The following is a 57671-nucleotide window of genomic DNA, read 5'->3' as shown; positions in this document are numbered from 1 at the left end:
GACGACGGCCGCGCGGGCCAGCTCGCCGGTCCAGCGCTCCCCCGGGTCGACGATGCCGTGCTCGATGACCGTCGTCGGGGCCCGGCCGTTGTCGTAGAAGAGCCGGTTGAAGTGGGTGACGTGGGCGACGGGGATGTCCGTCCGGTCGGCCAGCGGGTGGCGGGTGTGGGGCACGGGTCCGTCGTCCGGCTCCAGGCCCGGCGCGTTGTGCTCGAGGAAGACCGCGGGCAGGTCACGCCCCGGCTCGCGGCCCAGCCACTCCCGCACCAGCTCCAGGTCACGGGTCCGCTGCAGGACGACGACGTCGACGTCCTCCTCGCGCAGCGCCTCCGGCGTCACCTCGCGCGCCGACGCCGGCCAGTCCCAGGTGCGGGCGCGGCCGAGCCCGTCGGGGCCGCGGTCCGGCGTGACCGGCAGCAGGTACTCGTGCCGGCCCTGGACGAACGCCGTCGTCCACGACCCGTGCACGTGCCAGAGCAGCACCCTCACGCTGTGCCCACCCTCTCCACCGTCGGGACCACCTTCTCGACGGCCGCGACGACGTCGGCCGCGGTCACGGACGTGAGGCACGGGTGCCCCGGCACCGGGCACTCGCGGGCCCGGCTGTCCCGGCAGGGGGCGTCCTGGTCCCCCAGGAGCACGGTCGGCACGCCGTAGGGCGCCCAGCGGACGGCCGGCACCACCGGGGAGAACAGCGAGACGACCGGCGTCCCGACCGCCGAGGCCAGGTGCGCGGGGCCGGTGTTGCCGACGACGACGGCGGCGGCCCCGTCGAGCAGCGCCGCCATCTGGGCGAGCGAGGTGTCCCCGCCGAGGTCGACGCCGCGGGCGCCCGCCACGGCCGCGGTCAGCTCCCGCTCCCCCGGCCCGCCGGTGACCAGCACCCGGTGCCCCGCGTCGGCCAGCGCCTCGACCGCCTCGGCGCAGCGGTGCGCCGGCCAGGCGCGGGCCGGCACCGATGCGCCGGGGTGCAGGACGATGTAGCCGGGCTGGAGACCGCCGGGGGCGACGTGGCCGGGTTCGTGCGCGACCGGGGGCAGGGGCCGGCGCACGGCGAGCCGACCGTCGTCCCCGGCCGGCAGCTCGAAGCCCGCGGCGCGGGCGAGGGACAGGGCGCGCTCGGGCTCGGGCAGGTCGTCGTCCACCCGGTGGCGGACGTCGAGCAGCGCACCGGGGTAGTCGACGCTCGTCGCGGAGATCCGCGGCACGCCGGCCGCCCGGAGCACCAGCGCCAGGGGCAGGGGCGACTGGTGGAAGGACGTCGAGACGACGGCCTCGTCGGGTGCCAGAGCGCGGATCCGCTCGGTGAGGGCGGCGAGGTCGTCCGCATCCACCGGCGGCGGGTCGGCGACGATCCACGGGCAGCGCCAGGTCCAGACCTCGTCGACCCCGGGCAGCAGCGCCGCGGCCTCGGCACCGGCGGGTCCGGCGAGGAACACCACCCGGTCGGCGCCCGCGGCGACCGCCCGGACCATCGGCCCCTGCACGAGCACGTCGCCGGCGGAGTCCAGCCGGGCGACCAGCACCGTGCGGCTCACCACGCCCCCGCCAGGACCGCGTCGACCGCCCCGCGCAGCGTGACCGCCCGGCGCGGAGCCGCGGCGACCTCGGCCTTCCGGGTGACCGGGGTCGGCACGAGGATCCCCGTCGCGCCCGCGGCGGCCGCGGCCTCGCCGTCGGCTCCGATGTCGCCGATGACCACGCACCGGGCGGGATCGACGTCGAGCTCGGCGCAGGCGGCCTTGACCATGCCCGGGGCGGGCTTGCGGCAGGCGCAGCCGTCGTCGGGACCGTGCGGGCAGACCTGGACGGTGTCGAACGGCCCGAGCAGCTCGTCGAGCCGGGCCATGCAGGCGTCGACCTGCGCGCGGGTGATGAGGCCGCGGGCCACGCCGGACTGGTTGCTCACCACGCCGACCAGCACCCCGCGGGCGCGCAGCGCGTCGACCGCCTCCGCGGCGCCCGGGACGGGGGTCACCAGCGCGGGGTCGCCGTTGTACGGGTAGTCGCGCACGAGCGTGCCGTCCCGGTCGAAGAGCACCAGGTCGGGCAGCCCGCGCCACGGCCGCACCCGCCGGTGCGTGACCACTCCGCGCAGCCAGTGCCAGGTGGCCAGCGGCGGGATGGCGGCGCTCGTGGTCAGCATGCTGGCGACCTCGGCCCGGTCGCGGGGGCCGGGGGCGATCCGCGCCCGGGCGAACTCGGCGGTGCCGACGGCCCAGCCCAGCGCGGCGGCCAGCGCCGCCCGCGGCCGGCGTGCGGCGGTCAGGCCGACCGCGGCCACCGCGGCGGCGGTGACGGCGAGGTGCTGCGGACGGCGCCCCAGCGGGGCGTCGGCGCGCTCCCGCCAGCCGCGGCCGTGCAGCCGCCGCATGAGGACGTCGTCGGCGTTGCCCGCCTGCACGCGCGCGCTGACCCACCGGTCGACCGGGCGCACCGGGTGGGTGATCCACCGCTGCCCGCGGACCAGCCGCGAGCCGGTGTCCATGACCCGCAGCGCGAGGTCGGAGTCCTCCCGGAAGGCGCGGGGGAACCGCTCGTCGAAGCCACCGACCGCAGCGAGCACGGACCGGCGGTAGGCGAGGTCGGCGGTGATCCAGGAGCTGGTGGCCAGGCCGGCGGTGCCGCGCTCCCAGTCGGTGGGGCGGCGGCCCTCCGGCAGCGGCACCCGCACCCTGCCCTGGCTGCCCGCGACGTCGGCCGGCAGGTCGGCGAGGTCGTCGGCGAGCTGCCGGTACCAGTCGGGGTCGGGGACGACGTCGTCGTCGAGGAAGGCGATCCACTCCGCGCGCGCGGTGCGCCAGCCGAGGTTGCGGGCGCGGGCCGGACCACCGCCGCCGGAGCGGACGACCCGCACCGGCGGGAGGCCCGGGCGGTCGGGCCGCAGCGGCGGCCCGGCCCGCCGGTCGTCGACCAGCACGAGCTCGGCCGGGCGGGGACCGGGGGCCTGGGCGAGGGCGTCGAGCAGGACGTCGAGCGAGGGCCGGCCGACCGTCGGGACGACGACGGCGCACGACTGGATCCCCACCTGCATGTTCGCGTCCTGCCCGGTCCGCGCGGACCGGAAACACTACGGGCTTGAAGTGTTGTCCGCACGAAGAGGAGGACCCCGTCCTCCCCACCCCTCGCACGCCCGGGGCGCTGCCCTGGACGAGGCCACGAGGGGCCGTTCGTCAGCGGCGGGTCCGGGCCGCGGCCGAGACACGAGCGAGGGCGTTCGTGACGGTGGCGGCGTCGTCCCCCAGGAGGCTGAGCAGGTGGGCGACCAGGTCGTCGTGCGTGGGCGTGGCCTCGGCCACCTTCGCCCGGCCGGCCGGCGTCAGCCGGGCGTGCAGGAGCCGCCGGTCCCCCGCCGTCCGCTCCCGCGTGACCAGGCCCTGGGCGACCAGCCGGGTGACCGTGCTGGTCACGCCCGCCCGGGACAGTCCGAGCGCCTCGGCGACCTCGCCCATCGTGGCGCGCTCACCGGGGGCGTCGGCGATCTGCCGCAGGGCCTCGAACCCGGTGAGGGACAGGTCGTGCTTGCGGTGCAGCGCCGAGTCGACGCGCCGGGTGATCCGGTCGTGCACCTGGACGATCCGCAGCCAGGTCTCGGCCGGGCCAGGGGCGACCCCGGGGAGGGCGGCGGCGTCCCGCGGGACGTCGGCGGGCGAGACGTCCGGCGCGAGGGCGTCCTCCGGGAGGTGCACCCCTCCATCGTTCCCGACGTCGCGCTCAGGCGCTCCCGGGAGGAACGGGGCCCGGCGGCTGCGCCCGCCGCCGGCCGGCCGCGCGGGCCAGCCCGATGGAGGTGGCGAGCAGCGCCGATCCGGTGACCAGCAGCGGCCACGAGGTGCCGCCGTCCGGAACCGGCAGGTCGGTGGCCGCGGCAGCCGGGACCACCGGCGACTCGACCCCGGCCCCGGCGCGGCCCGGGACCGGCTCGACCTCGTCCACGGGCGCCGCCAGCACCGGCGGGGTCCCGATCGGGGGCACCTGCGCGGCGCCGGTCGGCGGGGTGATCGCCGCGCAGTCCTCGGCGGCCGGGCGGGTGAAGCTGTAGCCCTGCAGCTCGTCGGCGTAGGCGTCGGTGCCGTCGATCGACGTGTACCGGAGGTCGGGGTCGATCGTCTCGCCCCAGTCGACGTCGCCGGTGCGCAGCACCACGACCTCGCCCGGCTGCACCACCGCGGCGTCCTCACCCGCGGACGCGCGACTGGTGGCCAGCGTGACCTCGTAGGCGACGACGCCGCCGGTGATCTCGACGACGACGCCACCGGGCCGGCAGCTGGGGCCGTGCGTGACGCGGGCACCGGGGCGGTCGGGGTCGTCGACGGCGAGCGCCGGGGCGGCGCCGATGAGGCCGGCACCCGCGAGGCCCACGCACAGGCCCGCGACGGTGGCGGCGCCCCGGACGGCTCTGCTTGCGACCGGCACGTGCACTGTCCCCCTGGATCCCCGCCCGGCGCAGCTGCGCTGTGCCGGTACGCCACCCATGATGACGTCCGTGACGCCTCCCTGACGCCGGGTTACCGGTCAGTCGCGCGTGTCTGCACGGCGTGTCGGGAGAATTGTCGACCGAGGTCCGCGGCGGGGTGTGACGGAGGGCTCACTACGGTCAGCCGATGGACTCTGCCGCTGGGACCGGGCGCCGCCGGCAGGACGAGGTGTACCGGGCCGGGGTCTACGGCCGCCGGCCGCGGGTGCCGACGGCGGCCCGGGCCCTGCAGCGCCGCGCGAAGGCGCACCTGACCAACCGCGCCTACGCGTACGTGGCCGGCGGGGCCGGGGGCGAAGCGACGCAGCGGGCCAACCGGGCCGCGTTCGACCGCTGGGCCGTCGTCCCCCGCGTGCTGCGGGACGCGAGCGTCCGGGACACGTCGGTGGAGCTGTTCGGGCGACGCCTGCCCGCGCCGCTGCTGCTCGCCCCGGTCGGGGCGCTCGAGCTGGTGCACCCGGAGGCCGACCTCGCCGTGGCGCGGGCCGCCGCCGGGCTCGGCGTGCCGATGGTGTTCTCCAACCAGGCCTCGGTGTCGATGGAGCGGTGCGCCGCCGAGATGGGGGACGCGCCGCGGTGGTTCCAGCTCTACTGGTCGACGTCGGACGAGCTGGTGGCGAGCCTGGTCGCCCGCGCGGAGGCCTGCGGCTGCGACGCGCTGGTCGTGACCCTCGACACCACGATGCTCGGCTGGCGCCCGCGCGACCTCGACCTCGGCCACCTGCCGTTCGCGCTCGGCAAGGGCATCGCCCAGTACACCTCCGACCCGGTCTTCCGGCGGCTGGTCGAGCAGCGGGCGAGCGCCCCGGCGGCCCGCGACCGGCAGCCGCGACCGACGGCGGCAGCGGTGCGCGCGCTGGTCAGGATGGCCCGAGCCTGGCCCGGACCGCTCCTGGACAACCTGCGCTCACCCCTCCCGCGCGCGGCCGTCGAGACCTTCCTGGCCATCTACTCGCGGCCGTCGATCACCTGGGCCGACCTCGCCTGGCTGCGGGAGCGCACCCGGCTGCCGATCCTGCTCAAGGGCGTGCTGCACCCCGACGACGCCCGCCGCGCGCTCGACGAGGGGGTGGACGGCGTCGTCGTCAGCACGCACGGCGGGCGCCAGGTGGACCGGTCGATCGCCGCGCTCGACGCGCTGCCCGACGTGGTGGCGGCGGTCGGGGACCGCGCGCCGGTGCTGCTGGACAGCGGGGTGCGCAGCGGCGCGGACGTCCTCACCGCGGTGGCGCTGGGTGCGCGGGCGGTGCTGCTGGGCCGGCCGTTCGCCTGGGGTCTCGGGCTCGCCGGGGAGGCCGGCGTGCGGCAGGTGGTTGCCGACGTGCTCGCCGAGTTCGACCTCTCGCTGGGTCTCACCGGGCACGCGTCGGTCGGTCAGCTGGGCCCGGAGGCGCTGCGCCGCGTGCCCTGAGACGACACGCCGGGTCGCCCTTGACCCCGTCGTGTGGCCGGGGTCACAGTGTGCGTGGGCGGGGGTAGCCGGCAACGAGTGGCCACCCACTGCTGGGTGGACCGACCAACGCGGCCAGACCGTCAGGACCGGCCCCCCGCCCCTCAACCACCCCGGCCGGTTCCGAGACCGCGCGTCCTCGTTCGGTGACCGGCGGTCACGCCTCGTCGGCTGGGCTGGCGGCACGGCGGCTGACCAGCACAATCCTCCGCATGCGCACGTTGCGGGGCGCCGTCGGGTGGCTCGTCGGCGTGTTCGTGGTCCTCGTGGTGGCGAGCGCGACCGCGACCGGGCTGGCACGTGCCGCGGTCGCCTCCGCGCAGAGCGAGCTCGGCGAGCGCGTGCTGCCGGCCCGGCAGGCCGCGACCGACCTCGCCACCGCCTACGTCGACCAGGAGACCGGCCTGCGCGGCTACCTGCTGACCGGCGACGCGCAGTTCCTCGAGCCCCAGGAGCGCGGCCGCACGGACGCCGAGCGGCTGGAGGGCCGGCTGGCGGACCTGCTGGCCGACGACCTCGACGGCACGGAGCTCCTGGGCGCGGTCCGCGCGGCGGGAGCGGAGTGGCACATCGGGACGTCCGAGCCCGGGATCGACGCCCGGCGGCAGGGCCCGCTGTCCGCCGGCCGGCTCGAGGCACTGACCATGGACGGCAAGACCGCGTTCGACACGCTGCGGGCGGCGCTCGCCGCACTGCAGGCGCACGCCGTCCAGCGGACCGCGGACCAGCTGAGCGCCATCGGCACCGCCCAGACGGTGGCGAACGTCGTGGCCATCGGCGCGGCGGTCCTGGGCCTCGCCGTCGCCGTCGCCGTCGTCCCGCTGGGGCGGCGACTGATCACCGGCCCGCTGGACCGGTTGCTCGACGACGTGCAGGCGGTCGCCGCCGGCGACCACGGACGGCCCATCGCCGCCAGCGGCCCCCGCGAGTTCGCCACCATCGCCGACTCCGTCGACCGGATGCGCGCCAGCGTCGTGGCGCACTCCACCCAGCGGGCGGCCGCCCAGCGCGAGCTCACCCTCCGGCAGGAGCACGAGCGGATGGCGGCCGACCTGCACGACCTGACGATCCAGCGGGTGTTCGGGCTCGGCCTCGGGCTGTCGTCCCTCTCCCGGCGGCACGCCCAGCTGGCGCCCGCCGTCCTGCCGCTGATCGAGGAGACCGACCGCATCATCCGCGAGCTCCGCACGGTGATCTTCGACCTCGGTCGGTCCGAGGTCGCCGACACCCTCCGCGGCCGGGTCATCGACGTCGCGGAGGAGAGCGCCCGGGTCCTGGGGTTCACGCCCTCGCTGGAGTTCTCCGGCGCCGTCGACACCCTCGCCTCGGACGCGGCCGGCGCGGAGGTCCTCGCCGCGCTGCGCGAGGCCCTGAGCAACACCGCCCGGCACGCCGGCGCGACCCAGGCCGAGGTCTGCCTCGCGGCACAGGACGGCAGGCTGTGGCTGACCGTGACCGACAACGGGGTCGGCCTCCGCCCGGAGTCCACACGGGGGAACGGCCTGGCCAACCTGCAGGCCCGCGCGCAGCGGCTCGGTGGCACCGCGGACGTCCGTCCCGGTCCGCAGGGGACCGGGACGGTCGTCGAGTGGGAGGTCCCGCTCCAGAGCGCCTGACCGCCGGCCGGACGGCGCCGGTTCCGCTGGCCACCCAGACCTGCGAACTCGTGGCCATCAGCCGCTGATCACCACGAGATCGCAGGACTCGGCGCGGGGTCGGTCGGTCAGCTGCCGGAGACGTTGCGGCGCATCCTCTCCAGGACGGCGGCCACGCGGGCGAGGTCCTCGGGGTCCAGGCCGGCGCGCAGCTGCTCGTCGTGCTCACGGGCGGCGTCCCGCAGCCGGTCGAACAGCTGCCGGCCCGCTGGCGTCAGCTCCACCCGGCGCACCCGCCGGTTGCCGGGGTCGGCGGCGCGGGCCACCAGGCCGGCCGCCTCCATGGCGTCGAGCTGCTGGGTCAGCGTGGCCGCGCGCACGCCCAGCGCGTCGGCGAGCTCCCGCTGGGTCGCCACCGGACCGGAGCGCAGGGCGAGCAGCACCAGCCAGGTGGTCCGCGACCCGCCCGCAGCGGCGAGGCGGGCGTCGAAGGCGCGGCTCACCTCCCGGGCGACGCGGTGCAGGAGCAGCCCGATCGGCGGACCGCCGGGAGGGCGCGGCACGGGGGCAGACTACCGCATCCGTTCGGTACCTTACCTTTCGGTACCTTACGATCTGTCGTACCGTCGACGGCGTCCCGCCCCCTCCCCGAGGACACCGCGATGACCTCGACCCGAGCCCCCGCGATCCGCCTGCGCCTGGGCCCCTCGACCCGGCGCGGGGTGCTGCTGGTGCACCTCGCCTGCTCGATGGGCTGGCTGGGCGTCGACGTCGTCGTCGCGGTGCTGGCGGTCACCGCCGCCACGGCCGACGACCCGTTCCTCGTGGCGTCCGCCTACACGGCACTGCACACCTTCGCCGTGCCGGTGCTGCTCACCGTGGGCCTGGGCAGTCTCGGCACCGGGCTGCTGCTCGGGCTGGCCAGCCGCTGGGGCGTCGTCCGGACCCGGTGGGTGCTGGGAAAGCTGGTGATCAACGTCGTCCTGGTCGCCCTGGTCCCGGTGCTGCTTCAGCCGCAGGTCGCCGAGGCCGCCCGGCTGGCCCGCCAGGTGGACGCCGACCTGTCCGAGCGGCTCGGCCGCATCCCCGTCGACCTCCTCTTCCCTGGGTTCGTCTCGGGCACCGCGCTGGTGGTCGCCGCCGTGCTGGCCATCTGGAAGCCGTGAGGGCCGACGCGGCGCCGTCCGCCGGCCGGTTCCCGGTCGTAGGGACCGGCGACCCTGGCACCCGCGCGCCGCTGCGCTGGACGCTGGTCGCCTCCCACAGGCCGGGCCGGGCGGGTTCCGGCCCCTTTCCGGAGGGCCGGCAGATGGGCCGAGCGGTGCAGGTGGACGGCAACGACATCTGGGTGGAGCAGAGCGGCGCGGGGCCCGACGTCCTCCTGGTCAACGGCGGCGGCGACCCCCTCGAGGCCTGGCAGGCCCAGCTCGACGGCCTGGCCGGCGACTACCGGTTGACCGCCTTCGACAACCGCGACGTGGGCCGGTCGGTGCGCCCCGAGACCGGCTACACCGTCGGCGACCTGGCCGACGACGCGGCCGGGGTGCTGCGGGCCCTGGGCATCGGCGCCGCCCACGTCGCCGGCTACTCGGGCGGTGCCCTCATCGCGCAGGAGCTGGCACTCCGCCACCCCGAGGCGGTCCGGAGCCTCGTCCTGGTCAGCACCTGGGGGCGCCCCGACGTGTTCTGGCACCACCTGGTCGGCTCGTGGCTGTGGATGGCCGGGCATGCACCCGGCGAGCGCGCGTTCCTCGAGGCATTCTTCCGCTGGGTCTACACCCGCCGGGCGCACGAGGACGGCACCGTGGACAAGCTGGTCGACGAGGCGCTGGCCTTCCCGTACCCGCAGTCGCCCGAGTCCTTCCAGCGGTTCGCCGATGCGTTCTGGGAGCACACGACCGCCGACCGGCTGCCGCAGATCGCCGTCCCGACGCTGGTCCTGGCCGGGAGTGCCGACATCATCGTCCCGCCGCCCTACGGCCGTGCCGTCGCCGACGCGATCCCGGGGGCCCGGTTCGAACTGCTCGACGGCGAGGCGCACCAGCCCTTCCAGGAGGTGCCCGAGGAGTTCAACCGCCGGGTCGACGCCTTCTGGCGCGAGGTCGGCTGACCGCACAGAACATCGCGGCCCCGACCTCCGAGGAGGGCGGGGCCGCGGTGCTGTCTCAACCAGACGTGCACCCGAAGGGATTCGAACCCCTAACCTTCTGATCCGTAGTCAGATGCTCTATCCGTTGAGCTACGGGTGCCGGTGTTCAGTTGTCGTGCGCGGAGGCTCCGGGATTTGAACCCGGGATGGGGATTAACCCAAACCGCATTAGCAGTGCGGCGCCATAGACCGGACTAGGCGAAGCCTCCCGGGGTCCGAGTCCCCTCGGAACCACCGAGGAGAGAGACTACCAGCGCCGCGGGAGGCCCCGGCAGCGGGGGGCGTCAGACCGCGGCCAGTTCCCCCGCCGGACGGCGCACCCCGCGACGGCCGGGCACGAGCGTCACCGTGACCGCCAGCGCGGCCCCGGCGACGGCCAGCAGCAGGCTGCCGCTGACCCCGGACGGGCCCTCGATGAGCGCGCCGCCGAGGGCCGCCCCGACCGCCGAGGCGCCGGTGGCCATCGTCGACAGCCAGGTGAACGCCTCGGTGGTGGCGTGCGCCGGCGCCAGCGCACCGACCAGCGAGTTCTGCACGGTCAGCGTCGGGGCGATCGCCGTCCCGCCGAGGAAGAGCAGCGCGCCGAGCACCCACGGGCTGGACGCCGCGGTGAGCGGCGCGAGCCCGATCGTCACGCCCAGCAGCAGCCAGCGGTACTGCCGCGGCAGGGAGGCGCTCACCACGCGGGCGCCGAACCACAGCCCGCCGGCCACCGACCCGAGCGACCACAGGGCCAGCAGGACGCCGGACATCCCGGGCGAGCCCGCGGCGTCGGCGAACGCGGGGACCGCCACCTCGAGCGCGCCGAACCCGAGCATCAGCGCCGAGCCGCTGACCAGCACCCGCGGCATGCCGGGGGCGAGCACCGTGGTGAACGGGCTGGTCCGCTCCGCGGCCGGTGTCGGCACCCAGTCGCGGATCGCCCGCGACGTCGCGATGCCCAGGGAGCCGGCGACCGCCAGCACCCCGGCGATCCCCACGGCCCACGCGGGGCCGGCGAGCACGGTCAGCGCCGCGACCGCGGTGGGGCCGGCCACGAAGACCAGCTCGGTCGCGGTGGCGTCGAGGGCGAAGGCGGTCGGGCGCACCGCGGGGTCGACCCGCGACCACAGTGCCCGCACCGCACCGGAGACCAGCGGCGTCGCGGCGCCGGCCGCCGCGGAGGCGCCGACGACGACGGGGGTGGGCGCACCCCCGAGCACGGCCGCGACGAGCGCGGTCAGCAGCAGCGGGTACACGCCGGCCTGGGCCAGCAGCACCGGCCGCGGGGTCCGGCGGTCGGCCAGCCGGCCCAGCACCGGGGCCATGCAGGCCATCGCGATGCCGTAGGTCGCCGCCGCGAGCCCGGCCACGGCATAGGAACCGGTCTGCTGCTGCACCATGAGCAGCAGCGCCAGCGGCACCATCGCCGAGGGGAGGCGACCGGCGAAGCCGGCCACGAGCAGCACCGGGGCGGACGGCAGCCGCCAGACGCTCAGATAGGCACGCACGACGAACTCGCTTCAGGGGACGCACGGGAAGGGTAGGGGGTCAAGACTCGTTGACCACCTACAGGCTAGGGACGCAGAGGTAGGGAGTCAAATGAGTGACGACGCCTACAGTGCCGACGCGTCCGCGAGACGGTAGGGAGTGCCATGGACTACGACACCTACGGGTCCTCCGCCGTCGAGCTGGCGATAGACCTCGCCAACGCGGAGCGGGACGCCGGGCCGGAGTGGGCCGGGGCCTTCCTGCGCGCCCACGACGAGTGGTTCGAGCCCGGCACGGCGCTCGACCTCGACCCGGCCGCGGCGGCGCACGCCGCCGCGACCGCCGACCTGGTGCGCGCGGTCGCGGTCGCCGCGTCGCAGGCCGAGGTGATCGAGCGGCTCAACGACCTGCTCGAGCTGGCGCACCCGAAGCCCTACGCCACCGACCACGACGGCGAGCTGCACCTGCACTACGCCCGCGCCGACGCCCCCGTCCTCGAACAGCTGACGACGACGGTCGCCATGGGCCTGTCGCACGTCGTCGTCCAGCACGGGTGGCAGCGCATCGGCATCTGCTCGGCCGAGGGCTGCGACGACGTCTACGTCGACACCTCGCGCAACGCCAGCCGCCGGTACTGCTCCAACACCTGCGCCAGCCGCTCGACGGTCGCCGCCTATCGCGCCCGCCGCAAGGCCTGAGCGGAGTCGCTCGAGCGCGGAAACCGTCACCGAACGACTCCGCACCGGCTAGCGTTCCCTGCCATGCGGAGCGCCCGGCACTGGGACGCCCGCCTGCACTCCCTCGTGGGCGGCCTGCCCACCTCCCGCGCCGCCGACACCTGGCTGCGCCGGCTCACCACGACCGCCGACCACGGGAAGCTGTGGTTCGTCGTCGCCGCGCTCCTCCTCACCCGCCGCGGGTCCCTGCGGCGCGGCGCGATCCGCGGGCTCGGGTCGCTGGCGATGTCGAGCAGCCTGGTCAACGCCGTCCTCAAGCGGGTGTTCGGCCGCCGGCGCCCCGACCTCGGCTCGCACCCGGTCCAGCGGCTGCTGCACCGGTCGCTGACCACCCACTCCTTCCCCAGCGGCCACTCCGCGTCGGCCGCCGCCTTCGTCACCGGCGTCGCGCTCGAGGCCCCGGTCGCGGGCGCGGCGCTGGCACCGGTCGGGCTGGCCGTGGGGTACTCCCGGGTGCACGTGGGCGTGCACTACCCCGGCGACGTCGTCGCCGGCCTGGCCGTCGGCGCGGCGGTCGCGATGGGGACCCGGATCTGGTGGCGGGTTCGGCCGACGACGCCGGCCCGGGTGCGGACGGCGGGCAGCGCGCCGGCGCTGCCGGACGGCGAGGGGCTGGTGATCGCGGTCAACCCGCGGTCGGGGCCCGACGACTACGACCCCGCCGAGGACGTCGGCCGACTGCTCCCCCGCGCCGAGGTCCTCGAACTGCGGGAGGACACCACGGTCGGCGAGCTGCTCGCCGAGGCCGCCGCGTCGGGGCGGGCGCGGGCGCTGGGGGTGGCCGGCGGGGACGGCAGCGTGGCCGCGGCCGCCGCCGTCGCGCTCGAGCACGGGCTGCCGCTGGCGGTCCTCCCGGCCGGCACGCTCAACCACTTCGCCCGCGACGTGGGCGTGCACACCGTCGAGCACGCCGCCGAGGCGGTCGCCGCGGGTGCGGCGGTGGAGGTGGACGTCGCCGAGGTCAACGGGACGCCGTTCCTCAACACAGCCAGCATCGGCAGCTACCCGGAGATGGTGCGCCGGCGCGACGCACTGGCCGGCCGCATGGGCAAGTGGGCGGCGATGGCGGTCGCCGCCGCCCGGACCCTCCACCACGGGACGCCGGTGTCGCTGCTCCTCGACGACCGCCCGGTGCTCGTCTGGATCCTCTTCGTCGGCAACGGCCGCTACACCCCGCGCGGGCTGGCGCCGGCCTGGCGCCCGCGGCTGGAGGACGGGCTGCTCGACGTCCAGTACCTGCGGGCCGACGTGCGGTTCAGCCGGACCCGCGCCGTGCTGGGCTCGCTGCTGGGCGTCAGCGACCACAGCTCCGGCTACGCGGAGTGCCAGGCGCAGCGGGTGCGGGTGGTCTCCCGGTCGGGGCCGCTGCAGGTGGCCTACGACGGCGAGGCCGGGGAGCGGGCGACCGAGTTCGACTTCCGCAAGCGGTCGACGCTCACCGTCTACTGCTCGCGGACGGACTGACGGCCGCCGTCGACCGGCGGAGTGGCGGCCACCTCACTACGGTCCCGAGCAGGGGTTGTCCCGGCGCGACCCGGGGCACCGCAGGCCTGACACGCACCGCGACGGAAAGAGGTCCCCACCATGTTGGTCCGCCGGATCGCCCGGCCGATGCTCGCCGCCACGTTCGTCTTCGGCGGCGTCGACACCCTCCGCCACCCGCAGTCGCGGGTCGCGGGCGCCAAGCCGGTCGTCGACACGATCACCGAGCAGGCCGACAAGCAGCTGCCGGTGCAGGTGCCGCGCGACGTCGAGCAGTGGGTCAAGATCGACGCGGCGGTCAAGGTCGGCGCCGGGGTGCTGTTCGCGCTCGGCAAGCTGCCGCGGCTGTCGGCGTTGGCCCTGGCCGTCAGCACCGTCCCGACGACGCTGGCCGGGCACCGCTTCTGGGAGTACGACGACCCGCAGCAGAAGGCCGGGCAGACCATCCACTTCCTGAAGAACCTCGGCCTGCTCGGCGGGCTGCTGATCGCCGCCGTCGACACCGAGGGCAAGCCGTCGGTCGGCTACCGGGCCCGCCGCGCGGCACGCAAGGCCGCCGACACCACCGAGAAGAACTACGAGAAGGCCCAGAAGCGCGCGGCCAAGGCGCACAAGAAGGCCGAGCGCAAGGCGAAGCGGGCCTCCCGCTGAGCGACCCGCTCCGCCCCGCGGACGCGCTCCGGAGGATCGCCTTCCTCCTGGAGCGCGCCCGCGAGCCCACGCACCGCGTGGCGGCGTTCCGCACCGCCGCCGCTGTCGTCGACACCCTCGGCCCCGACGAGCTGGACCGGCGGATCCGGACGAAGACGCTCACCGACCTGCGGGGCATCGGTCCCAAGACGGGTGCGGCGATCGTGCAGGCGCACGCCGGCGAGGTCCCCGAGTACCTGGCCCGGCTCGAGGAGACCTACGGCGAGCTGGTGCCGCTGGCCGACGACGTCGCCGAGTTCCGCGCCGCGCTGCGCGGTGACCTGCACGTGCACTCGGACTGGTCCGACGGCGGCAGCCCGATCCGCGAGATGGCCGAGGCGGCGATCGGGCTGGGCCACGAGTACATGGCCCTCACCGACCACTCCCCCCGGCTGACCGTCGCCAACGGGCTCTCGCCGGAGCGGCTGGAGCGGCAGTTGGACGTCGTCGCCGCGCTGAACGAGGAGCTCGCGCCGTTCCGCATCCTCACCGGCATCGAGTGCGACATCAACGTCGACGGCAGCCTCGACCAGACCGACGAGCTGCTCGGCCGGCTCGACGTCGTCGTCGCCAGCGTCCACTCCGACCTGCGGGCCGAGAGCGCCGCGATGACCGCCCGGATGCTCGCCGCCGTGGCCGACCCGCACACCGACGTCCTCGGGCACTGCACCGGCCGGCTGCTCATCCCCCGGGAGCAGCGCGAGGGACGGCGCCAGCGCCCGCGGCCGGAGAGCACCTTCGACGCCGAGGCGGTCTTCACCGCGTGCGTCGAGCACGGCACCGCCGTGGAGATCAACTCCCGTCCCGAGCGGCTCGACCCGCCGATGCGGCTGCTGAACCTCGCGGTCGACCTCGGCTGCGAGTTCGCCGTCGACACCGACGCGCACGCGCCCGGTCAGCTGGACTGGCAGGGCAACGGCTGCGAGCGGGCCGTGGAGTGCGGCGTGCCGGTGGAGGCCGTGGTCAACACCTGGCCGGCCGACCGACTGCTCGAGTGGACGGCGGGCTGACCCCGCGACGCTACGTGACGGCGGCCGCCGCACCGCCGGACCCGCCCGCACGGCCGTCCCCGGGCCCGCCGGTCCACCCGCGGCGGTGACGGTGGGTGCGGGCGCGGCCGGGGAGGGGCTGGTCGTCCACCCACCCGGGTGATAACGCGCACGTTCGGGTGACCGCCTCGAGGAGCCGCCCGACGCCGCCGCGACGCCCCCCGAAGAGCTACCGAGGGGACCACGGACCATTGCGCAGGCCACAGTCATGGGGTATCAGGCGCAGCGACACGCTCGCTGAGCGGGCACGTGTGTGACCGATGTCACGCCGGGTGGGCCCGTCCGCGGGGCGACCAACCCGCCCGGCCGCGCCGAGGTCGCTTGCACGTTCGGAAGCCCACCCGGTAGTAATGGACCAGACCTCGGGGGCCACGGAGAGTCACCGTTCACCGGTGTGGATGGGTGAGCGCGATCGCTGGTTCCCGGGCGGTCGCGGCACCACCGCCGTGGCCAGTACACGACATCGGTCAGCACCACCAACGGGTAGTGATGATCCGCCGGGCGCACCTGGTCGCCATAGCCCGGCGGGGAGCAGAGGCGAAACCGGGCCCGTCCTAGAGAGGACACCCGCCTCATGCGTTCGCGACAGGTCATCGAGCTGCGCCCGCACTCGCTGCCCCACCACCCCACCGTGACGAGGATCGGCTCGCCGCGCGTGAGCGTCGTGGTCCCCACCTTCAACGAGGCCAAGAACCTCCCGCACGTCTTCGCGCTCATCCCCGACGACGTGCACGAGGTGATCGTGGTCGACGGCCGCAGCGTCGACGACACGATCGAGGTGGCGCGCTCGCTGCGTCCCGACGTCCGGATCGTGCTGCAGAACCGCCGCGGGAAGGGCAACGCCATGGCCTGCGGGTTCGCCGCGGTCACCGGGGACATCGTCGTGATGCTGGACGCCGACGGGTCGGCCGACCCCCGGGAGATCCCGGCGTTCGTCGGCGTCCTCACCGCCGGCGCCGACTTCGCCAAGGGCACCCGGTTCGCCAACGGCGGCGGCAGTTCCGACATCACCCGGACCCGCGCCTGGGGCAACCGGTGGCTCAACCGGATCGCCAACGTCCTGTTCGGCACCCGGTACACCGACCTCTGCTACGGCTACAACGCCTTCTGGTCCGACTGCCTGCCGGCGCTCGAGCTCGACGCCGGCGACCGCGGCAGCGACGCCAAGCTCTGGGGCGACGGGTTCGAGATCGAGACGATCATCAACACCCGCATGGCCAAGGCCGGGATGCACATCGTCGAGGTGCCGAGCTACGAGTTCGAGCGCATCCACGGCGAGAGCAACCTCAACACCTGGCGCGACGGGCTGCGCGTGCTCCGGGCCCTCGTCGTCGAGCGGGCGAACCGCAAGGGCCGCGCGCCGCGGGCCGACGTCGTCCCGGTCCGCTCGCTGGCCGACGACCGCGACGGCGCGGAGACCTCCGCCCGGACCGCGTGACCCCGGCGGACGGCCCGGTCCCCGGCGACCCCCGCGTGCCGCGCCCCTCGGGGCGCGCCCGCCGGTCGTGGGGCCGGGCCGTCCTGCCGTGGGCGGCCCTGGCCGTGCTCGCCGCGCTCGACCTGGTCGCGGAGTCGCGGTGGTGGCCCGTGCCGGTGGCGGGCCTGCTGGACGAGCCCGCCCACCTGATCACCGCCGGGCTGGTGCTGGCTGCCGTGGCACCGGCCGCGGCCCGGCCGTTCCTGCTCGCCGCGCTGGTCGGGTCGGTGGCCATCGACGTCGACCACGTGCCGCTCTACCTGGTCGGCGACGCGGTGGCCGGGGACGGCGGCCGGCCGGTCACCCACTCGCTGGCGTTCGTGCTGCTCCTCCTGGCCGCGGCGGCCGCGGTCCGGCGGTACCGCCTGCCGCTGGCCGGGCTGGCCTGCGGGGTCGCCCTGCACCTGCTGCGCGACCTGGCCACCGGCCCCGGCGTCCCGCTCCTGTGGCCGTGGCCCGGGGCGGCGCAGCTCCCCTACGCGCTCTACGCCGGCGTGCTCGTCGCGGCGACGCTGGCGGCGACCGCCCGGGCTCTGCGCACCGGAGGTCACCCCTCCGGAGGGCACTCCGTCGTCGGGCGGCCGGTGTGGCGTCTGCCCAGGTAGACTGGCCAGTCGTGTTCCGGGAGAGCCACAGGCGCAGGCGCGGGCCGCTGCTGGCGGCAGCCGCGGGTACTGTCGCGCTCGCCGCCACAGGCTTCGTCGTCCTGCGCGACGACGAGGTGGTGACCGCCCGGCACCCGTCGACCGCGCCGGCCTACGACCTCCCGGGCTGGGACCTCGTGCTGGCCGAGGACTTCGACGCCGACGCCGCGCTCGGGGAGTTCGTCGACGTCTACCCCGGCTGGGCGGAGTACGACGGCGCCCGCGACACCTCCCGCGACCTCGGCCGCCGCGAGTCGCACCAGGGCGTCTACAACAGCTATGTGACGACCACCGTCCAGGACGGCGTGGTCGACGTCCGGGTACACACCGACGACGGCACCCCGCAGGTCATGGCGCTCACGCCGCCGCCGAACGAGCAGTGGGCCAACGACCAGCTGCACGGTCGCTACTCGGTCCGGTTCCGCGCCGACGAGGTCCCCGGCTACAAGATCGCCTGGCTGCTGTGGCCCTCCAGCGACGACTGGTCCGAGGGCGAACTGGACTTCCCCGAGGGTTCGCTCGGCCAGGAGATCGTCGGCAACGCGCACGACGTCACCGGCAACCCGTCCGTCAACAGGTTCTCCATCGGCACCGACGTCACGATGGAGGACTGGCACACCGCGACCATCGAGTGGGCGCCCGGCCGGGTCACCTTCCTCCTCGACGACCGGTCGTGGACGACGACGGACCCGGAGGCCATCCCCGTCGACCCGATGCGCTGGGTGCTCCAGATCGAGACCGAGCTGTCCGCGGAGGCGCCGCCGGCCGACGCCGAGGGCCACGTGGAGATCGACTGGGTCGCCGCCTGGCGCGCGGAGTGAGCTGCGCCACATCCGGCGGCTGAACGGCCCCACGATGGGGGGTGCCCGCGCTGAATTAGGCCCCAGCACCCGCGGCGTCTCCCTACCCTCGGGGCCGTGATCAGCAGTGCAGCCCCCGCGCCGCTGCTGCCCGTCTCCGGGAACGTGCTCGTCCGGCTGGTCGACCTCGCCGCCGACGCCGCCTCGACGGCCGCCGCCCGCACCTGCCTCACCGCCGCCGAGCGCGCGCACGCCGACCGCGGCACCCCGGACGTCGCCGTCCGCCGGCTGCTGCTGCGTGGCGCGCTCCGGCAGACCCTCGCGGATCTCCTCGGCCTGGACCCGTCCGACGTCCCGCTCACCGCGCCTCCGGGCCGCCCCCGGCTCACCGGTGTCGCGGCCGCCTCCGGACTGGACGTGAGCTGCTCCGCGAGCGCCGGCCTCGGCGTCCTCGCCGTCGCCTCCGGCGCCCGGGTGGGCGTCGACGTCGAGCGGGTCCGTGCCGTGCGCCTCGAGGACGCCGCCGCGGAGGGCTGGCTGGGCGCCGCCGAGCGCGCCGCGATCGCCGGCTTCCCCGCCGGGGAGCGCGCCGTCGTCCTCACCCGCTGCTGGACCCAGAAGGAGGCGGTGCTCAAGGGCCTCGGCGTCGGCCTGCGCACCGCCCCCCACACCGTCGTCACCCCCTCCGCCGGGCGGGCTCCCGGTCGCATCGGCGACTGGGAGGTCCGTTCCGTCGAGGTCCCCGAGGGCTGGGTGGGCAGCCTCGCCCTCCGCCCGATCGACCCCGCCGCCCACGCGGCCGACCCCACGGGAACCCCATGACCAGCAGTCGCGAGGCCGCCGCCTCCAGCGCCCTGACCCGCCGCCCGCAGCTGGCCGACTTCCGCGACCGCGCGGAGGCCGCCGCCGGCCGTGACCTCGGCGACGCAGTCGCGATGCACGAGTGGTCGGTGCAGGAGTTCCGCGAGTTCTGGCGGCTGTTCCTGGACTGGGCGGAGCCGGTCACGGAGGGCTCGGCCGATCCGGTCTGCACCGGCGACGACGTCGAGACGGCGGTCTTCTTCCCGGAGGTGCGGCTCAACTACGCCGAGAACCTGCTCCGCCCCCTGCCGGACGTCGACGACGACGCGGTCTGCCTGACCGCGGTGCACGGCGACGGCAGCCGGGACCGCTGGACCCGCCGGGACCTGCGCGAGGAGGTCGACCGGACGGCGACCGCCCTGGCCGGCCAGGGGGTCGGCGCCGGGGACCGCGTGGTGGTGGTCGCGCCCAACAACGGCCGGGCCGTCGTCGCCGCGCTGGCCACCGCCGCGCTCGGTGCCACGCTGTCCTCGGGCATGCCCGACATGGGCCCGGCAGCGCTGCTCGGCCGCTTCACCCAGGTCGAGCCGGCGCTCCTGGCGCTGGACCGCACCGGGGCACCCGGCTGGGACGGCGCCGACGGCGACCTCCTGGACCAGGTGGTGACCGGCCTGCCCACCGTCGGCACCGTCGTCGTCCTCGACGCGCTCCCGCTGCCGGCACTGCCCGGCGTGCGGGTGGTGCGGCTGGCCGACCTGCTCGCCGACGTCGGCCCGGGGACCCCGCGCGCGCCGTGGCCGCGGATGCCGTTCAACGACCCGCTGTTCGTGATGTTCTCCTCGGGCACCACCGGCCCGCCCAAGGCGATGGTGCACGGCATCGGCGGAACGCTGCTGGAGCACCTCAAGGAGCACCGGCTGCACGGCGACCTCGACGCCCGGGACACGCTGTACTTCCAGACCACCACCGCCTGGATGATGTGGAACTGGCAGCTGTCCGCGCTGGCGGTGGGTGCCTCCGTCGTCCTCTACGACGGCCCCGTCCTCGGCCCGGAGACGCTGTGGCGGCTGGCCGCCGAGGAGCGGGTGACGGTGTTCGGCACCAGCCCGGCCCACCTCCAGCTCTCGCAGGACACCGGGCTGCGCCCGGCCGAGGCGTTCGACCTCGGTGCGCTGCGGGCCGTCATGTCCACCGGCTCGGTGCTGCACGACTGGCAGTTCGACTGGTTCGCCGGCGCGGTCGGCGCCCAGCCGCTGCAGTCGATCAGCGGCGGCACCGACATCATCGGCTGCTTCATGCTCGGCCACCCCGAGCTGCCGGTGGTCCGCGGCCGCAGCCAGGCGCTGAGCCTCGGGCTCGACGTCGCCGCGCTCGACGCAGCGGGCTCCCCCGTCCTGGACCGGCAGGGCGAGCTGGTCTGCCGCCGTCCGTTCCCCTCCCGGCCGGTCCGCTTCCTGCGAGACCCCGACGGCGCGCGGCTGCACCAGGCCTACTACTCGGACCACCCGGGCGTCTGGACGCACGGCGACGTCGTGGACATCGCGCCGGACGGCACGGCGCGGGTGCACGGGCGCTCCGACGGCGTGCTGAACATCGACGGCATCCGCATCGGGCCCGCCGAGATCTACCGCATCCTCAAGGGACTGCCGGAGATCGCCCAGGCCGTGGCGGTCGAGCAGCGGCACCCCACCACGCCCGGGGCGACCCGGCTGGTGCTGCTCGTGCAGCTGCACGGGGGCGCCGTCCTCGACGGTGAGCTCGAGCGCCGGATCCGGACGACCCTGCGCCGCGAGGCCACCGCCGCGCACGTGCCGGCCCTCGTTCTGGCCGTCCCCGAGGTGCCCCTGACGCACAGCGGCAAGGTCTCGGAGAAGGCCACCCGCGACACCGTCAACGGCGACCGCGTGGTCAACGTCGACGCGCTGCGCAACCCTGGTTCCCTGGCGACCATCACCGCCGCCCTGCGCGCGGCGACCGGGCAGGCGGTGCCGGCGCCGTCCGCCGAGCCGGTGCCCACCGTGCCCGTGCCCCGCGTCGCGCCGGACGCGGGGGACGCGGCGCCCGTCACGTCGGCGATCGCCGGCATCTGGCGCGAGCTGGGGGTGACGCCGCACGCCGGGATCGAGGACTTCTTCGACCTCGGCGGCACCTCCCGGCAGTCGATGACGCTGCTGCGTCGGGTCAAGCTGGAGCTCGGCGCCGACGTCTCCATGGAGCAGTTCCTCGCCGACCCGACCGTCGCCGGCCTGACCGCGGCGGTGCTGACCACCTCGGGAGCCTCGGCCGTTCCGCTGCTGGCCGCCGGCGACCCGGCCGGGACGCCGCTGTTCCTGCTGAACGACGCCTGGGGCGAGGTCGAGGTCTACCGGACGCTGGCCGAGCTGCTGGTCGGCGCGGGGCCGGTGTACGGCGTCCGGGCGGAGCTGGTGGGCGTCGACGGCCGGCGCAAGTCGATCGACGACCTGGCCGACGAGCACGCCACGACGCTGGCCACCGCCCGGCCGGAGGGCCCGCTGCGGCTGGCCGGCTTCTCCTTCGGCGGGCTCGTCGCCTTCGAGACCGCGCGCCGGCTGCGCGACGCCGGGCGGGAGGTCGAGTTCCTCGGCCTGCTCGACCCGCTGCCGCCGGAGGACAGCCTGTCGCCGGTGCGCCGGCAGCTGCACCGGCTGACCGGCCAGGTCGGCGCGCTGATCCCCGGGCTCGGGTCCCGGCGGCTCGGCGACGTCCTGCGGCACCGGTTCCGGCCGGAGAGCCGGCCGGTCGACCAGCAGGCGCTGGACGAATCGGGTGGGGTCTACGCCCGGCACCGGCTGCGGCGCTACGACGGTCCGGCGACCTACTTCCGGGCGCGGCGGCGGATCCCGGTCACCGGGCACTTCCTGTCGGCCTGGCGGGCGGCCGCGCCGCGGCTGGACGTCGTGTCGGTCCCGGGCCCGCACCACGACCTGCTGGCCGGCCGGCACGTGGTCGCGCTGGCCGTGCAGATGTCGTTGGCGATCCGGACGGCGGCCCGGTCGCGCCGGTCCTGACTCCCGCCCGCGGCGGCGCCGTCCCGGAGGACGGCGCCGCTCAGCGAGCGAAGAGGCGCAGCAGCGGGCGGCGGTAGCGGCCGCAGGCGCACAGGGCGCAGTCGGTGCCCCGGCGGTAGTGCTCGTGTGCCTGCTTGCCGTGCCCGCAGGTACACGACCGGCCCTCGATGGAGACGGCGGCGGCGGCGACGCGCAGCGCCGCCGTCCGGTTCACCCGGGGAGCGGGGAGCGGGTCGGAGCCCAGTGGGTGCACAGCCGCGTCCTTCACGTTCACGTGGAGCCGCGGCCCGTACCGGCGCGCAGCAGTAACGGAGCAGACACTAACTGTCACTGCCCGGGGTCTGCGCGTCACGACACCACCTTCTCCTGCCGGCGTCTTCCGTCACACCCCTCGTCCCGCAGCTTGAGATGAACCCGGTCGGGGGAATCGGTGCACGACCACGCCCCGTTACCCTCGGTCCGTGCACCATTCGCTCTCGGTCGTCATCTGCGCGTACACCCTCGACCGGTGGGGCGACATCGAGGCCGCGGTCGCGAGCCTCCAGCGGCAGGAGCGCCGCCCGGACCAGGTCGTGCTCGTCGCCGACCACAACCCCGAGCTGCTCGAGCGCGCCCGGACCGCCTTCCCCGACGTCACCGTGCTGCCCAACGCCGGCCCCCGCGGGCTGTCCGGCGCCCGCAACACCGGCGTGGAGGCGGCCACCGGCGACGTGGTGGCCTTCCTGGACGACGACGCCGCGGCCGATCCGCTCTGGACGGCGCAGCTGCTCGAGGCCTTCGCCGCCGGGGACGACGTGATCGGCGTCGGCGGCTGGGTGGAGCCGGACTGGCGAGCACCGCGCCCGGCCTGGTTCCCCGATGAGTTCCTCTGGGTGGTGGGCTGCAGCTACACCGGCCTGCCCACGACGCGGGCGGAGATCCGCAACCCGATCGGCGCCAACATGGCGTTCCGGCGCGACGCGTTCACCAAGGCCGGCGGCTTCGACTCCGACATGGGCCGGATGGGCGCCGACGCGGCCGGCTGCGAGGAGACCGAGTTCGCCATCCGTGCCCGGCGCGCCCTTCCCGAGACCCGGGTGGTGCTCGAGCCGTCGGCGCGCTGCCGGCACGGCGTCTCGCCGGACCGGGTGACCCGCACGTACTTCCGGCGTCGCTGCCGGGCGGAGGGGCGCTCCAAGGCCCTGGTCAGCCGGCTCGCCGGCGCGGAGTCGGCCCTGGAGACCGAGCGCACCTACGTGCGGCGCACGCTGCCCCGCGGCGTGCTCCGCGGCCTGGGCCGGCTGGTCCGTGGCGACCGCGCCGGCGGCGCGCAGGCGTGGGCCATCGTCGAGGGGACGGCGCTCACCGCCGGCAGCTACGCACTCGCACGGGTGAAGCAGGCCCGCGGCGGCGCCGCGCCCGTTACCTGAGGGTTTGCAGAACGGATATGTTCCGAGTCATGGACGAGCGGAGCGCGCCCCGCACCCGCACGCCGGTGCCGATCCTGCTCTACCACGCCATCACCGAGACCCCCGGCGAGCACATCGCCCCGTTCGCGGTCTCGCCCCGGGCATTCGCCCAGCAGCTCGACGTCCTGGTGGACGCCGGCTACCGCTGCATCACCTTCGGTGAGCTGGTCGCGGCCGAGGTCGCCGGCCGGCCCCCGGGCTCCGACGGCGGGAGGGTCGCCGTCATCACCTTCGACGACGGGTTCGCCGACTTCGCCACGGCGGCCCTGCCCGCGCTGCGCGACCGGTCGCTGGTCTCGACCCTGTACGTGACCACGGGCTGGCTCGAGGGCGGCCCGGAGCGGCGGCCGGGGCCGAGCGACCGGATGCTGTCCTTCGCCGAGCTCCCCGGCCTGCTGGCCGAGGGCGTCGAGCTGGGGGCGCACAGCCACAGCCACCCGCAGATGGACACGCTCCGCGCCGCGCAGCTGCGCGAGGAGCTCGTCCGGCCCCGGGAGCTGCTCGAGGACGTCCTGGGCCGGCCGGTGACCACCTTCGCCTACCCGCACGGCTACAACGGCCCGCGTGTGCGCCGGGCCACCCGGGCCGCCGGCTACGACAACGCCTGCGGGGTGCGCAACGCGCTGCACTGCGCCGGGGAGGACGTCTTCGCCATCTCCCGGCTCATGCTGCGCCGCACCACGACCCTGGACCAGCTCTCCCGCTGGCTGCAGGACGTCGAGTGCACGCCGGTCGACCGCGAGGCCTGGCCGACCCGCGGCTGGCGGGCCTACCGGCGCGCCCGCGCGGTGGTCCGCCGCCGGCCGGGCTCGGTCTACGCCTGACCGACCCCAGGGCCAGGCCGGGGCGTCGCGGTCAGGGGAGGTCGGCGAACCACTCCGCGAGGTCCTCGCCCTGGAAGCAGGACGGCGCGACGTGCTCGCCCTCGCACTCGACCACGCTGATGTCGGCGGCGTCCTCGACGCGCGCGACGAACGGCTCGGCGTTGTCCGCGTTGATGACCACCTCGTCCTCGGTGGCGAGGTAGAACCGCATGCTCGTGCCCGCCCAGTCCTCGGCGGGCCGAGCCGCGGGGTTCTGCTCCCCCGTGGGGAACGTCCCGTCGTAGGCCTGCAGCACCTGCGGCTCCTGCTGGGTGCCCAGGACGACGTCCAGGTCGACCAGCGGCGAGATGAGGGCCATGCCGCGCACGTCCGGGATGCGCTCGTCGGCCAGCAGCTGCAGCCCGGCGACGGCACCCATCGACTCGGCGATCAGGTAGGTGTCGGTGGTGCCGTACCGCTCGGCGAGCTCGGCGGCGAGGGCGACGTAGCCGGCCTGGGACGCCTCGTTGCCGAAGGCGTTGAGGTGGCCGTCGCTGCCCGCCACCACGTAGCCCGCGGCCACCAGCCGGTCGACCATGTCGATCCGCTTCTGCTCCTCGGACAGCGCTCCGGCGTCGTCGTCGAGGCCGTGCAGGAAGACCACCAGTCCCCGGGGGTCGCCCTCCCCCGGCGCGATGGCCACCGCGTCCTGGGCGTCGACGGTGAGCTCGGTGACCTCCGGCTCGACCTCGGGGACCTCCGGCGACTCGGCGGCACCGCCGCCGCAGCCGGCCAGCAGCGCGGTCGTGGCGAGGGCGGCCACCCGCCGCCGGGCGCCCCTCGACGGGCGGTCTCCCATGCCGACGGGGAACAGCTGTCCGGGCATGGGGGAACGCCTCCAGGGATCGGGGTTGTGCTGGTCATCTTCGTCCACCGGTCCCCTCGACGTGCCACCACCCGGCCGACGTTCCCCCGACCGGGCTGCTGCGAGCGGCATCACACTCGGTGACCGGTCATCCGGACGGGTGGCAAGATGGCTCGTCGTGGCCCGGGGAGCCCCTTCTCGACGTACCGTCGAACGGTTCGCGTCGAGGTCCCTCCCGCCTGGGCCCCTGCTCGCACCGGGCGGTCGCACCACGGCGATGTGGGCGACGCGCACACCTCCTGCCCCCTGTCTCCCGGAGAGTCGATGATCTGCGGTCCGTCCCGCGGCTGCGCCGCCCGGCGCACCGCCCCCGGCGTCCTCGTGCCGTCCGCCTCGCGGAGGAGCGCGTGACCGCGGGCCCGCGGACGGCTGCCCGGGCGCTCCGGATCCAGGCCCACAACGCCCAGTGGCTGGAGCTCTCGAGCGTCACGCTGCTGGCCGGCCTGGACCCGGCCGTCGACCCGGCGGCCCTGCGCGCCACGCTGCGCCGGCTCTACGACGTCGACCCGACCGCGCCGATCCTGTGCCGGGTCGCCGGCCGGCCGCTGCGCTGGGTCCCGGTGCCGCCGGAGGAGATCGACGCGCGGCTCGAGGAGCTCGTCGTCGACGTCCGCGGCAGCGGCAAGGAGGACGCCGAGGAGGCCGTGGAGCGGCTGCTGCGCGAGGCCGACCCGATGGTCCCCTTCCGCCTGTACGTCCACGACGACCACCACGCCTGGCAGCTGAGCCACGTGCTGGGTGACGGCATCTACGCCAACCGGCACGTCGTCGCCGAGCTGGTCCGCTGCGCCGCGACCGGCGAGGTGCCCACCGGGCTGGTCCGCGGGCCCGATCGCCCGCGGCTGCTGGCCAGGGCCGTGTGGCGGACCCTCCTGCGGCGCCCGCAGGCGGCCACCTGGCGCGAGGCCCTCGACCGGCTGCGGTCGGCCCCCTCGGCGTCGGTACCGGCCGGCGACCCGGCCGACCGGCAGGTCTCGCTGTCGGTCGTGAGCCGGATGAGCGCGCCCGGCGTCCGCGAGTCGGTGCGGCACTGGCGGGACGCGCACGCCGCCGACACGTCGGTCGCCGTCGCGACCATGTCCGCGGTCCGCTCCGCGCTGGAGGCTGAGGGCGCGTTCGCGCCGGAGACCGACACGGTGGTGCTCTTCGACGGCCGTCGGTACCTGCCGCCCGGCACGCACGTCGCCGGCAACTTCAGCGGCGCCCTCCGGCTGGCACCGGAGAACGCCGCCGACCCGCGGCTGATGGCCCGCCAGATGCGCCGGGACGCCGCCCTGGGGCTGCCCCTGGTGTCGATGCTGGTCGCGATGGTCCAGCACACGCTGTCCCGCGTACGGCCCTCCCACGGCACCGGGAGCGGGTCGGTCGTGCTGACCCACCTCGGCGCGCTGGGTGAGGTCCGCGACCTGCCGTGGCGGGCGCCGGACGCCGAGCAGAAGGTCATCCAGGCGCCGGCCCCCAGCCCCGCGGTGAGCATGACCGCGTGCATCAGCGAGTGGCGCGACCGGCTGCTGCTCAGCGTCTCGTTCGACAGCCGCCGGGTGCCCCGCGCCGCGGTGACGCGGGCGCTGGACCGGGTCCTCACCGACCCGGCCGCGTTCCTGCCGAGCGCCCGGGGGCACGGGTGAACGCGGCCGCCCGAGGCGGTCGGCACCTGGAGCGCAACGCCCTCTACCTCATGGCCGGCACGGTGCTCACGGCCGGCGTCGGCATGGTGTTCTGGGTCGCCGCGGCGCGGTTCTACGAGACCGCCGAGGTCGGCCGCGCGGCGGCGGTGATCTCCACCGCCGCGTTCCTGGGCAGCCTGTCCCACCTCAACCTGGGCCAGGTCTACGCCCGGTTCCTCCCCGCCGCCGGGCAGCAGACCCGCTACCTGGTCCACCGCGGCCTCGTGCTGATCGGCGCCGTGGGCGTGCTGGTGGGCACGGGCTTCGTGCTGCTGTGGCCCAGCGAGGTGCTGTTCGCCTCGACGGCCGAGGCGGCGTTCTTCCCGCTCGCGGTCGCCGTCCTCGCCGTCTTCACCGTGCAGGACTTCGTCCTGCTCGGGCTGCGCGGCGCGTCGTGGATCCCGATGAAGAACCTGGCCTTCTCCGTCGTCAAGCTCGTGCTGCTCGTCGCGCTGGCCGCGGTCCTGCCGCAGGGCGGGCTGGTCGTCGCCTGGGTCGTCCCGGCGGTCGTGGCGGTGGCGGTGATCCAGGTCCTGGTCCACCGCCGGCTGCTGCCGCGGCGGATGGCGGAGGCCGACGAGGGCCACCGGCTCCCCCCGGTGCGCGGGCTGGTCGGCTACGCGTCGGCGGAGTTCGCCATCGGGGTGATGTCGCAGGTCATCCCGATGGTCCTGCCGCTGATCATCCTGCACGAGCTGGGTGCCGAGCAGAACGCGTACTTCGCCATCCCGTGGACGATCAACGCCGCCCTCAACATGCTGGCGTGGAACATCGCCACCAACTTCGTGGTGGAGGCCTCCGCCGACGAGGAGCAGACGCAGGCCCTCACCCGGCGGTCGCTGCGCCTGGGCCTGCTGGTCGGCGGCAGTGGCGCGCTGACCCTGCTGCTCTTCGCCCCGCTGGTCCTGTGGCTCTTCGGCGGGCAGTACGCGGCCGAGGGCGTCGACCTGCTGCGGCTCATGGCACTGGCCGAGCCGTTCGTCATCATCACCACCGTGTACTCCGGGGTCCTGCGGATCCGGAGGCAGGCCGGCCGGGTGGTCATCGTGCAGGGCACCATCGCGGTCGCGATCGTGTCCCTGACCGTGCTGCTGATCCCGTCGATGGGCGTGACCGGGGCCGGCCTGGCCTACCTGATCGCCGAGGGCGGCGTCGGGCTGGTGCTGCTCGTCCCGCTGATCCGCAGCCTGCGGCACCGGAGGCCGGCCGCGGCGCCGCGACCGGACGCGGTGCCGGCCGTGCCCGGTGCGGACCGGTGACCGGGCCCCGGCACCACGGTCGGATGGCCTCCAGCCCCCGTCCGGGTGAGCGGGGGCCGCGAGCTGCCCTGACACCCGGCTCGACCGGCCATCATCACCCGAGCAGCGCGCTGCCCGCACGGCCGCGCACGTCGTCTGGAGGAGTCCACTGATGTCCGCGACCGGCACGGCCGCCGGAGACGGCGCCTCGAGGATCGCGGAGGCGGTCCCGCCCCCGGGCCAGGAGCCCTCGACCCGCGACGTCGCCCCGCGCCGGCACCCCGCCCGCGAGCGCGCCGTCCTGCTGGCCGCCGCGCTGGTGGCCGTGGCCACCCCGGTCGTCGCCGCGCTGGACGTCGACGTCCCCGGCCGCCCGGTGCTCGCCGTCCTGTTCGTGCTGACCGTGCCCGGGGTGCCGCTGGCCGCGCTGCTGCGGCTGCCCGGGAAGCTGCTGCCCGCCGCGCTGGCCGTCGCGCTCAGCATCGCCACCGCGCTGCTGCTGGCCACCGCCGGCCTCGGCACCGGCTGGTGGAGCCCGCTGGGCTGGGCGGCGGGCAGCTCCGCCGTCGGCCTCGTGGCCACGGCATGGGCACTCACGCGGCTGCCCCTCCCGGAACCCGGGGACGACGCGCCGCGCGGAACGTCCGCACCGGCGGCCCGCGGGCTGCGCGGCCGCCCCGTGGCGCTGGCCGTGCTGGCCGCCGCCGTCGCGCTGTGGTGGCTGGCCACCCGGTGGACCGACCTCGACGATGCGGGCGCCACCGGCGTCGTCGGCGTCGTCGCCTGGCCGTACGTGGCCGCCGTCGTCCTCGTGGCCGCGGTCGCCGCCCTCCACCTGTCCAGCCGCCGGCCGGACCCGGTGGTCCTCGGAGCCGCCGCCGTCGTCCTGGCGCTGATCGTGTACGCGTTCGTCAACGTCACCGACGGCGTGGCCGGCGTGCCCACCGGGTGGCTGCACGTCGGGTTCGCCGACTACATCGCCGAGAACCAGCAGTCCTTCGACGGCCTGGACGCGCGCGCCAGCTGGCCGGCGTTCTTCACCGTCGCCGCGCAGCTGGTGCAGCTCGGCGGGGTGGCCGACGCGAGCGCGTTCCTCGCCTTCGCGCCGTTCGTCTACAACGTGCTGGCGATCCCGGCGATCCTGGTCGTGGCCCGCTGCGTGACCCGGTCGGGCCGGCTGGCCTGGCTGGCGGTGTTCCTCTACCTGGGCGCCAACTGGGTGCAGCAGGACTACTTCGCCCCGCAGGCCACCGCCTTCGTGCTGTACCTGGCGGTGCTCGCCACCCTGCTCTGGGAGGCCACCGCGGCGCCGGTGGCGCCGCTGACCGGTGGGCTGTGGTCGAAGGCGCTGCAGGTCTGGAAGCGCCGTCCGGGCCTGCCCGCCGGGACGACGCCGGGCCAGTCGCTGGCGCGGCTGGCCGCCCTGGTGTTCATCGCCGCGGCGCTGGTCGTCGGGCACCAGCTGACGCCGATCAGCCTGGTGATCACCGCGTTCCTCTTCGCGCTGACCGGCTACACGCGGCACCGCCGGCTGTGGCTGGTCGCCGCGCTGCTGTTCCTCGGCTGGTTCAGCTACGCGGCCAGCGACTACTGGGTGGGCCACCTCGACAACGTCCTCGGCGACGTCGGCCAGCTGTTCGGCAACCTGGACAGCGCGGTCTCCTCGCGCGTCGTGGCCGGCGACGAGACCTACCAGCTCATGCAGAACCTGCGGATCGGCTGGTCACTGCTCTACGGCCTCCTGGCCCTGGTCGGGCTCTGGACGATCCGCCGCCGTCCCGACGCCCTGCTGACCGGGCTCCTGCTGGTGGGCGCCGGCGCCCTGGTCGCCATGCAGAGCTACGGCGGCGAGGTCATGCTGCGGACCTTCCTCTTCGCCGCCCCGATCCTCGCGCCGCTGAGCGCGCTCGCGCTGAAGAGGCTGGCGACGCGGCGGGCGCTGGTCCCGGCCGTGGTGCTCGCGGTGGTCCTCACCGCATGGGTGATGGTGGGTACCGCCGTCCGCGGCGTGAACGTGTCCTTCGAGCGGGTCACCGCCGACGACGTCGCCGCCGCGCAGGTGCTGTGGGACGAACTGGACCCCGGGGACACCGTCGGCTTCCTCGCCACCGCCGGCGCCTACGGGGCCGACCGGGTGGGCGAGTACGAGCCGCTGGTCATGGACGAGGAGTTCTGCGGCACCGGCGCGCTGGAGTGCGCGCTCGACCGCCAGCCGGACTTCATCGTGGCCAGCCGAGCGCAGGACGCGCAGCGGGAGCTGGCGGCCGGTGACCCGCCGGGCGCGAGCACGGCGCTGGCCGACGAGCTCGTCGCCCGCGGCCTGTACGAACGGATCTACAGCGGGCCGGACGCGCAGGTCCTCCGGCTCGTGGCGCAGGGAGGCTGACCGTGGTCGACGCTCTGACCGGCTGGCTGGGGATGACCCTCATCGGCCTGACCGTGGTGGTCGCGCTCGCGCTCGAGGTGCGCGACGAGCGCACCTCCGCCGACGGCACCGTCGCGCGCACGGACGGCGACAGCCGCGTCGTCGCCCGGCGCTCCCGTGGGGCCGGTCGGGTGCTGCAGCTGCTGCTCGCCGTGCTGGTCGCCGGCTGCCTGGCCGCGACCGTCGTCCGCCTGGCGACCCTGGCGTTCTGAGGCCCGCCCCGCATCCACCGGAGCCGCCCGCAGGCGGCCCGCTGACTCCGGGACCGCCCGGTCCCGCCGTCCCGACAGCAGGAGAAGATGAACCCCGAACGCGTCGCCGAGCAGCCGGCCGCCTCGCCGGCCCCCGCGCCCCTGCGGGTGGCCCCGCCGCAGGCGGACGAGCCCACCGGAGCGCGGGCGTTCCGGCCCCGGCGCGTCCTCGCCGTCGACCTGGAGTCCGGCGCGATCGAGTACCCGGACCCCGAGCGCCGCCCCGACCACCCCGACGCCCGGGTGCTCGTCCGGTGGCTCGGCGAGCAGATCGACGTCGTCCAGGTGACGGCGCCCGACGACGAGGTCGTGCGCGCCGCCGCCGACGCCGCCTGGGCGACCGCCCGCGCGGAGCTGACCGCGGCCGCCGAGCGGCTCGGCGTCCCGGCCCCGACGTCGGCCGAGGACCTGCTGGTCCCGCGCCCCGGCGTGCCGGCCGCGCCCGGGCTGCCCGCCGACCGGCCGCTGGTCACGGTGACCATCGCCAGCCTGCGCAACGTCGAGCCGACCATCGCCTGCGTCCGCCGGGTCCTGACCAGCTCGTGGGAGCCGCTGGAGGTCGTCGTCGTGGACAACGACGACGACGGCGAGCCGCTGCGCACCGCCATGGACGCCGCGTTCGCCGGCGACGACCGGGTGCGCTGGGTGCACGAGCCGCGCCGGGGCCTGTCCTTCGCCCGCAACAAGGGGCTCGAGGCCGCGCGCGGCGAGATCGTCGTCTTCACCGACGACGACGTCCTGGTCGACCACCGCTGGGTGGAGCGGCTGGTCGCCGGCTTCGGCGCCGCCGAGGGCGTCGCCTGCGTGACCGGCGCGATCCTGCCGGCCGAGCAGGAGACGGTGGCCCAGGTCTTCCTCGAGGAGTACGGCGGCTTCCACAAGGGCTTCGCGCGGCAGGTCTTCAACCTGACCGACCACCGCCGCGAATCCCCGCTCTACCCGTACGACTCCGGGCAGTTCGGGTCCGGCGCCAACATGGCGTTCCGCACCCAGGTGCTGCGCGACCTGGGCGGGTTCGCGATCGACCTCGGCGCCGGCACGGTGGCCTGGGGCGGGGAGGACCTCGACGTCCTGCGCCGGACGATCAGCGCCGGGCACACCGTCGTCTACGAGCCCGCCGCCCTCATGTGGCACTACCACCGCCGGTCGATGGAGGCGCTGCGCAAGCAGATGTACCGCTACGGCGTCGGGCTCTCGGCCACGGTCACCAAGTGGGTGTTCGAGGACCGGAAGACCGCCGTGGACGTGCTGCGGCGGATCCCGCGCGGCGTGGCGCACGTGGCCCGGCCGGGCTCGGCGAAGAACAAGGGCAAGTCCGCGGAGTTCCCGCGGGTGCTCACCGCCCTGGAGCTGCTGGGCGTCCTCGTCGGCCCGGTGGCCTACCTGCGCAGCCGGCGCCGGACGGCGCAGCGCCTGGCCGGCTGACCTCCGGTAGGGCAGAAATGGCCATCTCTGCCCTGTGGTCGAACGCGCCGAGGCCCGGTTCCGGTGTCGGAACCGGGCCTCGGCATCGTCGGGCGGCGATCAGGGACGGCGCTTGCGGCCCCTCAGCAGCCCGCTGACGGCCTTGCCGGCCGCCTCGAGGTGCGGGGCCACCGCCTTGCCTGCCGCCTCGAGCCGCGGGGCGACGGCCTTGCCCGCCGCCTCCAGCCGTGGGGCGACCGCCGACAGCCGTCCGGCCAGCCCGCCGGCGCGCCGGCTGTCCACGAACGCCGCGAACTCGGCCAGCGTCGGGTGGTCGATGAGGTCGTCGGCGGTCAGCCGCGCCTTGTAGCGCTCCTCGACCGCGGCGAGCATCTCCTCGATCGCCAGGGACTCCCCGCCGAGCGCGGTGAAGCTGTCCTCCCGGCCGACGCCGTCGACCTTGAGGATGGGCTCCCAGATGCCGGCGAGGGCGGTCTCGGTCTCGGTCCCGGGCGCGGTGACCTCGCGCCGCTCCGGCACCGGGGGCAGCGCCCCGACGTCGACCTTGCCGCGCTCGTTGCGGGGCAGCTCGGGCAGGAAGACGACGTCCCGGGGCACCATCCAGTCCGGCAGGGCGCGGCCGACGTCGCTGCGCAGCGCGGCCTCGGTGGGCGCGGGCTGGTGCGGGTCGGGGACGACCCAGGCCACCAGCCGGGTCGAGTCGTCGACGCCGACCCCCCGGACGACGGCGTCGAGGACGGTGGGCAGCGCCCGCAGCGCGACCTCCACCTCCCCCGGCTCGACCAGGTAGCCGCGGATCTTCACCGAGTCGTCGGCCCGGCCGAGGATCTCGACGAGGCCGTCGGCGTCCATCCGGGCGCGGTCGCCGGTGCAGTAGCGGGTGCGGCCGTCCGGTTCGGTGCGGAAGCGCTCCGCCGTCGCCGTCGGGGCGTTCCAGTAGCCGGCCGAGAAGTAGGCCGAGGTCGCGTGCAGCACGCCGACCTCCCCGGCGGGCACCGGCTCCTCGTCGGGGCCCAGGATGGCGAGGTCGCGCAGCGGCACGGCCCGCCCGATGGGCACCGCGCCGGCGGGCACCGGGTCCGTCGACCGCATCTCGTAGGCGGTGAGCGCCTCGGTCTCCGACGACCCCATCCAGTTGACGAAGCTCGCCTCGGCGGTCAGGTGGCTCCGGAAGTCGGTGACGTCGCTGCCGTAGAGCTTCTCGCCGGCGGTGGTCACGATGCGGACCGAGTCGAGGACCCTCCCCTCCGGCAGCGCCCCGTGGACGGCGCGCAGCAGGGACGGCGTGCAGGACAGCACCGTGACGCGGGTGGCCTCGAGCCACTCGGTGAGGTCGCGGATGCCGTTGACCCGGGGGTCGCGGATGCACAGCGTGGCCCCGTTCAGGAGGGCCGCGAGGATCATCAGCTGGCCGACGGCGAAGGCCTGGGGCACGACGAGGGCCATGCGGTCCTCGGTCGTGGCGCGCAGCGTGGCCCGGCTGGTGTAGCCACAGGCGAGGACGGTGCGGTGGGTCCACACGACGCCCTTGGGCAGGCCGGTGCTGCCCGAGGTGAAGACCAGCGACGCGGGGTCGTCGAGCGTGACGGCCGCTGCGGGGCCGCCGTCACCGGGGCCGTCGGGCACGAGGCCGTTGGGCACGAGGCCGGCCACGGCCTGCACGCCGGGCAGCCCGGCGGCGACGTCGCGGCGCTCGTCGTCTGCCAGGACGACGGACACCCCGGCCCGCTCGGCGATGGTCGCCATCCGCGCGGGCGGCAGCAGCACGTCGAGCAGCACGCACGGGTGGCCGGCGGCCATCACGCCGAGCATCGCCGCGACGCTCGCCGAGCCCTGCTCCGCGAGGAGCCCGACCGGCCGGCGGGTGCCGTCCTCGGCCACGGTGGGCAGGCCCGCCAGTGCCCGGGCCACCGCGTCCACCCGCTGCTGCAGCTCGGCGTAGGTGAGATCGCCGTCCGCGGCCACCAGGGCTGGCCGGTCGGCGCGGTGCGTGGAGACCTCGCGGAGGCGCTCGGCCACCGACGTGTAGTGCCCCGGCAACTGCAGCAGGGGCAGCTCCCCGCTCGTGGTCGCTGCGCTCATGGTGGTGTGCTCTCCCATCCCCGGACGCCCGTCGGCGCCGGCTCGCGCCTGCCACCTTGGGGCAGCCGCGGCCCGTTCCACAACCACCGCCAGGTCAGCCGGCCCGGCTACCACTCGGGGGTGACACGGGTCGCCACCCGTTCGGGTGGCCGTTCGCCGGGGACCCCGCCGACAGGCCGCAGCCGTGCCGAACCCGGGATCCCGTGGGTAGATTGCCGCGAATGTCACGGGGAACCGCGCTGCCGCGGCTGACGTCCCTCCGCCTCTTCGCCGCGGCGGTCGTCGTCGTCTTCCACCTCGACCAGTGGGGGATCGCGTCGCTGCCCGCGTCGCTGTCGACGCTGGGCTTCATCGGGGTCTCGTTCTTCTTCGTCCTCTCCGGCTTCGTGCTGGCCTGGGGGACCGACCCCGCGCTGCCCGCGCGCCGGTTCTACCGGCACCGCTTCGCCCGGGTGTGGCCCAGCCACGCGGTGATGGTCGGGGTCGCCGCGCTGGTGCCGGTCGTCGCGGTGGCGCGGAGCTGGGAGATCGCCGTCCCCAACCTCTTCCTCGTGCAGAGCTGGTGGACCGATCCCGAGGTGGTCTTCGGGATGAACGGCGTGGCCTGGTCGCTGAGCTGCGAGCTGTTCTTCTACGCGATGTTCCCGCTGACCGTCTACGTGTTGCGGCGGGTGCCGGGCGTCGTCCAGTGGGCGCTGCCCCTGGTCGCCCTGGTCGTGGCCGGGTACGTCGGCCTGCAGGACGCCGGGCTGGGCGAGCACCTGCCGGTGCTGCGGTTCAGCGAGTTCCTGCTCGGCGTCGTCGCCGGGCTGGCGCTGCGCGAGGGGTGGCGGCCCCGGGTGCACCCGCTGGTGGCCGCGGTCGCCGTCGTCGCCGGCCTGGCGATCTGCTACCGGGCGCCGTTCCCGCTGCCCAACGTGATCATGCCGGTGCCGTTCCTGCTGGTGCTGCTCTCCGCGGCGGCCCGGGACCTCGACGGCCGGGGCGGCTGGCTGCGCAGCCGGGCGCTGATCTTCGCCGGCGAGGCGTCCTTCGCGCTGTACCTGGTGCACGAGCTGGTCATCATCAACCTGGCGCCCCGCCTCTGGGAGATCGGGCCGCAGTGGGTGATGGCGCTGATCATCGCGGCCACCGCCTGCGTCTGCGCCGTCGTCCTGCACCTGGTGGTCGAGCGGCCGTTCAACAAGCTGCTGCGCGGCCGGTCGCGGTCGGTGGCCCTGGCCCCGCCCGTGGAGCTCACCCACGACGACGGCGCCGAGCTCACCGGCGCGGGCGACCCGCACGCGCGCGAGGGCGACCGGGTCTGACCCCGGCAGGCAAAGGAAGCTTTGCCTACGTCCTGAGGCGCCGGACGTGGGCATAGCCTCCTATGCCTCGGCGGGGCCGGCTCAGCCCGCCGCGCGCGCCGTCCAGCCGGCCCAGGCCGACGCCACCATCTCCTCGACGCCGTAGCGGGCCTTCCAGCCCAGCGCCTCGCGGATGCGGTCGGCGGAGGCCACCACGCGGGCGGGGTCGCCGGCCCGGCGCGGCTCGACGGCCGGCCGCGACCAGTCCTGGTCGACGGTGCCGGTGACCCGGCGGATCGTCTGGATCATCTCCTGCACGGAGACGCCCTCGCCCCGGCCGATGTTGGCCGTCAGGGCGTCCACCCGCCCGTCGGCGAGCGCCGCGGCCGCAGCGACGTGGGCGGAGGCCACGTCGGCGACGTGGATGAAGTCGCGGATGCAGGTGCCGTCGGGGGTGTCGTAGTCGTCGCCGAAGATGCGCGGAGCCTGCTGCTGGGCGAGGCGCTGGAAGACCATGGGCACGAGGTTGGAGACCCCGCGGTCGGTCAGCGCGGGCGTGCCGGCGCCGGCGACGTTGAAGTAGCGCAGGTTGACGTAGCGCAGCCCGGTGGCGGCGGAGACCTCCTCCACCATGCGCTCACCGACGAGCTTCGTCGTCCCGTACGGGTTGACCGGCAGGCACGGGGTGTCCTCGTCGACCACGTCGACGTCCGGCGAGCCGTAGACGGCGGCGCTCGACGAGAAGATGAACGACCCGACCCCGGCGTCGGTGGCCGCCTCGAGGAGCACCCGCAGACCCTCGACGTTCTCGCGGTAGTAGTACAGCGGCCGGTTGACCGACTCCTCGACCTGCTTCTTGGCCGCGACGTGCACGACGCCCCGGACGTCGTGGTCGCGGAGGACCTGCGCGACCCGTCCGGCGTCGAGGACGCTGCCCTGCACGAGCGTCGTGCCCGGGATCCGCGCCGGGTCGCCGCTGGAGAGGTCGTCGAGGACGACCACCTCCTGGCCACCCTCGCGCATCGCCGAGACGACGTGCGCCCCGATGTACCCGGCTCCCCCGGTCACCAGCCATGTCACGGAACGCAGCGTAACCAGCCCCGGGCGTGGCCAGCCCCCTTCGGCCCGACGTCCCCCTCGTACGGGTGGACGCCGGCCTCAGGACGCCGGCCACACCCGGCTCACCCCCACCGCGCCTCGTCCTCCGGCTCGACGACGAAGTTGGGCGGCATCCGCCGCACGTTGTCCGCCGCCTGGATCTCGTCGTCGACCAGGCGCCGGTGCGAGCGCCGGCCCTTGCGGTTGACCCGCTCGACGACGAGAGCGCGCAGCACGCGGACGCCGTCGCGCCAGGTGTTCAGGTTGCTCTCGCCGTGGATGCGCTCGAACTCGTAGCTCGGCACCTCGGTGATCCGCAGCCCGGCCTTGGCCATGCGGGTGTTGATGATCGTCTCGATCTCGAACCCGTCACCCCACAGCTTGTCCTCCCGGCCCCGGTCGCTGGCGTCGAGCTCCAGCGCCGGCAGGCAGCGCGTCCAGAAGGCGTTGTAGCCGTAGCAGAGGTCGGTGTAGCGGGTGCCGAACAGCGTGTTGGCGATCCGGTTCAGCCACCGGTTGCCCCAGGCGCGGGTGCGCGTGATGTCGGCGCTGCCGCCGCCGTTGGCGAACCGGGTGCCCTTGGCGAAGTCGGCGCCGTCGGTGAGCGCTGCCACGAACCGCGGGATCTCCTGCGGGTCGGCCGACCCGTCGGCATCGAGCATGACCACGACGTCGCCGGTGGCGTGCTCGAAACCGCACGCCATGGCGTTGCCCTTGCCGCGGCGGTTCTGCAGCACGACCCGCACGTCGGGACGCAGCGAGCGCGCCACCTCGATCGTGTCGTCGACGCTGCGGCCGTCGACGACGATCACCTCGTGCACGTCCTCCGGGAGACGGGAGAACACGTGCGGGAGGTTCTTGGCCTCGTTGTAGGTGGGGATGACCACGCTGACCCGCGGCACGGCGGTCCGGAGCGGACCGGTGTACGCGCGGGGGTGGGGGACGACCTCGGCGGGCGGCCGGACGTCGACGACGATCTTCGCTTCTCTCATTCCTCAGCCCTCTGGCTCGTGGCAATGCCATTGATGACGGCGTCCGTGGACGCCGATGACGACCTGTCAGCGCGTCGGCCCCGTGGCCCGGCGCGCGGAGACCCCGGCGGGCGCACGCGGGTGCCGCAGGGCACCGGCGGTCGGCCGGAGTGAGGAGGGGTCAGTCGGGGCGGGAGCCCGGGTCGTCGCCGCCGCCGACGACCTCGCCGGGGACGTCGACCGAGTGGAGGGCGACGGCGGTGGGAGCCGGCGCCGAGATCTCGGTGCCGAGGACTGCCAGGGGCAGGCCGGAGAGGCCGTGCTGCTGGCCGGAGCCGGACGCGTAGCTGCCGGAGGCGGCCGTGGTCGAGCACGGCGCCGGTGGCGTGGCCGGGGGTGCGGGAGGCGGCGACACGGGAGCGGCCGGCAGCGGAGCGCTCGGCGGCGCGTCCTGGCTCGCGGCGACCGCGGCCGGCGGCGGGCCGGTGTCGGCGCTCTGCGCCGGCGCGGCGACCGCCGCGGACGCGGGCACGGCACTGCGCGAGCTGTCCGGCTGGTCCGGGACGGGTGTCCCGTCGGAGCCCACCGGGTCACTCGGGGCGGCCGCGGCCGGGGTCTCGGGCGCGGAGAGGGCCGGGGCGGGCAGCGCGACGCAGGTCTCGACGACGACCGTGGGCACGTCCTCGCGGGTGACCGGAGCCGGCGGATCGGTCGTGGCCGCGGTCGCGGTGGCCGCCTCCGCAGCCACCTTCTGGGCCGCCGCCTTCGCCTTCTCGGACGCCAGTTGCTCGGCCGCCGCCTTCTCCGCGGCGGCCTTCTCCGCGGCCGCCTTGTCCTGCGCAGCCTTCTCCGCGGCGGCCTTGTCCGCGGCCGCCTTCTCCTGCGCAGCCTTCTTCTCCGCGGCTTTCTTCTCCGCGGCGGCCTTCTCGGCCGCCGCCTTCTCTGCCGCCGCCTGATCCGCGGCCGCCTGATCCGCGGCCGCCTGGTCGGTCGCGCCGTCGGCCGGAGGCGTGGCGGTCCCAGGGGTGTCGGTGGCCGGTGTCGCCGGCGGGGTGCCGGCGGGAGCGGTGGGGGCGGGCGGCTCGACGGGCGGGGTGCCGGCGGGAGCGGTGGGGGCGGGCGGCTCGACGGGCGGGGTACCCCCGGTGCCCGGCGTGCCGGGGTCCTCGGAGGGACCCTGGTCCGGCGCACCGGCGTCCTCGGAGCCGCTCACGGGGACGCACACGAACGGGCGGACGCCGTTCTCGTCGTCGACCGGCACCTCGCCGTCCGGGCAGATCTCGGGTCCGGCGTCGAACCCGGGCGCGGAGCCCGCGCCCGCCGGCCCGGGGCCCGAGACCGAGCCCTGGTCGCCGACGGGCGACTCGGGCCCGGAGGCGTGGGCGGCACCGGCCACGACGACGAGCAGGGCCCACAGCCCGGCCGTGAGGAGCAGGCCGAGCAGGAGGGAGCGGGTGCGGCGCCGAGCGGGCACGGCAGAGGAGGCCGGCGCGTCGGCGACGCCGACCGCTCCCCCCGCACTGCCGCTGATCCGCACGTCCTGGCCCCCCGCTCCACACCCGCACGGACGGCGATGTGGCTGGTGAGCGGGCATCTGGCCCCACGTCACCCCGTGCGACCCTCCGTGCACCGAACGAGTGAGGCAACCGATTCGGGAGTGACTCGGTCGACGCCCCGGCGTGTCTGACTCTGGGTAGTCGGACGCGCCAGCTGAGCAGCGGTTTCTGGACGCCGGATGCGTTCCGGGCGGAGGAGCCGCAGGTCAGGTCGGCGAGGCGCGCGGCCGGATGGCGGGCACGCCGAGTGACCGCCACCGGCGAGGGCCGGTGGCGGTGTCGCCCGGGAGGGTCAGGGAGCCGAGGGAACTCCGTGGGGCCGGCGACGGAGGTCGGCCAGCGAGAGCAGGTACAGCATTGGGCCGACGGCGACGCCGAGCAGCTCGCGCCGCAGCGCCCCGTCCGGCCGGGCCGACCGGCCGTCCAGCCGGTCGCCGGCGTCGCCGGGCATCGCGGCCAGCCGCCGCGCACCGACGATCAGCCGGCGCAGCACCTCGCCGCGCGTCCCCGCCGACATCAGGCACTTGACCACGAAGGCGGACAGACCGGTGCCGTAGCCGTACAGCTGCCTGAGCAGCGCGGCGTCGTCGGCCCGGTGGTGGTGCCAGACCACCGCGGCCGGCTCGTAGGCGATGGCGCGGCCGCTGCGCAGGACGCGGACGAAGACGTCGAGGTCCTCACCACCGCGGGTCCGCGTGCCGGCCCCGAGGGCCTCGTCGAAGCCGCCGAGGGCGCGGAGGTGGTCGCGGTCGAAGCCGAAGTTCGCCCCGGTACCGAAGATGCCCGGGGCGTAGGGGTACAGCGCCGAGGCGTCGCGGTCCCCGGCCAGGTCGAACAGCCGCGGCTCGGTGCGGGAGGACCAGGAGCTGGCCCGGGCGTCGAAGTACGCCTCGGCGGCGCTGGTGATGTCGGCCGTGCACACCAGCCCGGTCACGCAGGCCACGTCGTCCCGCCGCCGGAAGCCGCGCAGCACCCCCTGCACCCAGTCCGGGTCGACGGACACGTCGTCGTCGGTGAACAGGACGAAGCGCCCGGCCGCCTCCGCCAGGCCCCGGTTGCGTGCGAACGACAGCCCCGGACGCGGCTCCACGGCGTAGCGGAACCGCGGGTCCTCGCGGGCCACCGACTCGACGAGGCGCCGGGTGCCGTCGTCGGACGGCGCGTTGTCGACCACCAGGACCTCGACGGCACCGTGGGTGAGCCGGCGCAGCCGCTCCAGGCAGGAGGCGAGGACCGCGCTGCGGTCCCGGGTGCAGACGACGACCGTGACGAGGTCATCGGCGACCACCCGGTTCGGGCAGCGCCCCCCGGCCGCCGCCGGCCGCCCCGGGAGACGTTCGTCGTGGACGCCCTCCTCGGCGAGGTGCGCGGCGATGCCGCGGGCGAACGTCGCGTGAGCGAGGCGCACCAGGTCGTCGACGTCCAGCCCGGTGGGGGGAAGGGGCACGCCCAGGTACCCCAGCGGCTCGCCGTGCAGCCGGACGAGCACCCGCGCCTGCTCCTGGCCGGCCGGCTCGGTGACCGCGCGGGGGACGGCGTCGCCGGAGAGCTCGAACTCGCAGCACCACGTCCCCCGGCCGGCGGGGGCGGGGGTGCCGGTGCGGGTGGTTCCGAACAGGCGCACGGGGGCCCTCCCTTGTCCGACGGCGGGAAGAGCGTCGTTGCTCGAGGCAACGGTAGGACCCGTTCCTGTGAGGAACCTGCAGATCAGCTGGTCGTCGCCGAGATCACAGCCCGGCGCCGGATCAGCCGCGGGCGGTGCGGGGCAGCCGCTCGGCGACCTCGAGGGTGGCCGCGTCGGACTCCCGCCGCAGCGCCCACGAGGCGGGGAGCGCCACGCGCGGCGCGACGCCGACGAGGACGGCGACGAGCAGGGCGACGCCGGCGAGGGCCTCACCCGACTCCTCGAGGAAGGTGGCGGTGGCCATCCACCGCTCGCTCGCGGCGACGGAGACCGCGGAGAGGCCCACGGAGGCGACGGCGTAGGCGGCGAGGCAGCCGAGCACGCGGCGCCGGTCGCGGCGCTCGGCCCGGCTGACGAACGCGAGGACGGCGAGCACGCCGACGGCGAGCGCGACGCTGAACGCCGTCGCGCCGGTGGAGCCGACCGCGTCGGCGAGGCGGGCCATGCCGTCGGCGTGCACGGTGCTGCCGGCCTTGACCATGGCGACGGCGGCCGCCACCAGCCCGACGGCGGTCCACCAGGCGCGGCGGCCGGGGATGCGGGACGCGCCGGCGAGGGCGGCGAGCGCGGCAGCCGTGAAGAGGGCCGCGACGAACATGCGGGGCAGGGAGTAGGGGGCGTCCATGGAGAGCGCGCGGGCGGCCGTGCCGGTCGTGCCCGTGAGCCGGCTGACGAAGCCGACGGCCTCGAGCAGCACGGCGGTGGCGGCCAGGCCGACACCGACCGGCGGGAGGGGGATGCGGCGGCGCGCGACGCGCGGGCTCCGGGCGGGGGCGAGCCCGGCCTGCGAGTCGGCCAGCCGGATGCCGCGACCGACGACCACGCCGACGGCCAGGGCGACCAGCACCCAGACGACCAGTCCCCCGAGGACCCAGAACCACACACGGGAGTCATCGGCCGGCCGGAGGCCGGGCATGACCCCCTGTCACCCGAGCGGGTGGCTCAGGGGTCGTGCGGTACCCCGCGACCCCTGACTCATCGGCAGGAGGGCTGCCCGCCGCCACCGCCGGGCGAGGGTGACGTGACGTCAGCCGGCGCGGCGCCCGAGAGCCCGGTAGCTCCAGCCGGCCGCCGTCCAGGCCTCGCGGTCCAGCGCGTTGCGGCCGTCGAGGACGCGCTTCTGGGCGACGACCTTGCCGAAGGCGACCGGGTCGAGCTCGCAGTACTGCCGCCACTCGGTGAGCAGGAGCACCAGGTCGGCGCGCTCGGCAGCCTCCTCCGGCGTCGCGGAGAAGTCCAGGTGCGGCCACTCCCGCGCGGAGTTGGCGATCGCCGCCGGGTCCGTGACCCGCACGACGGCGCCCTGCAGCTGCAGCTGGGCGGCGACGTTGAGCGCCGGGCTGTCGCGGATGTCGTCGGAGTCGGGCTTGAAGGCCGCACCCAGGACGGCGACCCGCTTGCCGAGCAGCGAGCCGTCGCAGACCTCGCGGGCCAGCTCGACCATGCGGATGCGCCGGCGCATGTTGATGTTGTCGACCTCGCGCAGGAAGGTCAGCGCCTGGTCGGCACCGAGCTCGCCGGCGCGGGCCATGAAGGCGCGGATGTCCTTGGGCAGGCAGCCGCCGCCGAAGCCGAGCCCGGCGTTGAGGAACTTGCGGCCGATCCGGTCGTCGTAGCCGATCGCGTCGGCGAGCAGCTTGACGTCGGCACCGGTCGACTCGCACAGCTCGGCCATGGCGTTGATGAAGCTGATCTTCGTGGCGAGGAACGAGTTGGCCGCCGTCTTCACCATCTCCGCGGTGGCGTAGTCGGTGGTCACCTTCGGCGTCCCGCGGGCGACGATCGGGGCGTACACCTCGTCGAGCACCCGCTCGACGGTCTCGCCGTCCGGGCCCTCGGGCAGGCCGTAGACCAGGCGGTCGGGGTGCAGGGTGTCGTGGACGGCGAAGCCCTCGCGGAGGAACTCGGGGTTCCAGGCCAGCAGCGCGCCGGGGACCTTCTCCCCCACCATCTCGGCCAGGCGGGACGCGGTGCCGACCGGCACGGTGGACTTGCCGGCGACGAGGTCGCCCGGCTCGAGCACCTGCAGCAGCGACTCCGCGGCGGCGTCGACGAAGCGCAGGTCGGCGGCGTACTCGCCGTGCTTCTGCGGCGTGCCCACGCAGAGGAAGTGGACGGTGGAACCGGCGGCGTCGGCGATGTCGGTGCTGAAGCGCAGCCGTCCGGTGGCCAGCGTGCGGGCCAGCAGCTCGTCGAAGCCGGGCTCGTAGAAGGGCGTGGTCGCGTTGCACAGCGCCGCCACCTTGGCGCCGTCGACGTCGATGCCGACGACCTCGTGGCCCAGCTCCACCATCGACGCCGCATGGACGGCGCCGAGGTAGCCGCAGCCGATGACCGAGATCCTCATTGACTCCCACCCCCGGGACAGTTCCGGCGTCCCTGCCGGGAGGAGAACGCTACGGGGGCCCGTAGGCGCAGGCCATCCCACAAATGGGAGGGATCCCCAGGCGGAGTGAGGCCTCAGGGAGCGGGCCGGACGACGCCGCAGCGGCAGGTGTAGAGACTCGATCCGCTGAAGGCGTCCTCCCCGGACCAGCGGAAGCGGTGCCAGTGCCCGGTCACGAGCCTGCGTCCGGGCGTGCGCGGGTTGCGGAACGGCAGGATCACGCCCACCAGTGTGCCGTGGCCCACCACGCAGGGGAATGGGTGGGTACCCCTCCGTCACAGATCACCGCGTGTCGCCGTCACGGACGGGTGGTCCCCCACGTTGGGGGCAGCTTTCTCACAGGGTGCGCCGGTGTAATCACGCACGTGGTGTGGGTCGTGGCCGTGGCGCTGACCTGGGTGGCGGTGGCCCTCGTCGCGGCCGTCGTCGTCGGCCGGTCCATCCACCTCGCCGACCGGCAGGCGTCGCTGGACGTCCCCGTGGCCCCGCCGCCGCCCGCCGCGGGCCTGCCCGCGCCGCGACCACCCGGCTGACCTCGCCGTTCGCCTCACCCGTGCGGGTGGCAGGGGCTGTCCCACGCGGTTCCCCCTCCATAGCTTCGGCCGTACAGCCGGCCGGAGGGGGACTCATGAGCGCTGCTGCGACCACGGTGCCGGAGCAGTACACGGACGAGGGGCGCCTGCCGTCACCCTCGCGCCGACGCGCGCTGCGGCGGGTGCTCGTCAGCCTCGGCGTCCTGGGGGTGGTCCTCGCCCTGGTCGTCGGCGGCGGGATGTGGTTCCTCACCGAGCGGTACGCCGGCAACATCGCCCGCGTCTCCGACGTCTTCGAGGGCCTCGAGGAGAGCGCCCGCCCGGCACCGGCGACGCCGGCCCAGGCAGTCGGCGCCGAGCCGGTCACGTTCCTGCTGGTCGGCTCCGACACCCGGGCCACGGCCGGGACCGGCGTGGCCGCGGGCGGACGCTCCGACGCCATCATGCTGGCCCGGTTCTCGGCCGACCGGCAGCACGCCCAGATCGTCTCGATCCCCCGCGACTCGTGGGTGGACATCCCCGGGCACGGCCGCAACAAGATCAACGCCGCGTACGCGTTCGGCGGCCCTCCGCTGCTCATCCAGACCGTCGAGCAGCTCACCGCCGTGCGCATCGACCACTACGTCGCCATCGACTTCCAGGGCATCATCCAGGTCACCGACGACCTCGGCGGCGTGGACGTCGTCGTCGCGGAGACCACCAGCAACGGGCCCTACACCTTCCCCGCCGGCGTCAACCACCTCGACGGCGACCAGGCCCGCTGGTACCTCGGCCAGCGGCACGGCCTGCTCGGCGGCGACTTCGACCGGGTGCGGCGGCAGCAGCAGTACCTGCAGGCGCTGTTCGCCAAGCTCTTCAGCACCGACACCTTCACCGACGCCGGGCGCCTGGACTCCGCGCTGCTGGCGGTGACCAACGCCGTCGCGGTGGACGACGCCCTCGGCAACGGCGACCTGCTGGCGCTGGCCTACTCGCTGCGCGGTCTGACGCCGGACAGCGTCGACTTCTTCACCGCGCCGGTCCTGGGTACGGGCACGGAGGGCCGGGCCAGCGTCGTCTACCTCGACGACGTCACCGCCGACCGGATGTGGGCGTACCTGGCCAGCGACTCGCTGTCGCAGAACGCCGCGGAGTTCGACGACGAGGCCCTGCCCGCCGTCCCCCGCTGACCGGGTCTCACCCCCTGGGGGCACGTCGCCCCCTCGTCCCGGCCATCGCCGACCTCGAGACCCTAGCGTCGAGGGGTGCGCCTCCTCTTCGTCTGCACCGGCAACGAGTGCCGCTCACCCGTGGCCGAGAGCCTCGCGCGGGCCTGGGCCCGCGATGCTCTGGGAGCCGATCCCGGGTCCGCCGACGTGCACGTCTCGAGCGCGGGCCTCTCGGCCACGGCCGGCCGGCCCATGGACGCGCACTCCGCGACAGTCCTGGCGAGCTACGGCGTCCGGCCCGGGGACTTCCGCGCGCGGGCCTTCACACCGGAGCTGGCGGACGCGGCAGACCTGGTGCTGACGATGACGCGCGCGCAGCGCCGCGAGGTCCTGGGGTCCACGCCCCGGGGACTGCGCCGGACGTTCACCCTGCGAGAAGCCGCGGACCTGCTGCTCCGGGCGGACCTCGCCGGCATGTCCCGCCTGCCCCCCGACGCGCGGGTCCACGACCTTTGCAGGCGCCTCGACGCAGCCCGGGCAGGCCGGGGCGCGAGCGACGCGGACGACATCGCGGACCCGGTCGGCCGGGCAGCATCCGTCCACCGCGACGTGGTGGATGCCATCGCCACGGCGCTTCGCCCGCTGGCCGACGTCCTGTTCACCGGACTGCGGCGCGAGGCGCCGAGCTGACGGCCGGGAGCCCACAGGGGCCCGAGCCACGGCGCACCCGACCGGCTCGGGGGACGTGGCTGTCACGTCCCCCGAGCCGGTCGGTGATCAGGACCGCGACTCGGTGGCGTACCCGTAGGCGTAGCCGTGCGCCGTGGCCAGCTCGGCCTTCGCGGGCACCAGGTTGAGCAGCACACCGAGCGTCCTGGCACCGACGCGCTCCAGGGACGCCGCCGCGGCGGCGACCTGGTCCCGGCGCGTCGTCCCGTAGCGGACCGACAGGAGCGTCCCGTCCGTGTGGACGGCGAGACCGATCGAGTCCGCGACGGGCAGGAGCGGTGCGGCGTCCACGAGCACGAAGTCGTTGTCCAGACGGAGCTTCTCCAGCACGGCGCGCATCTGACTCGAGGAGAGCAGCTCGCCGGGGTTCGGGGGAACCGGACCCGCGGCGATGACCGACAGTCCCTCGGTCCCGTGCCGCTGCACGACGTCCTCGATGCCGGCACTCCCGGCGAGCAGGTTGGTCAACCCCACGCCCTCGACCATGTCCAGGTACCGAGCCAGCGTGGGCCGGCGCAGATCGGCCTCCACGATGGTCACGCGGTGACCGGCACGGGCAAGGGCCAGCCCGAGGTTCGCCACGGCCGTCGTCTTGCCCTCGGAGGGGACGGCGCTGGACACCATGATGACCTTCGGTGGCTCGTCCACGTCCAGGAACTGCAGGTTCGTCCGGACCTGCCGGTACCCCTCCGCGGCCGCACCGGAGTCGGCGCCGTCCGCGACGTGCCGCTGGGCGAGCGCCGGATCGCGCACCACGACCCCGACCACCGGGGCGCCGGTGAGGGCCGACGCCTCCTCGGATGTCGTGATCGACCGGTCCGAGAAGTCACGCGCCAGGGCGACCAGGATGGCGAGCGCCAGCCCGCCGAGGAGACCGAAGGCCACGGTGCGCAGGACGTCGGGTCCGCTGGCCTCTGTCGGCAGGTCCGGCTGGTCGGTGACGGTCACCCGTACGGCCGAGTCCGTGCCGCCCGCGGGCGTCTCCAGCTCATCCACGAGGTCGAGGAACTCGTCCGAGAGGGACGCCGCCACGGCCCGGGCCCGCTCCGGTGACGTGTCCGTCACCGAGACGTCGATGAGAACGGTCTCCAGCACGGGCGAGACGACGATCGCATCCCGCAATGCACGGATCGACCGGTCGAGGCCGAGATCGTCGACGACCCGGCCGGCGAGCTCCTCCCCGTCCAGGAGGCGGGCGTACGAGGCGACGCGCTCCTGCGCGAACTGGCCGCCCTGGAACACCTCGGAGGTCGAGACGGCGTCGGCCGTGCTGACGAAGAACTGCGTGTGCGTCGTGTACTGGGGTGTCCCCAGGACTCCGACCGCGGCACCCGCCGCCCCTCCGAGCACGGCCCCCGCGACGACGAGCCACCACATGCGCCGCAGCGCCGTCAGCGCCTTCCTCAGATCCACGAGACACCCCGTTCAGTACTCGCTGCCGTGGCAGCTCCGATCGACAGTGGGAGAGCGGCGCCGGCGTCCCTGCCGCGCCGAGAGCTGCTGCTCACGACCGCGCCTCGCGCGCGCTGCGCCGCGGTCCCCCGAGGGCCGCCGGCAGGCACAGCCGCGCCGTCGTGACGGCACCCCGCACGTAGCGGGTGAGCAGGCGGGGAGCCTGGAGGAGCCGCCACAGCCACTCGACCCCGTAGCGCTGCAGCACGGCGGGCGCCCGTGACTCCTCGCCCGCCAGGAAGCCGAACCAGCCCCCACACGTCATGACCAGGCCCGGCGCCAGGTGGTCGATGTGCGCGGTGACCCACTGCGCCTCCGTCGGCATCCCCATGCCGACGAAGACGACGTCCGGTCGGACGCTCTTCAGTCCTTCCAGGACCGGGACCCAGTCCTCCTGGAACCCGTCGCTCGTGAACACACACCGCGCACCGTGCTCGGCCTCGAGCCGCTGGGCGGCGCGCTCGGCGAGCCCCGGGGGTCCGCCGACCAGCGCGAACGTGGCCTCACCGCCGGCGCGGGCCGCGATGAGGTCGAGCACCGCGTGGGCCAGATCGGTGGTGGGTGCCCGCTGGATGTCGACGGCACCGGCCGCGCGGGCGACGAGCACCACCGAGGCGCCGTCCGCGTAACACCACTCGGCCCCGCCGAGGAGATCGACGAAGCCCGCGTCCCGCCATCGGTTCAACCCGCCGACGTGCAGCGCGAAGACCCGGATGGGTCGCGTGGCCTCCGCCCAGTCCTGCGCCAGCGCCTCTGCGAGCTGTTCGCGCGCGAGGTCCACCACCCTGAACGGGCCCACGCGCACCGGCTCAACGGCCACCATCTCGGTCCTCCATCACTGTGCGGCCTGGGCGGCCGACCTCGGGTGTCTGCACCTGCACCGGCCCCTGCGGCGCGCTGCGTGCCTGCGACTCGGACCCGCTGGGCGGGACGAGCGAGACGGCGAGCACGACGAGGAGCCAGCCGAACTGGGAGGCGAAGGACTGCTCGTCGATGCCGTAGAAGAGGAGGCACACGAGCACCCCCGCCGGCCACATCGCGAGCACGTCGCCTCGAGCGATGAGCGCTCGCACGGACCGCCGCAGCCCGAGCAGCACCACTCCCAGCACGAGGGCCAGGCCGATGACGCCCTGCTGGGCCAGGTGGTCCAGGTACGCGCTGTGCGCGTGGTAGAACGCGAAGCCGGCCTGAGCCCACAGCGCGTCGGTGACGTCGACGCCGCCGACCCACAACGCCCCACCGCCCTGACCCAGCCACGGGGACTCCGCCACCACCCGCTCGACGGCAGCCCAGATGACGCTGCGTCCGGTGAGCGTCGAGTCGCGCCGGAACAGCTCGCTGACCAGGCCGAGGTTGAACGGCAGCCAGAGGGCCAGGGCCACCGCGGGGAGGATCGCCGCGCCCACGAGCAGTCGTCGCCCCCGCACGGTGCGGGCCCGGGACGCGGCCACGAGGGTCCCCGTCACGCCGGCGGACGCCAGCAGGACGGCGAGCCCCGTGCCGCTGGACGTGGCGAGGAGCGTGACCACCGCGACACCGGCCCACGCGGCGTCCCGCCCGCGGGCACGCCGGGCGCCGCCTGCGGCAGTGGCCAGGAACGTGATCGCGGCGATGACGCAGAAGAAGGCTGCGACGTTGCGCTGGACGAAGACCCCCTCGAGGGTCCCGTACTGGTACGTGTCCTGCGTCCGTCCCAGGGAAGGGACGAGCAGGTACGACGCCCAGCTGGCGACCAGCAGCACCTTGCACGCCGTCGCCAGCGCGGCCAGGGCGCCCGCCGCGCCCAGCGCGCGGGGCACCAGGGCCACCGCCACCGTGACGAGCGCGAGGAGCACACCGTTCCGGACGGTCAGCGAGGGCGCCACGGACCAGAGCACCGTCAGGCCGAACCAGCTCAGGGTCAGCACCACGGACCGGCTGATCCACAGCTGTCCCGGCACGGACGCCACCTGAGCAACGACCGTGGTTGCCAGTGCCGCGACGATCCAGTAGGCCCCGGGGTAGGGCGTCGCGGCGACCGCCACCAGGAAGACCGTGGCGAGGGCCGGCGAGAGCCGCCGTGTGGTGTCGACAGGCGACGGCACCGTGTGTGCGCCCGTCGTCACCGGCCACCGCCCGGGACGAGGTGGACGTCGCCACGGCCGGTCACGGCGACCGAGCGCGCGAGGAGGACCGCCCACAGGGCGGCGGTCAGCACAGAGATCCCGGCGAGCGCCCAGGCGGCGGTCAGCGCACCTCCGTGGCCGACCGACACGACCACGCACAGCAGCGACGCCGGTGCGAGCACCCAGCGGATCCGCACCTGCTCACGGACCGCGCCCAGCGCGCGCAGCGCCACCCCTGCACAGCCGCCCGCAACACCCGCGGCGAGCTGGATCGCGAGCGGCCACACGAACCACCGGGCCTCCGACCAACCGACACTCACCAGCACGGCCGCCCACGTGCTCGGGAGGACCGCGACCAGCCCGCCGAACGCGACTGCCGTGAGCGTCCCGACCGCGCCGACGACGGACGCCGTGCGCGCGACGCTCCGGGCGCCGGCTCCGCGAGCCCGCCCGCGGGCCAGCATCGACTGCAGCGTCGACAGGAGCCCCGTCGTGGCCATGGTCACGGGTCCGAGCCAGATCTGCGCCTTGCGCAGCAGGGCCATGTCCGCGGCGGACGTCAGCGCGGCGAGCAGGATGAGGGCGCCCTGCGCGGACGCCTGGAGGAGCCCGAAGTCCTGGAGCAGCGCGCCGGCGAGCCCGCGGTTCTCCGACAGCCAGCCACCGGGCAGCCGCCACGGCACGACGCAGCGGCTGCGGGCCACGCTGACGAGCACGCCCGGCGCGGCAGCGAGCCCCCAGACGAGCAGTCCAGGAGCGGCGCCCAGGCCGGCGTCGGACAGCTGCGACACCATCGCCATCGCGGCGATCGAGCTGGTGGTCCACGCAGCGTTGTTGCACACCGAGTCCGCGATCCGCCCGTCGGCGTAGGCGATCCACCGGTAGTGGTCCTGCAGGAGCAGTACGGGGAGGACGGCACCGCCGGCCATGAGCGCCAGCCCCCACGAGGTCGCCCCGGCGCCGACGGTGAGAGCACCCGCGAACACACCGAGCGAGCCGGCGACGAGGCCGAGGCGGGCGACCGAGGACAGCGACCCGCGGGCACGCCGTCTCGTCTCGGACGGGTCCGCCGTGACCGTCAGCACGAGGACGTCACCGTGGACGGACCTCGAGACGCCGACCAGGAGGATCAGGACGAGCACGAGCGTCGTGAAGACGCCGAAGTCCTCGAGCCCCATGGAGTGGGCCGCCAGGACGCTGACGCCCAGGTTGCCCAGGCTGGGGAGCGCCGAGTCGGTCAGCCCGAGCACGAGTCGTGCCCACGGCGGGCGCTCGGGCGCCGCCCCCTCGGGCGAAACGGTGATCACCGGCAGGGACGTCGCGCTCACGACGTCCCCTCACCGAGGTCAGGCGACACGTCGTCGGCGACGGTTCGACAGGCGCCAGCGCAACTCCTGCGGGACGAACCAGATCACGAGGAAGCGAGCCACGTCCCGGGGCAGCGGACGGGCGGTCACCGCCATGCCGAGGACGGCCGCGAAGAGCCGTGGTCCGCCGGCCCGCCGAGCACTGCGGGCGACGTCGGTGAGACAGAAGGAGCTGAACGCGCGCTCACCGAGCTCTGCCCGACGGGCCAGCGCCCAGGCGAGCGAGGACTGCCAGCCGGCGTCGGTGCTGACGGACGACCGGACAGCGGGCGCGTGCACGGTCGTCAGTGGCTCGAGCGCGACGGAGAAGGAGCACCCGTTCCGGTCCAGGTCGAGGAACCAGTCGTACTCCTCGTGGGTGCGCAGGTGTTCCGGGATCGGGTGCGCCAGGGCGAGTTCTCGCCGGAGGAGGAGCGTCGGGACGGCCAGCATCCCCTCGCCCGGGTGTGCGCGCACGAACAGGTAGTCGGCCACGCGCTCACCCGGCCGTGGACTCCGGCGCGGGTAGTGGAACGTGAAGTCGTCGGTGCGCCACTCGACGCCGGTCGCATAGACGACGGGGCCTTCCACGCCATTCTCGCGCACATGCCTGAACTGCCGTTCGAGTTTGTCGACCGACCATTCGTCGTCGTCGTCGAGGAAGGCGATCCACTCGCGTCCGGTGGCACGCACGCCGGCGTTCCGGGCGCCGGCCGCTCCGCCGCTGCGGGGCAGCGGCAGGACGCGGAGGCGCGGATCGTCCACGCCGGCCAGAGCGGTCTCCGTCGCCTCGTCGGGTCCGTCCACGACGACGAGCACCTCCGCCGGGGACAGCCGCTGGGCCAGCGCGCTGGACACGGCACGGAGCACGAGGTCCGGGCGGTTGCGGGTCGGGATGACGACGCAGACGTCCGCCGTGCCCGCCGTCGCGGCGACCGTGCTGTTGTCCACGTCCATCCCATCTCTCGAGTCGTTCCGAGAGCCGACACTAACCACGAACAATTGCGCACCGAGGAAAGTCCCCGGATGGGGCACCCCTTAGGGGGAGGGCGAACAGGACCGCCGTGCAGCTATCATCGACGCAAGGTCCGGAATGTCGGGCGCAGCATTTGCCACCAGCGATGTCTGCGCATTTCACCATTGCCGGTTGCGACCACCAGAGCCGGAAGAGGAGAGCGCATGCGGGTCCTGCACGTGACCGACAGCCTCACGGTCGGGGGATCCCAGGTCGTGCTCGTCGACCTGGCTAACAGCCAGGCCGCCCGCGGCCACCACGTCGCCGTCGCGGCCGGCGAGGGGCCCCTCTGGGAGGAGTTGTCACCGACGGTCGTCGGCTATCGGCACGCGGGCGGGCGACTCCCCCGGCACCGACTGCTGCCTCACGTGCGCCGGTTGCTGACCGATGATGCGTGGGACGTCGTCCACACCCACCAGCGGGGAGTCTCGACCGCGGTGTGGCTGACCCGGGCCGGGACGCGCCTCAGGCACGTGGAACACGTCCACAGTGAGTTCCGACCCTCGTCGTGGCGAGGGATCTCCTTCCGCGGTGACGCACTGATCGCTTGCGGGAGCGCCGTGGCCCGGATGCTCGTCGCGGGACGCGGCCGTACGCCGGAGACCGTTCACACCATCCCGAACGGCATCGCCGACCACGGCGTCCGGCGCCGACCGGCACCGGCGGGCGACGCCCGGCTCCACATCGTGAACATCGCGCGAGCCGATGCCGTCAAGGACCCGGCCCGCTTCGTCGAGGTGGTCGCGGAGGTGCACCGCAGAGGAGTTCCCGTCCACGCCACCTGGATCGGCGACGGCGAACTCCTCCTCGCGGCCCGCCAGATGGTGACTGCGGCCGGACTGGAGAGCGTCATCTCGTTCCCGGGTGGTCGTCGCCCGGCCGTCGAGGCCCTGGCCGACGCCGACCTCTTCCTGCTGACGTCGCAGCGGGAGGGACTGCCGCTCTCGGTCATCGAAGCCGCGGCAGCCGGTTGCCCCGTGGTGGCACCCGAGGTGGGCAGCATGACCGATGCGCTCCGCCACGGCCACAACGGATGGTTGTTCCCGCCGACCGCCGGCGCGGAGGGGATCGCGGACCTGGTCGCGCGGGTGTGCGCCGACCGCAGCACCCTCGAACGGGCAGGGGTCCGCGCGCGGGAGGTCTACGAGAGCGACTTCCGTCTCGCCCGGGTGACCGACGCCGTCGATGAGGTCTATCGGAGCCTGATGGTCAGTGACGGGGACGCTGCGCTCGTGAGTTGAGCGGTGCGCAGGGCACGGGAGTCGCGCGCTGCCCTCGAGCACTACCGCCTGAGGCTCACCGACCGGAGATGACGCGCGTCAGGAGACCCGGACGGCGACCACCGTGACGTTGTCGCGGGCGCCGAGTTTCTCGGCCTCCACGGTGAGGGCGTCGGCCACCGCGTCGGGAGAGAGGCCGCACGACACGACCCGCGCGATGCTCTCGTCGTCGAGCTCTCCGGTCAGCCCGTCGGAGCAGGCCACGAACAGGTCACCGGGCACGATCGAGGTCAGTGCGATGTCAGGCTCGCTGCGCCCACCGACCCCGAGCGCGCGGGTGATGATGTGCCGCTGCGGGTGCGTGGCGGCGGTCTCGTCGGAGATGTGACCGGCGTCGATCAGCTCCTGCACCACCGAGTGGTCGGTGCTGAGCTGCTCCAACTGTCCGTCGTGCCAGCGGTACACCCGCGAGTCGCCGACGTGGAACACCGCCCACTGCGGCCCGTCTCCCCCGTCGACGAGGGCGACGCCGGCCACCGTCGTCCCGGCGCCGCCGGTCGCCGGTCCCTTGAAGGCGCGGATCTCACCGTCGGCCCGCTGGAGGGCCAGGCGGATCCGCTCCACCGTGGTGGTCTCGGCACCGGTCAGGGCCTGCAGTGCCTCGATGACGGCGGCCGCCGCGGCCGCTCCGCCGGCATGACCACCCATGCCGTCGGCAACGGCGAAGATCGGCGGGCTGACGAGGTACCTGTCCTGGTTGTCCTCGCGTTGACCTGTCGCGGTCGCCGCGCCCCACGTCAGCTCGACCGGCGCCATCCACACTCCACAACACGCATCGACGACAGGGCGACCCGCGGGGAAGGCAGGCGCGACGAGCCTAGAAGGTCTCGGGCCAACCGGCAGGACACGTGTGAACAGCGCGGGGACGCGTCGCGCCGGCCGGCGCCCACAATGGACGTCGATGCAGCCCCTCCGTTCCCGATCGTTCGCCGCCGGGATCCTCCTGAGCCTGGTCCTCGGCGCCTGCTCCAGCGGCGAACCGGAGAGCACGGGCACCGCCTCGACCGGCCCCACGACCGCCGAGCCCAAACCGACACCCGATCCCTTGCACCAGCGGGTGGACGCCGCACTCGCGCGCCTGGACCGCCGACGTCAGGTGGCCCAGCTGATCGTCGCCGGTGTCCCGCTGAGCGACCTGTCCCCCGCTGACGCCCTCGTCCGCGACCTCGGGGCCGGCGGGATCTTCCTGGCGGGCCGCAGCACCGTCCCCGCCGGCGAGTTGGCCGCCACCACGGCGCGGTGGACGGAGGCGGCCGGCAGCGGCCCGCGGCCGTGGGTCGCCGTCGACCAGGAGGGCGGCGCCGTCCAGGCCCTGAGCGGCCCGGGCTTCCCCGAGCTGCCGTCGGCCGTGGACCAGGGTCTGCTTCCTCCGCCCGACCTCGCCGACCTGGCCGACGGGCTCGGCGCGTCGCTGGCCGCCGCCGGCATCACGGTCAACCTGGCGCCGGTGGTGGACGTGGTCCCCGCGGGCACCGAGTCCGGCAACGCACCGATCGGCGCCCACGAGCGCCAGTACGGCAGCACCGCGGCCGACGTCGTCCGCGCGGCCGGCGCCGTGGTCGACGGCCAGGCCGCGCACGGCGTCACCGCCACGCTCAAGCACTTCCCCGGGCTCGGCCGGGTGACGGAGAACACCGACGTCGCCGTCGTCACCGACACCGTCACCACGCGGGACGACGAGCAGGTCGCCGCCTTCGGCACGCTGGCCGGGTCGCCGGCCGAGCCGTTCGTGATGACGGCCTCGGCGGTCTACGCGCTGATCGACCCCGCCGCACCCGCCGCCTTCTCCCCCGTCGTCGTCACCGATGTCCTCCGCGAACAGCTGGGCTTCGACGGGGTCGTCATCTCCGACGACCTCGGCGCCGCCGTGGCCGTGCAGGACGTCCCGGTGGGGGAACGGGCCGTTCGCTTCCTCGCCGCGGGGGGCACGCTGATCCTCACCGTGGACGCCGGCACGGTGCCGGAGATGGTCGACGCCGTCCTCGCCCGGGACGCGAGCGATCCGTCGTTCGCCGACCAGGTGGACGCCGCCGTCCGGACCTCGCTCACCGCAAAGGCGAGCGCCGGCCTCCTCCCGCCGGCCTGACGGGGCCGTCGCCCGGAGCACGGGCGAACCGCGCCGGCACGACGGCTCTGCGCCCGTGCAGTTCCGTTACCGTCGCCCGGTGCTCCGGTGGCTGTACGCCCTCGTCGTGGCCGGCATCGTCTCGGCCTTCGCCTTCCTGCTGATCACGGGCAAGTACCTGAACGACGGCCCGGTGCTCTTCCGGCTGTCCCAGGACCACGGGATGCACCAGGGCGACGTCTTCGTCCTCTGCGGCTGGGCGGCCGCCCTGCTGTCGGAGGTCGGCCTCCTGGGGAGCACCCGGAAGAGGTGAGCTCAGCGAGGGCGGTGGGGGCGTCTCGACAGGAGCGACCAGCCGCGGCGGAACTTCGCGCAGGTGCACAGCGCACAGTCCGTGCCGCGGCGGTAGTGCTCGTGCGCGATCTTCCCGTGGCCGCACGCGCTGCACAGCGGCCCCGCCGCTGCGACGGGGCTCACCGGCTCACCGACTGACCGCAGATGTGCGGGAGGGATGACCCCGGGAGCCGAACCCGGCGCCGGTTCCTCACCCGGAGCATGCACTGCAGGGGCCCTCTCATACATCCGTCGCCCGGGGGGCGTCCGTGGGACGCCGTGACGGTAGGCGGAGCGTACTGCCAGGTCAATCCGGTGGCGGCCCGGAACGCTCGAGTTCTGAGAATCCCCTGTGCCGTGGTCATCGGACGTCCCGGCGACGTCCGACGTCCCCCCTCCCGGCGGCGACGGCTCCGGCCGTGAGGGACTCCGGATCGGTGTCGCCCTCGAGCTGGCTCCACCACTCCGAGTGCCGGAGGAACCATGCGATCTCCTCGGCCAGACCCTCGTCCAGCCCGATCACCGGCCGGAAGCCGAACTCCCGGCGCACCCGCTCTGTCCGGCACACCAGATCGGACACCGCCCGCCCCTCGATGTGCTGCGGCGGTGGGGGAACCTGCCCCTTCTGCTCCGCGACCACCCGTCGGACACGGTGGGCCAGCGCCACCGTGCGCTCCGCGGTGCCGCTGCCCGCGTTCACCAGGCGAAACCGGGCGGAGGAGGAACTGACCAGGGGCGGACGCGCCACGGCCCGCGCGACCAGACGGGCGGCGTCGGCCACGTGGAGATAGTCCCGCTGCTCGAGCCCGTCACCGGCGATCGTCGCCGGAGCCCCGGCCAGGGCGGCCCGGATGAAGGAGGGAACCGCTCCCAGTGAGGTCTCCCCGGGCCCGTAGACCGTGGTCAGCCGCAGGACCGTCACCTCGGGACCACCGGTCGTGGCGACGATCCGGAGCTGGTCCTCCAACGCGAGCTTGGCCGCCGCACCGCAGTCGTCCGGCATCGGTCGAACGTCCTCGTCCACGGGGCAGGCCGGCGCCCGGCCGTAGACCTCGACCGTGCTGCGCACGAGGACGTGCCCGAGCCGGTCCCCCAACGCGCTCAGGAGTTCCATCGCCCCCGCCAGGTTCACCGTGACCTCGTGCCGCGCGCGACCGGTCGGCGTGCCTCTGCCGGGTGGTACCGGCGTGTACGCGAGATGCACCCACTGCTCGGCGCCTGCCGCCGCGCGCGCCACCCGGCGGGCCGACGCCGGCCGCCACCAGTCAGGCTCCGCGATGAGCCGGACGACCCCCTCGTGGATCGACTGGCGCAGTGGTTCCCGCCAGCCGGCGTCAGGACCCACGACGCTGACGCGACACCCGGCCGCGACCAGCCGGGGGACGACGTAGGCACCCAGGAAACCCGTACCGCCCGTCACCACCACGGGCATGCCGAACAGGTCGATGCCCGGGAGGACGTCGTCGGTCGCGAAGAGCTCCTGGACGGTGTTCCCCACCATCCTCGCCCGGTCAGGTCCCATGGCCGCGAGCTCAGTTCCCGGCTGCACGATGTCCCGGGTACGCAGTACTCCGACAGCCGGGAGGGGGGCCGTCAGGACGTCGGGCGCCGGCCCGGAGTGCGTTCAGCACGAGCTCCCCCTCCATGGCGGCGGAGGGTGAGGCACACATCGCTCACATCCGGACCCACGCCCGTCCGCGTATTTACGGACGTTAGAGTCCGATTCCAGCGGCAGACAGGGACGTTGGACCCCCGGTGGACAGACGAGCGGACGGGTCCTAGTAGTGCTTCGTTAGGTCGGTGCTCGGGCATGGGCGTCGACGGGTTGTCCGCAGACGATGCAGGTGCCGGTCCAGGTGGCCAGGAGGGTCTGCAGTTGGTGCAGGACCGCGTAGAGGCTCAGGCCGGCGCAGCCGCTTTTGGGCTGGTCCGCAGCACGGTGACGAACAGCTGGGCGGCGGTGACCAGGGTGACGTGGCGGTGCCAGCCGGCCCAGGTCCGGCCCTCGAAGTGGTCCAGGCCGAGGGCTGTCTTCAGCTCGCGGTAGTCGTGCTCGATCCGCCAGCGGATCTTGGCCAGCCGGACCAGCTCGGCCAGGTCGCTGTTGGCGGGCAGGGACGAGAGCCAGTAGTCGGTGGGCTCGGCGGTGTCGGGTGACCATTCGGCCAGCAGCCACACGAGGGGCAGCGAACCGTCTCGGGCCAGCCGTCCGGTCGGGCGGCGGCCGGCCGGACGTATCCGCAGCGCCACGAAGTGAGAGGTCATCGGCCCGCAGGAGCCCTCTCGCCAGGTCAGCTGCCGCGCGGCCTCGCGGCCTGCGGCCAGCACGTGCTCCCGGATGGCCAGCGGGGCGGTGCGGTAGCGCGGCTTGGGCCGCGGTCCCCGGCCGGAGTAGTCGATCGTCTCCGGCACCGCGTCGGCAGGATGCGCAGTCAGGTCGCTGTTGACCTGGCAGACGTAGGGCCGGCCGCGGGCGGTGAGCTGCTCGCGGAACTCGGCGTTGTTGCGGGTGTGTCAGCTGGCCTGTGTAAGTGCCTGACTCGGTGATGGGTCAGGCCAGGTCGAGCCGG

51 protein-coding genes, 2 tRNA genes and 1 pseudogene (1 of these 54 running past the window's edge) are annotated in these 57671 nt (G+C 75.0%); 27 read left to right on the top strand and 27 right to left on the bottom strand.

Annotated features, from left to right (window positions below; all coding sequences use genetic code 11):
- From MY526_RS16825 to MY526_RS16805, 5 genes are all read right to left on the bottom strand, one after another.
- On the bottom strand, window positions 1-489 hold the 5' portion of the coding sequence (locus MY526_RS16825; RefSeq protein WP_436704594.1) for a glycosyltransferase. It extends 492 nt beyond the left edge of the window; 489 of the gene's 981 nt are visible here — the first part of the coding sequence; its start codon is at window positions 487-489; its stop codon lies off the left edge, out of view.
- Window positions 486-1538, bottom strand: a complete 1053-nt coding sequence (locus MY526_RS16820; protein ID WP_436704593.1) for a glycosyltransferase family 9 protein — start codon at window positions 1536-1538, stop codon at window positions 486-488. Before MY526_RS16820 ends, MY526_RS16825 begins: the two co-directional genes overlap by 4 nt.
- Window positions 1535-3034 carry an HAD-IIIA family hydrolase gene (locus MY526_RS16815; RefSeq protein ID WP_436704591.1) on the bottom strand — a complete coding sequence of 500 codons (1500 nt, stop codon included), beginning with the start codon at window positions 3032-3034 and terminating at the stop codon, window positions 1535-1537. Before MY526_RS16815 ends, MY526_RS16820 begins: the two co-directional genes overlap by 4 nt.
- A 139-nt stretch (window positions 3035-3173) precedes the next feature.
- The gene (locus MY526_RS16810) at window positions 3174-3689 is read right to left on the bottom strand and encodes a MarR family winged helix-turn-helix transcriptional regulator (RefSeq protein WP_436704589.1); all 516 of its coding nucleotides are present in this window, start codon (window positions 3687-3689) and stop codon (window positions 3174-3176) included.
- A 25-nt stretch (window positions 3690-3714) separates the two neighbouring features.
- On the bottom strand, window positions 3715-4416 hold the full coding sequence (locus tag MY526_RS16805; protein ID WP_436688979.1) for a hypothetical protein: 702 nt from the start codon (window positions 4414-4416) through the stop codon (window positions 3715-3717).
- Window positions 4417-4604: 188 nt separating this feature from the next.
- Here MY526_RS16805 and MY526_RS16800 point away from each other — a divergent pair, with 188 nt between their 5' ends.
- Window positions 4605-5888 (top strand): alpha-hydroxy-acid oxidizing protein, encoded by a 1284-nt coding sequence (locus MY526_RS16800; protein WP_436704587.1) that lies wholly within the window; start codon window positions 4605-4607, stop codon window positions 5886-5888.
- Window positions 5889-6139: 251 nt separating this feature from the next.
- Window positions 6140-7543, top strand: a complete 1404-nt coding sequence (locus MY526_RS16795) for a CHASE3 domain-containing protein (protein ID WP_436688975.1) — start codon at window positions 6140-6142, stop codon at window positions 7541-7543.
- A gap of 107 nt (window positions 7544-7650) precedes the next feature.
- Here MY526_RS16795 and MY526_RS16790 read toward each other — a convergent pair whose 3' ends face one another.
- On the bottom strand, window positions 7651-8085 hold the full coding sequence (locus MY526_RS16790) for a MarR family winged helix-turn-helix transcriptional regulator (RefSeq protein ID WP_436688973.1): 435 nt from the start codon (window positions 8083-8085) through the stop codon (window positions 7651-7653).
- A 99-nt stretch (window positions 8086-8184) separates the two neighbouring features.
- Between MY526_RS16790 and MY526_RS16785 the strand changes: the two genes are divergently transcribed.
- On the top strand, window positions 8185-8688 hold the full coding sequence (locus tag MY526_RS16785; protein WP_436704586.1) for a DUF2269 family protein: 504 nt from the start codon (window positions 8185-8187) through the stop codon (window positions 8686-8688).
- A 143-nt stretch (window positions 8689-8831) separates the two neighbouring features.
- On the top strand, window positions 8832-9632 hold the full coding sequence (locus tag MY526_RS16780) for an alpha/beta fold hydrolase (protein WP_436704584.1): 801 nt from the start codon (window positions 8832-8834) through the stop codon (window positions 9630-9632).
- A gap of 66 nt (window positions 9633-9698) precedes the next feature.
- Here the strand turns inward: MY526_RS16780 and MY526_RS16775 are convergent.
- From MY526_RS16775 to MY526_RS16765, 3 genes are all read right to left on the bottom strand, one after another.
- Window positions 9699-9771: transfer RNA gene (locus MY526_RS16775), tRNA-Arg, on the bottom strand.
- Window positions 9772-9791: 20 nt separating this feature from the next.
- Window positions 9792-9880 (bottom strand) — tRNA-Ser (locus MY526_RS16770).
- 75 nt (window positions 9881-9955) lie between these two features.
- Window positions 9956-11161 carry an MFS transporter gene (locus MY526_RS16765; protein WP_436688967.1) on the bottom strand — a complete coding sequence of 402 codons (1206 nt, stop codon included), beginning with the start codon at window positions 11159-11161 and terminating at the stop codon, window positions 9956-9958.
- 144 nt (window positions 11162-11305) lie between these two features.
- Between MY526_RS16765 and MY526_RS16760 the strand changes: the two genes are divergently transcribed.
- From MY526_RS16760 to MY526_RS16720, 9 genes are all read left to right on the top strand, one after another.
- A complete protein-coding gene (locus tag MY526_RS16760; protein ID WP_436704582.1) occupies window positions 11306-11839 on the top strand; it encodes a CGNR zinc finger domain-containing protein in 534 nt (177 codons plus the stop codon).
- A 63-nt stretch (window positions 11840-11902) separates the two neighbouring features.
- Window positions 11903-13342, top strand: a complete 1440-nt coding sequence (locus MY526_RS16755) for a bifunctional phosphatase PAP2/diacylglycerol kinase family protein (RefSeq protein WP_436704580.1) — start codon at window positions 11903-11905, stop codon at window positions 13340-13342.
- Between the two features lie 120 nt (window positions 13343-13462).
- On the top strand, window positions 13463-14011 hold the full coding sequence (locus MY526_RS16750; protein WP_436688961.1) for a DoxX family protein: 549 nt from the start codon (window positions 13463-13465) through the stop codon (window positions 14009-14011).
- Window positions 14008-15060 carry a PHP domain-containing protein gene (locus tag MY526_RS16745; protein WP_436704613.1) on the top strand — a complete coding sequence of 351 codons (1053 nt, stop codon included), beginning with the start codon at window positions 14008-14010 and terminating at the stop codon, window positions 15058-15060. The genes MY526_RS16750 and MY526_RS16745 overlap by 4 nt, the downstream gene beginning before the upstream one ends.
- 613 nt (window positions 15061-15673) lie before the next feature.
- Entirely contained in the window at window positions 15674-16537 is an 864-nt protein-coding gene (locus MY526_RS16740; RefSeq protein ID WP_436688959.1) for a glycosyltransferase family 2 protein, read from the top strand.
- A 35-nt stretch (window positions 16538-16572) separates the two neighbouring features.
- Window positions 16573-17181 carry a metal-dependent hydrolase gene (locus MY526_RS16735; RefSeq protein WP_436704578.1) on the top strand — a complete coding sequence of 203 codons (609 nt, stop codon included), beginning with the start codon at window positions 16573-16575 and terminating at the stop codon, window positions 17179-17181.
- Between the two features lie 11 nt (window positions 17182-17192).
- Window positions 17193-18041, top strand: coding sequence for a glycoside hydrolase family 16 protein (locus MY526_RS16730; RefSeq protein WP_436704576.1), 849 nt, complete (start codon window positions 17193-17195; stop codon window positions 18039-18041).
- Between the two features lie 96 nt (window positions 18042-18137).
- Window positions 18138-18842, top strand: a complete 705-nt coding sequence (locus MY526_RS16725; protein ID WP_436688953.1) for a 4'-phosphopantetheinyl transferase family protein — start codon at window positions 18138-18140, stop codon at window positions 18840-18842.
- Window positions 18839-21850, top strand: coding sequence for an acetoacetate--CoA ligase (locus MY526_RS16720; protein ID WP_436704575.1), 3012 nt, complete (start codon window positions 18839-18841; stop codon window positions 21848-21850). The genes MY526_RS16725 and MY526_RS16720 overlap by 4 nt, the downstream gene beginning before the upstream one ends.
- A 40-nt stretch (window positions 21851-21890) precedes the next feature.
- On the opposite strand, the gene MY526_RS16715 is transcribed toward MY526_RS16720, so the two are convergent.
- Window positions 21891-22103, bottom strand: a complete 213-nt coding sequence (locus tag MY526_RS16715) for a hypothetical protein (protein ID WP_436688949.1) — start codon at window positions 22101-22103, stop codon at window positions 21891-21893.
- A gap of 208 nt (window positions 22104-22311) precedes the next feature.
- On the opposite strand from MY526_RS16715, the gene MY526_RS16710 reads away from it, so the two are divergent.
- Both MY526_RS16710 and MY526_RS16705 read left to right on the top strand, forming a co-directional pair.
- A complete protein-coding gene (locus MY526_RS16710; RefSeq protein ID WP_436688947.1) occupies window positions 22312-23259 on the top strand; it encodes a glycosyltransferase family 2 protein in 948 nt (315 codons plus the stop codon).
- Window positions 23260-23288: 29 nt separating this feature from the next.
- Window positions 23289-24122 carry a polysaccharide deacetylase family protein gene (locus tag MY526_RS16705; protein WP_436688945.1) on the top strand — a complete coding sequence of 278 codons (834 nt, stop codon included), beginning with the start codon at window positions 23289-23291 and terminating at the stop codon, window positions 24120-24122.
- Window positions 24123-24153: 31 nt separating this feature from the next.
- Here the strand turns inward: MY526_RS16705 and MY526_RS16700 are convergent, their stop codons facing one another.
- Window positions 24154-24987: a serine aminopeptidase domain-containing protein gene (locus MY526_RS16700; RefSeq protein ID WP_436688943.1), complete on the bottom strand. Its 834-nt coding sequence runs from the start codon at window positions 24985-24987 to the stop codon at window positions 24154-24156.
- Window positions 24988-25373: 386 nt separating this feature from the next.
- On the opposite strand from MY526_RS16700, the gene MY526_RS16695 reads away from it, so the two are divergent.
- The 5 genes from MY526_RS16695 to MY526_RS16675 all read left to right on the top strand — a co-directional run bounded on the left by MY526_RS16695 (window position 25374) and on the right by MY526_RS16675 (window position 32032).
- Window positions 25374-26654, top strand: a complete 1281-nt coding sequence (locus MY526_RS16695; protein WP_436688941.1) for a hypothetical protein — start codon at window positions 25374-25376, stop codon at window positions 26652-26654.
- The gene (locus MY526_RS16690; RefSeq protein ID WP_436688939.1) at window positions 26651-27952 is read left to right on the top strand and encodes a lipopolysaccharide biosynthesis protein; all 1302 of its coding nucleotides are present in this window, start codon (window positions 26651-26653) and stop codon (window positions 27950-27952) included. Before MY526_RS16695 ends, MY526_RS16690 begins: the two co-directional genes overlap by 4 nt.
- 151 nt (window positions 27953-28103) lie before the next feature.
- Entirely contained in the window at window positions 28104-30317 is a 2214-nt protein-coding gene (locus tag MY526_RS16685; protein ID WP_436704573.1) for a serine/threonine protein kinase, read from the top strand.
- Window positions 30318-30319: 2 nt separating this feature from the next.
- The gene (locus tag MY526_RS16680; RefSeq protein WP_436688935.1) at window positions 30320-30568 is read left to right on the top strand and encodes a hypothetical protein; all 249 of its coding nucleotides are present in this window, start codon (window positions 30320-30322) and stop codon (window positions 30566-30568) included.
- 87 nt (window positions 30569-30655) lie between these two features.
- The gene (locus MY526_RS16675) at window positions 30656-32032 is read left to right on the top strand and encodes a glycosyltransferase (protein WP_436688933.1); all 1377 of its coding nucleotides are present in this window, start codon (window positions 30656-30658) and stop codon (window positions 32030-32032) included.
- A gap of 99 nt (window positions 32033-32131) precedes the next feature.
- On the opposite strand, the gene MY526_RS16670 is transcribed toward MY526_RS16675, so the two are convergent.
- Window positions 32132-34114: a non-ribosomal peptide synthetase gene (locus MY526_RS16670; protein ID WP_436688931.1), complete on the bottom strand. Its 1983-nt coding sequence runs from the start codon at window positions 34112-34114 to the stop codon at window positions 32132-32134.
- Between the two features lie 221 nt (window positions 34115-34335).
- Between MY526_RS16670 and MY526_RS16665 the strand changes: the two genes are divergently transcribed.
- Complete coding sequence (locus MY526_RS16665) at window positions 34336-35421, top strand: acyltransferase family protein (RefSeq protein ID WP_436704571.1); 1086 nt, start codon at window positions 34336-34338, stop codon at window positions 35419-35421.
- 81 nt (window positions 35422-35502) lie between these two features.
- On the opposite strand, the gene galE is transcribed toward MY526_RS16665, so the two are convergent.
- The 7 genes from galE to MY526_RS16630 all read right to left on the bottom strand — a co-directional run bounded on the left by galE (window position 35503) and on the right by MY526_RS16630 (window position 43316).
- Entirely contained in the window at window positions 35503-36480 is a 978-nt protein-coding gene (gene galE / locus MY526_RS16660) for a UDP-glucose 4-epimerase GalE (RefSeq protein WP_436688927.1), read from the bottom strand.
- Window positions 36481-36581: 101 nt separating this feature from the next.
- Complete coding sequence (locus MY526_RS16655) at window positions 36582-37490, bottom strand: glycosyltransferase family 2 protein (protein WP_436688925.1); 909 nt, start codon at window positions 37488-37490, stop codon at window positions 36582-36584.
- A 160-nt stretch (window positions 37491-37650) separates the two neighbouring features.
- The gene (locus MY526_RS16650; RefSeq protein WP_436704569.1) at window positions 37651-38943 is read right to left on the bottom strand and encodes a hypothetical protein; all 1293 of its coding nucleotides are present in this window, start codon (window positions 38941-38943) and stop codon (window positions 37651-37653) included.
- A gap of 374 nt (window positions 38944-39317) precedes the next feature.
- A complete protein-coding gene (locus tag MY526_RS16645) occupies window positions 39318-40649 on the bottom strand; it encodes a glycosyltransferase (protein WP_436704568.1) in 1332 nt (443 codons plus the stop codon).
- A 121-nt stretch (window positions 40650-40770) separates the two neighbouring features.
- Window positions 40771-41625 carry a hypothetical protein gene (locus tag MY526_RS16640; RefSeq protein WP_436704566.1) on the bottom strand — a complete coding sequence of 285 codons (855 nt, stop codon included), beginning with the start codon at window positions 41623-41625 and terminating at the stop codon, window positions 40771-40773.
- A 111-nt stretch (window positions 41626-41736) separates the two neighbouring features.
- Window positions 41737-43056 carry a UDP-glucose dehydrogenase family protein gene (locus MY526_RS16635; protein ID WP_436688917.1) on the bottom strand — a complete coding sequence of 440 codons (1320 nt, stop codon included), beginning with the start codon at window positions 43054-43056 and terminating at the stop codon, window positions 41737-41739.
- A gap of 113 nt (window positions 43057-43169) precedes the next feature.
- Complete coding sequence (locus MY526_RS16630) at window positions 43170-43316, bottom strand: hypothetical protein (protein ID WP_436704564.1); 147 nt, start codon at window positions 43314-43316, stop codon at window positions 43170-43172.
- Window positions 43317-43460: 144 nt separating this feature from the next.
- Here MY526_RS16630 and MY526_RS16625 point away from each other — a divergent pair, with 144 nt between their 5' ends.
- The 3 genes from MY526_RS16625 (at window position 43461) to MY526_RS16615 (ending at window position 45466) form a co-directional block, all read left to right on the top strand.
- A complete protein-coding gene (locus MY526_RS16625; RefSeq protein ID WP_436704563.1) occupies window positions 43461-43628 on the top strand; it encodes a hypothetical protein in 168 nt (55 codons plus the stop codon).
- Window positions 43629-43723: 95 nt separating this feature from the next.
- Window positions 43724-44797 (top strand): LCP family protein, encoded by a 1074-nt coding sequence (locus MY526_RS16620; RefSeq protein WP_436704561.1) that lies wholly within the window; start codon window positions 43724-43726, stop codon window positions 44795-44797.
- Between the two features lie 75 nt (window positions 44798-44872).
- Entirely contained in the window at window positions 44873-45466 is a 594-nt protein-coding gene (locus tag MY526_RS16615; protein ID WP_436704559.1) for a hypothetical protein, read from the top strand.
- Between the two features lie 87 nt (window positions 45467-45553).
- Here MY526_RS16615 and MY526_RS16610 read toward each other — a convergent pair whose 3' ends face one another.
- From MY526_RS16610 to MY526_RS16590, 5 genes are all read right to left on the bottom strand, one after another.
- The gene (locus MY526_RS16610) at window positions 45554-46918 is read right to left on the bottom strand and encodes a polysaccharide biosynthesis tyrosine autokinase (RefSeq protein WP_436704557.1); all 1365 of its coding nucleotides are present in this window, start codon (window positions 46916-46918) and stop codon (window positions 45554-45556) included.
- A 91-nt stretch (window positions 46919-47009) separates the two neighbouring features.
- Window positions 47010-47780, bottom strand: coding sequence for a WecB/TagA/CpsF family glycosyltransferase (locus MY526_RS16605; RefSeq protein WP_436704555.1), 771 nt, complete (start codon window positions 47778-47780; stop codon window positions 47010-47012).
- On the bottom strand, window positions 47767-49041 hold the full coding sequence (locus tag MY526_RS16600; RefSeq protein ID WP_436704553.1) for an O-antigen ligase family protein: 1275 nt from the start codon (window positions 49039-49041) through the stop codon (window positions 47767-47769). The genes MY526_RS16605 and MY526_RS16600 overlap by 14 nt, the downstream gene beginning before the upstream one ends.
- Before the next feature lie 17 nt (window positions 49042-49058).
- Complete coding sequence (locus tag MY526_RS16595; protein ID WP_436704551.1) at window positions 49059-50390, bottom strand: hypothetical protein; 1332 nt, start codon at window positions 50388-50390, stop codon at window positions 49059-49061.
- Between the two features lie 18 nt (window positions 50391-50408).
- Window positions 50409-51359, bottom strand: a complete 951-nt coding sequence (locus tag MY526_RS16590; protein WP_436704550.1) for a glycosyltransferase family 2 protein — start codon at window positions 51357-51359, stop codon at window positions 50409-50411.
- 243 nt (window positions 51360-51602) lie between these two features.
- Between MY526_RS16590 and MY526_RS16585 the strand changes: the two genes are divergently transcribed.
- The gene (locus MY526_RS16585) at window positions 51603-52664 is read left to right on the top strand and encodes a glycosyltransferase family 4 protein (protein ID WP_436704548.1); all 1062 of its coding nucleotides are present in this window, start codon (window positions 51603-51605) and stop codon (window positions 52662-52664) included.
- A gap of 78 nt (window positions 52665-52742) precedes the next feature.
- On the opposite strand, the gene MY526_RS16580 is transcribed toward MY526_RS16585, so the two are convergent.
- Entirely contained in the window at window positions 52743-53459 is a 717-nt protein-coding gene (locus MY526_RS16580; RefSeq protein WP_436704546.1) for a PP2C family protein-serine/threonine phosphatase, read from the bottom strand.
- 145 nt (window positions 53460-53604) lie between these two features.
- On the opposite strand from MY526_RS16580, the gene MY526_RS16575 reads away from it, so the two are divergent.
- Together MY526_RS16575 and MY526_RS16570 are read left to right on the top strand one after the other, a co-directional pair.
- Window positions 53605-54789 (top strand): glycoside hydrolase family 3 N-terminal domain-containing protein, encoded by a 1185-nt coding sequence (locus MY526_RS16575; protein WP_436704544.1) that lies wholly within the window; start codon window positions 53605-53607, stop codon window positions 54787-54789.
- Window positions 54790-54868: 79 nt separating this feature from the next.
- On the top strand, window positions 54869-55081 hold the full coding sequence (locus tag MY526_RS16570; RefSeq protein WP_436704542.1) for a hypothetical protein: 213 nt from the start codon (window positions 54869-54871) through the stop codon (window positions 55079-55081).
- Window positions 55082-55462: 381 nt separating this feature from the next.
- On the opposite strand, the gene MY526_RS16565 is transcribed toward MY526_RS16570, so the two are convergent.
- Both MY526_RS16565 and MY526_RS16560 read right to left on the bottom strand, forming a co-directional pair.
- Complete coding sequence (locus MY526_RS16565; RefSeq protein WP_436704540.1) at window positions 55463-56623, bottom strand: NAD-dependent epimerase/dehydratase family protein; 1161 nt, start codon at window positions 56621-56623, stop codon at window positions 55463-55465.
- 377 nt (window positions 56624-57000) lie between these two features.
- Window positions 57001-57594, bottom strand: a pseudogene (locus MY526_RS16560) (IS701 family transposase); the annotation flags it as partial.
- Window positions 57595-57671 lie beyond the last annotated feature (77 nt).

This window comes from Geodermatophilus sp. CPCC 205761 (assembly GCF_051383655.1).
In the GTDB taxonomy this organism is placed as follows: domain Bacteria; phylum Actinomycetota; class Actinomycetes; order Mycobacteriales; family Geodermatophilaceae; genus Geodermatophilus.
Note: the sequence above shows the minus strand (reverse complement) of the source record. Positions and strands in the feature narration are given on the sequence as shown.

What these genes read in the sequence shown, in the direction of transcription:
- MY526_RS16655 (WP_436688925.1), bottom strand. Translation starts at nt 37,490, where the DNA reads ATGAGAGAAGCGAAGATCGTCGTCGACGTCCGGCCGCCCGCCGAGGTC.
- MY526_RS16795 (WP_436688975.1), top strand. Translation starts at nt 6,140, where the DNA reads ATGCGCACGTTGCGGGGCGCCGTCGGGTGGCTCGTCGGCGTGTTCGTG.
- MY526_RS16755 (WP_436704580.1), top strand. Translation starts at nt 11,903, where the DNA reads ATGCGGAGCGCCCGGCACTGGGACGCCCGCCTGCACTCCCTCGTGGGC.
- MY526_RS16640 (WP_436704566.1), bottom strand. Translation starts at nt 41,625, where the DNA reads ATGCCCGGCCTCCGGCCGGCCGATGACTCCCGTGTGTGGTTCTGGGTC.
- MY526_RS16620 (WP_436704561.1), top strand. Translation starts at nt 43,724, where the DNA reads ATGAGCGCTGCTGCGACCACGGTGCCGGAGCAGTACACGGACGAGGGG.
- MY526_RS16750 (WP_436688961.1), top strand. Translation starts at nt 13,463, where the DNA reads ATGTTGGTCCGCCGGATCGCCCGGCCGATGCTCGCCGCCACGTTCGTC.
- MY526_RS16665 (WP_436704571.1), top strand. Translation starts at nt 34,336, where the DNA reads ATGTCACGGGGAACCGCGCTGCCGCGGCTGACGTCCCTCCGCCTCTTC.
- MY526_RS16575 (WP_436704544.1), top strand. Translation starts at nt 53,605, where the DNA reads ATGCAGCCCCTCCGTTCCCGATCGTTCGCCGCCGGGATCCTCCTGAGC.
- MY526_RS16785 (WP_436704586.1), top strand. Translation starts at nt 8,185, where the DNA reads ATGACCTCGACCCGAGCCCCCGCGATCCGCCTGCGCCTGGGCCCCTCG.
- MY526_RS16565 (WP_436704540.1), bottom strand. Translation starts at nt 56,623, where the DNA reads ATGGGACCTGACCGGGCGAGGATGGTGGGGAACACCGTCCAGGAGCTC.
- MY526_RS16685 (WP_436704573.1), top strand. Translation starts at nt 28,104, where the DNA reads ATGTCCGCGACCGGCACGGCCGCCGGAGACGGCGCCTCGAGGATCGCG.
- MY526_RS16760 (WP_436704582.1), top strand. Translation starts at nt 11,306, where the DNA reads ATGGACTACGACACCTACGGGTCCTCCGCCGTCGAGCTGGCGATAGAC.
- MY526_RS16670 (WP_436688931.1), bottom strand. Translation starts at nt 34,114, where the DNA reads ATGAGCGCAGCGACCACGAGCGGGGAGCTGCCCCTGCTGCAGTTGCCG.
- MY526_RS16635 (WP_436688917.1), bottom strand. Translation starts at nt 43,056, where the DNA reads ATGAGGATCTCGGTCATCGGCTGCGGCTACCTCGGCGCCGTCCATGCG.
- MY526_RS16675 (WP_436688933.1), top strand. Translation starts at nt 30,656, where the DNA reads ATGAACCCCGAACGCGTCGCCGAGCAGCCGGCCGCCTCGCCGGCCCCC.
- MY526_RS16800 (WP_436704587.1), top strand. Translation starts at nt 4,605, where the DNA reads ATGGACTCTGCCGCTGGGACCGGGCGCCGCCGGCAGGACGAGGTGTAC.
- MY526_RS16580 (WP_436704546.1), bottom strand. Translation starts at nt 53,459, where the DNA reads ATGGCGCCGGTCGAGCTGACGTGGGGCGCGGCGACCGCGACAGGTCAA.
- MY526_RS16705 (WP_436688945.1), top strand. Translation starts at nt 23,289, where the DNA reads ATGGACGAGCGGAGCGCGCCCCGCACCCGCACGCCGGTGCCGATCCTG.
- MY526_RS16605 (WP_436704555.1), bottom strand. Translation starts at nt 47,780, where the DNA reads ATGGTGGCCGTTGAGCCGGTGCGCGTGGGCCCGTTCAGGGTGGTGGAC.
- MY526_RS16780 (WP_436704584.1), top strand. Translation starts at nt 8,832, where the DNA reads ATGGGCCGAGCGGTGCAGGTGGACGGCAACGACATCTGGGTGGAGCAG.
- MY526_RS16720 (WP_436704575.1), top strand. Translation starts at nt 18,839, where the DNA reads ATGACCAGCAGTCGCGAGGCCGCCGCCTCCAGCGCCCTGACCCGCCGC.
- MY526_RS16740 (WP_436688959.1), top strand. Translation starts at nt 15,674, where the DNA reads ATGCGTTCGCGACAGGTCATCGAGCTGCGCCCGCACTCGCTGCCCCAC.
- MY526_RS16700 (WP_436688943.1), bottom strand. Translation starts at nt 24,987, where the DNA reads ATGCCCGGACAGCTGTTCCCCGTCGGCATGGGAGACCGCCCGTCGAGG.
- MY526_RS16815 (WP_436704591.1), bottom strand. Translation starts at nt 3,034, where the DNA reads ATGCAGGTGGGGATCCAGTCGTGCGCCGTCGTCGTCCCGACGGTCGGC.